The organism is Microbacterium mcarthurae, assembly GCF_046064585.1.
Lineage (GTDB): Bacteria > Actinomycetota > Actinomycetes > Actinomycetales > Microbacteriaceae > Microbacterium > Microbacterium mcarthurae.
In genome coordinates this window covers 1-42,881 of record NZ_JAROCE010000007.1, presented here as the reverse complement: position 1 = coordinate 42,881, position 42,881 = coordinate 1, and the positions used below count along the sequence as shown (strand labels likewise).

The following is a 42,881-nucleotide window of genomic DNA, read 5'->3' as shown; positions in this document are numbered from 1 at the left end:
CGGGCGTCGCTGAGACGACTGAGTCCGCTGCTGGGGAGGACTGGACCAAAGCGTCGTGAGCACGAGCCGGCGGCGAACCGGGTAGAACGAACATCAGGGATAGTGCCGTCACGGCAATGCCGGCGGCTGCGAACCAGCGAGGCGAACGGGGGGCGAAAAGTGTGTGCATGGCGTCTTTCAGTGGGACTGCGGCGCCCGGGGATTGGGCGCCCACGGCAGTCGTCGAGCGTCGGATCAGAAACGCTCCGAGTGCACCTGTACGGCCGCGCCCGAAGGGGTGGGAAGTTGCGTTCGACTACAACTTCGTTGGCGTCAGATCAGCCGAGAAGGTGTGATTTTCGGAGCCCCGGTACGGGTCAGGTCCGTGAGAGAGACAGTTCGGTCAAGCTCAGCGTCGTGGTGTGTGAGCGGACGGTACGTAAAACGTGAGGCTGATCGCGTCGAGGTGAGCGGATGACATTGAGATTCGACCGCATGAGACGGAAGCGATGCTCCAGCAGCATTCCCGCCACACACACGCCTACCAGGCATAGCGCTACGGCCGCTGCTGGGAGAGCCTGCGTCAGGCTGTTGACAACGTCACCGGCGGGCTCATCGAGGACTGTTCGACTACCTTGATCGCTCTCCCACGTGTGGGTCGCGGACGCCGCATCGGAGGTCGTGGAAGCATCAGAGTGGCTGCTTGACCATACAGCGAGCAGACACATCAAGATTAGGACGAGGCTGGCGATGATCCTCATTCTCACGACGGAGGCGGTACTGGCCCCAAGTGGGGCGCGTCCCGTGCTTACCGGCATCGCAGCGATGGTACCAATCCGAACTGGCCGTCACAGCCAAGCCGGGGCAGCCTGGCATCGGAGGCCAAGCGTGCGCTGCTCGCGCGGGGTGCGCGATGCGGTCTGCCGTTTGTCCAGCTCATCACCGTTTCCGCGCACGAACGTGGATGCGCAGACGAACGCACAACAGCACACCGGCCGATGCAACGACCATTGCAATTTCGATGGTGGGGCTGAGCCAGCTCGCCGGCGTGATCCCCGCCCGTAGCGGCACCTCGCTCACTCGGCCAGCGGCCGTGTCCACCCCGATGGTCTCTTCGGTCGACCCATCGGGGTTGATCACTTGGCTTGTTCCCACGGTGGAGACGTTGACCACTGCGCGCCCGGTTTCGATGGCTCGCATTCGCGCGATGGCGAGCTGCTGCACGTTCTCGTCTGTTCCGCGGAAGTCGGCGTTGTTTGTCTGGAAGATGTAGACCTGCGCGCCTTGCCGTGCTGCATCGAAGATCACGTCGTCGTAGATGACGTCGAAACAGATCGCCAGCCCGACGCGGGTGCCTCCTATATCCATCACTGGCGCCGATCTGCCTGGGGTGTACTCCCTCTGGATCAGACTGACAAGGTCAGGTGCGAGACGTTCAAACAGCCACCGGTCGGGCACGTATTCGCCGAACGGGACGGGGTTGAGTTTGTCGTAGCTCTGCTCGCTACCGTCCGTCGTCCACAGCATGGTTGAGTTGAACGTTTGCTCGCCTCTCGTGGTTGCGGCGTTCATTAGGAGCGGGGCACCGTACGCGGCGGAGATTTCACTCAGCACTCGACGTGTGGGTTCTGAAGACGCCGGGTCGATGTCCACGGAGCCCTCTGGCCAGGCGAGCACGTCCATCTGCTGGCCCCGAATCGTTTTCGATGTTGATGCTTGGGCTCGGAGCATGTCGCCTTCATTGCGGTCGTCGAAATAGCCTGCCGGCCCGTTGCCTTGGACCCACCCGACGGTGAACGTTCCGATACTCCGGGTGGCGTACTGGGGTGTGACCGCCATGAGCAGGACTCCCACGAGCGCCGGCACGCCGGCACGCAGAGTGCGACGCCCCGGTCTGAGGGCCTGCACGAGGGCGGCGCACACGCCCACGACGAGGAAGGTCACACCCGTCGTTCCCACCCAGGACGCCACTTCAGGAAATGGTCCCGACACTTGCGTCATTCCTACCCGTGCCCAGGGGAAGCCCGAGTACGGCCACATTCCGACAAGTACTTCCCGCGCGGCCCACAGGGCTGCTACCAGCGCGGGGATACCCAGCAGGTCTAAGGCCCCGCCGAGCCTACGTACCTTCACCCAACGGTAGGTGAGGGTGATGGTTATGCTGCTGACACCGATCAGGACTGTCTGCAGGGCGCTGAGGGCCAACCAGGGCACTGGTCCGAGGAATTGCGCCACCCATACGAGGTGGGCAAGGTTGAACACGGCCCCGAAGACGCAACCCACGACGAAGGAAGCGAGCGTGCCTCTTCCGAGGAGAGCCGCGAGCAGGATCGTCACGCTCACGAAAGCAAGCGGCCACCATCCGAGGTCCGGTGTGGCCGCATCCATCAGCAACCCCGCCGCTGCCGCCAAGGGCAACGCCGCCGTCACGGGCAAGGAATCCGTGCCGCTGGTCCACATAGAGGGCATGCGCAGCGCGCCGGTTGCCCCTCGAAGTGCTGTCATGCGGACCCGCCTTTCTCTAGACGGCGCAGGTACTCGTTGTACTCGTCGAGCTCTGGATCCCCGTGCGCGTCCGCCCATCTGCTTGCGGCGGCGTCACGAACGGAGTCGTGCCGGAACCACCGGTGCATCACGATCAGGATCATGATGAGTGTGGGCGCCTCGCCATAGGACCATGCAAGACCGCCGGCTACGCGTTGGTCCTCGATGGGGTCGATCCCTAGGGCAATGGTCGATTCAGCGAATGTTCCTACTACCAGACTGGTCGCCATCATGAGGAACACCCCGAAGAAGGCGTGCAACGCTGCCTCAGCGAAAAGGTCGAGTGCCCGTCCTCCGTGGCTCATGCGGACCGGTAGTGGATCTGTGGAGAGCACCGGGATGGTGAACAGGATCCCGCTGATCAGGAACGCCGATTCTAAGGCGGTGTGACCGCCGGGGAGGGCTAGGACGGGATCGAGCAGATCTGCGATGTACAGGCCGTAGAAGGCCGCGAGGTAGGCGGGTAATGCGACCCAGGGGCTTAGGGCCCATCTTGACCCTCGCCACCGCAACGCGCCGTGCGCCACTTTGAGGACACTTTTTCCGACGCCGCGGTGCGGGGTGGCACGCAGCAGAAGGGTTCCCGGGGAACCGAGCACGAGCAGCGGTGGGATGGCCATCATCAATGTCAGCTGCTGAAACATGAACACCGAAAGCAGGGCTTTGCCGTAGTCCTCTACAGCGAGGCCGGTGACGGCGGCGAGGGCTGCGCAGCCGGAGACGAAGCTCACCGTGCGCAACACCGACCACCGTCGATGCTGCCGCCACAGACGCAGCGCCCCGAGGAGGTAGATGGTGGCCATCACCGTTGCGGCGCCCGGCAAAAGGGTAAAGGGGTGCGCTGCGGGCAGCAGGTAGTCGCCAAGGTCGAGGGGGGCGTTCATAGCTGTGGACCTATCGTGGCTGCGCGGCCGTATTCGCCCGCTCACACACTTCTGTGTGAGCCTCCGCTAGGTGCTGGACCGCGCGGGCAAGCCCCGGGTCGTCTCCTCGGGCGAGGGCGGCGTACTCCACGTGGATCGTCGAGTCGGTTGTGGTCGCCGAGTGGTGGACTTTCACCCAGATTCGGCGGCGAGGTATGAGAAGTCCGGTGAACAGCCCGACGCAGGCCAGCACAGAGAACGCGAGGACCCAGCCGCTGCTGGGGTCGCGTTGGATCTGCAGGGACGCGAACCGTTTCACCGGAGCACCGTCGGCTTCCTCCCAGGTGATGGTGCCCCACCCGTTGGGCAGCGCACCGGTGGTACCGGGCCTGAGTTCAATGGATTCCTGTCCGGTGTTGCCGCCGGTGAGCTGGGTGAGTTGGTCAACTTCCAGGGCGTAGACGGAACGGGGGGTTCCATCGTCGATGCCCAGGTCGCCTGCGAATGCGTTGAGGGTGATGACGGGGTTGATTACGTCGGGGTAGATCGAGGTGGCGGCACCTGAGGGCAAGGTGTCCTGTGTGGGGTAGAAAAAGCCGATCAGCCCGAGCTGCTGCGGCAAGCCATCCGGAACTTTCACGACGCCTAGTGAGGTCATGTTGGAGTCTTGCGGGAGGAAGGGTAGTGAGTCGCTATAAACGATCTGACCTTCCGCGTCACGGATGGTGAGGGTAGGCGCGTAACCGTTTCCGAGGAGATGGATGCGGTCGGTCCCTACAGTGATGGGGTAGTTGACGACCACCCGCTCGGTTCGGTCGTCTGCTCCGGGGGATCTGATCGTGACGTTGGCGGCGAAGTCGCCCGCTTGCCCACCGCCAGGGGAGCCTGCTGGCTGGTAGGTGACGTCGAAACGGTCCAGCGTGAGGGAGTACGGCGTCAGGTTGGATCCGTCCGCGAAACGGCCGGGGTCGAAGGAGGAGAAGTCGCTGAGGGTGTTGACGAAGGTTGTCCCCTCCACCACGACGCGCTGGCCGGTGTAGGCGAACGCCTTGCCGACGACGACGGAGACGAGCACGCCGACCAGGGCGATGTGAAAGAGCAGGTTGCCGGTCTCGCGGAGGTACCCGCGTTCGGCCGAAACGGAGGTCCACCCCTTCCCGTCGTAGCGGCGGACGCGATAGCGACGCCGGGCGAGTTCTGTTTCGGCAAGATCCAAAGCTGCCGCGGGGGTGAGATGCTCGCCGGGGATGGCTCGCTCGAGGTGTTCGGGGAGTCGAGCGAACCGGATGGGTGTGCGCGGCGGTTGTCCTTTGAGAGCGCGGTAGTGGTGTTTCGCCCGCGGGATGACGCACCCGATGAGGGATACGAACAGCAGCAGATAAATGGACGAGAACCAGGGCGAGTAGTAAACGTCGAACAATCCGACGGCGTCGAGGAACGGGAACCACTCGGGGTTGTTGCGCTCCCATTGGATGACGCCGTTGGGGTCGGCGCCTCGTTGAGGAAACAGTGAGCCGGGTACTGCGGCCAGGGCGAGGGAGAGCAGGAGGATGAGCGCGGTGCGCATGCTGGTGAGCTGGCGCCATGTCCAGCGGAGCCACCCTTTGCCATCCAGCTTTACCTGTGGGCCGTCTTGATCGTTCGGGGCCCCGTCAGGATGGTCCGCCGGCCGCCGCGGGTCTGAATCGACGTGGCGGGTATCAGAGCGGGAGGGGGACATTGATTACCACCTGTTGCAGAAGTGACATGAGCGAGGTCCACACGCCCGTCACCATGAGCAGCCCGAGCAGGATGAGCACGGCGCCTCCGATGAGGTTGAGTGTGCGGATGTGAGTGCGGAGGACTGTGACGGACCGCGCAGCCCACCCCCATCCGAGCGCCAGTACGAGGAAGGGCACTCCGAGGCCGAGTGAGTAAGACAGACCGAGGAGCCCGGCTCGGGCGGGGTCACCAAGGTTCCACGACACGGACAGGATTGCTGCGAGTGTGGGGCCAATGCACGGTGTCCAGCCGACACCAAGTGAGAACCCGAGAAGCGGAGCGCCGACGAGCCCGGCTCGACGACGGAGGGTCGGACGCATGCCACGCTGTCCAAGCCGGATTGCGCCTGTGAAGACCAGCCCCAGGACGATGTTCACAATGCCGAAGACGCGGGTAAGGAGATCGGCGTAGCGCGAGAGCGCCACCCCGAAGAATCCCCCCAAGACGGTCACGGCGACGAAGACCACAGTAAATCCGGCGATGAAGAGCAGGACGCCTGCTACGAGCCGCGGGCGTGTGGTGACCGTCGTCGCTCCGTCTCCTCCGGTTGTGGAGGTGGGAGGGGCGGCCACACCGCCGAGGTACCCGAGGTAGCCGGGCACCAGCGGTAGGACACAGGGCGATAGGAAGGAGATGAGACCGGCGACCAGGGCGAGGGGGATGGCAAGCCAGAGTGCGCCGTCGACGACGAGCGCCCCGGCGCTCATGGTCTCTCCGCCAGCGTGTCCGCGACGATGGTGGACAGGATGGACGCGCTGGGAAGTTGGCCGATGATGCGGGCGGCGAGGCGACCCTGGCGGTCCATTACGAGCGTTGTGGGTGTGGCCTGGATCGGGGTGAGTTGCGCGAAGGCGAGTTTCACCTGACCGTCATTGACGTCGATGACGCTGGGATAGGTGACGTTGTTCTCGCGCGCGAAAGAGAGTGCTGTCTCAGCTTGGTCGTAGGTGTTCACTCCGAGGAAGTCGACTTCCTCGTTCTGGAAGCGCAGAAAGACCTCCTCGAGCATGGGAGCCTCGACGATGCACGGTCCGCAGGCGGCGTACCAGAAGTTCACCACGAGCACCTCACCTCGGTAGTCGTCGCTGGTGACGGTTTCACCGGTTTCGATGACGCCTTCGAACTGAACGGGTTCGCCTCTGTCCGACGGGGCAATCTCGGCCACTTGGAAATTCCCATCGGAGAACGATGCGCCCGCGCCGGCGTCCGTTGTTTGGGTCGTGGCGGTGCAACCGCTCATCACGCCGACGATGATGAGCGCCGTGCCGAGGGCGAGGAGTTTGCGATTCATGCCCGCTCCCTCTTGATGATGGCTCCCGCGACAAGGAAGACGACTGCGGCTGCGGGTTGCGCCGCGGTCCAGACAACACCTTCAGCGGGGATGGGGAGCACCGGGTTCCATGCCACCGCGATCACAGCAAACACCGGCACCCACCACAGCTGCCGCTCCTGGTAGGCGAACGAGGCGACGATGAGCGCCAAGATTGCCACGATGAAGCGCACAAGCGTGAACCAGCCGCTGTCCAGCAGCGCTGGCGCCACGAACAGGGCGGCTGCGGCGATCAGACCGGGGGCGAGGGCGTTTCGTTGATACCGAGATGGCGTCTTGGTCTTTTTCATTGCTTGTCCTCCGGGGGAACCCCGAACGTGGGTGGTGTGGCAGGCGCGACCTTGGTGCCACTGTGGGCGCGTTGGCGGAGCATCAGCATCACTGCAACCGCTATCGCTCCAGCGGCGAGGAAGACGTCTGCCAAGTTGCCGATGAACAGACGCCCGTATGCAAGGAAGTCGGTGACGTGGCCGATTGCGAATCCTGGCGGCGACATGAAACGGTCGATGAGGTTGCCGACAGCTCCACCGAGGAATAGCCCCACACCACCCGCCCATCCCACCGTTCGCGCGCGGGCCGCCAGGACGAAAAGCCCGGCAACGGCTGCCACGCCTATCAAGGTGAGAACCCAGGTCATGCCCGAGCCCGTTCCCAGCACCGCGCCGGGGTTGAAGGCGAGTTGCAGACCGAATGCGTCCCCAATAATGGGCACCCGTCTCCCGTCGGCAAGCGCAGTCAGGGCGATGGCTTTACTGAACTGGTCTATCAACACCGCGGCCGCTGCCACCATGCAGGCGACGGCGAACGGCCGCGTCTTCTCAGCGGTCACCTTCTTGGCCCTTCCGGAGGTGGCGGGTTCGCCGCGCTGTGACCAGAAGCGTGACCAGCGCTCCGCCGAGAATCATCGCCACCGCGGAGACTCCCAGCACGGGAGCGACCTCGCCACCGCCGGTGGGCACTCCTCGACCGTCCGCGCGTGGGGTGGCCGTGGAATGAGGATGGGTCTGGTGCCCAGGTGATGGAGTCTCGGAGCTCGTTACGGTGGTTCCTGAACGTTCGACGCTCAGAGGCGCAGTGGTGAAGCTGACATCCATGGCCGAGCTCAGCGCCGGGGCCACGACAGCAAAGGTCGGCGCGGCGGGTCCTGCAACGATGAGGGCGGCGCTAAGAGCGACAGTGGCGCACAGCGTCACCGTGACCTGCGTTGCGCGATGGCGAGGTCTGGATACGAGGAAGAATCTCATTGGTCTTTTCAAGGTCGGGCGTAGATGAATCGGGCAATACGAGCCGCGTCCGTCCATACCCCGGGAAGGGTGTTAGCTCTGGCCTGGCTGTGCACGGGGATTCCGGCAACGAACAGACCGGGTAGCGTCGTCGCGGTGGGGATGCGTCGCTGAAGCTGCGGCTGCGTGGGCAACCACTCGTCGCCCGCTTCGTACCCGGTGGCGAACACGACTGACTGGTAGGCCTGCCGGTAGCCATCCGCGAAGGCGAACTTGGCCCCGTCCACCCCAATCGTCTCGGCTCGAATGGAGACGCCTTTATCTCGGAGGGCGTCGTAGAGGGGTTCTGGGGCGATCTTCACGCGCCGCCACGGTGAGACGCGCGGCTGGGTGGGGAATTGCCGCGGATGCGCTTCAGCCCGTCGGGTGCGGACCGCCAGAGTGACGTCGTGCGACTTCGCGAGGTCGGAAGCAACTTCCGTCCCGGCGATACCACCGCCGACAATAAGTACCCGGCCTCGCGGAATCTGCTCGGGTGTTCTGTAGGCGTTGGTGTGCATCTGTACTCCTTCGACTTCGGCGTCCGCGGCCCATTTCGGAAATCGGGGACGTGCTGCGGCGCCGGTAGCGCACACGACGTTGCGGGTCTGCACTTCGCCAACCGTGGTGCTCAAGAGCAGGGTTGGGCCGTTGCCGTGGCGAGTCACGGCGAGGGCCTGGACACCCCAGACGGGGTTTACCCCGAGCTCCGCTTCGAATCTGTGTAGATAGCCTTCGATGTCTCCCGGGGTGGGGTACCGATACGGGTCACCCTCCAGTGGTCTGCGGGGGAAGCTGGAGTGCTCAGCATTGCTGAGCAACCGCATAGAAGGCCAGCGCGCACTCCACGTGCGTTGTCCCCGCGCGGAACTGTCGATGACCACGAAGTCACGCTGCGGTTCCATGCCGCGAGCGATCAGTGCCGCTGCAGTTGCCAATCCAGCCTGCCCTGCGCCCACGATGATGACTCGTCGGTGTGACAGGCCCGCCACTAGGGGGTGCCGTCCAAGCGGGTGGTGATGGCACTTTCAAGGTCGTTCCATCGTTCAATGACAAGAGGTTCGCCGTCGACGAAGAACGTAGGGGTTCGGTCCACGCCGAGGGCGCGTCCGTCGTCGAGGTCGGATCGAACGCGCTCGAGAGTGGCAGGGTCGGCGACAGCTTCGTCGTAGGCCGTCATATCCAAGCCCAACTCGGTCGCGTACGAGCGGAACAGCTCCGCTTGGCTTTGCTGAGACTCCCCCCACTGTGCTTGCGTCTCAAAGAGACGGTTGTACATGTCTTCGAAGCGTCCCTGGGCTGCCGCGGCCTCCGCAGCGACCGCTGAGTTTTCGGAGTTGATGTGGCCGGGAAGGGGGAAGTAGCGAACGACGTAGTTGATCTGTCCCTCATACTTCACACGAAGCTCTTCGACGACGGGGTAGTAGGCGCCGCAGGCTTCGCACTCGAAGTCCAAGAACTCCACGATGGTGATGGCGCCGTCGCCGGCGTCGTCGAGGACGTGGGAGTCGTCTCTAACAACCGCTATCGACCCTCCTCCCCGTTCCTCGGCGGCAACGCGGGTGTTGTTCTGATCGACTAGGACATAGATGACAGCCCCCGCGACGACCGCGACGGCGACGGCGGCGGTAATGACCGTCGCCTTCCAGTTGATTTTCATGGGTACTCCAACACTTGACGGCACAAGAAAAGCCCGGGTTGCCCGGGATGAGTGTCGCCGCGGGGGCGACGTGCCGATGTCAGGTTCTAGAGATACCCAGTTGCGCGATTGTGAGGGCGTGGCCCTCAGGCCTGCCGGACACCGGGTGGATCAAAGACGGCGGGAGGGCGCGCCAGACGAGTGTGATCCCAGCCGGTCCGCGGCGCACCAGGAGATGAACAACGAGGTACAGCACGAATCCGCAGACGACGCCGAGAACGCACAGCGCCATTCCGGGCGATACGTCGTACACGCTCGCCTCGACGATAGAGGTAGCGACGGGTGCGGCCGGGTCGTGCGGCGCAGTGTCAGATGCCGTCGCGACCACACCGCTTACCGGGGCGTTGTCGCCATGGTTGAGGGCCACGACTCCGAGCAGCAGGAGGGCCCCGAGGGCGATGATGGTAATGAGTCGCGTTATCGCTCCGTGCTCTTTCGCCAGCGCTGAGCGCCGGGCGTGAGCGTCGGTATACATCAGCAGCCAGTGTACGGAGAGGTTCTGGGCGAATGGCTGGGAACGGCCGACGGTGTGCCGATATGCGATCGGGCTGCGAACACGCCCGTTCGAGCGGTTCGGCGCCCGCGATTAAGCGTGACGGACATCCCCGGGTTCCGAATCTTGCAGGTCGGCTGTCTCAATCTGGAAGGTGGAGTGCAGCACGGACACCTCGAAGTGTTGAGCCACACATGCTCTGACGTCCTTGAGGACAGCGGCTGCGTGTCCGTCCGTGAAGCATTCGTCTTCAACCACGACATGCGCGCTGATTGTCGGCAGGCCGGTGGCGACTGTCGAGGCGTGTAGGTCATGGACGTCTATGACGTGGTCGAGTTGGAGAATGTGAGATCTCACATCGTCCAAGTCCAAACCGTCGGGGGTGAACTCCATCAACACCGACGACGTCTCGCGTAGCAACTTGAACGCACGCGGCACGATGAGAGCGGCGATGAAAAGACCGGCGATGGCGTCCGCTTGAAAGAAACCCGTCGTCCAGATGACGACAGCCGCGACGATAACCCCCAGTGATCCCAGCGCGTCATTCAGCACTTCCAGATACGCTGCCCGCATGTTGAAGTTAGCTCCGCGACTGGAAGACAGCACGAAGATGGCGATGACGTTCGCGACTAACCCAACGACTCCAAAACCCAGCAGTTCCGCAGCTGGCACCTCCGGGGGCTCGAAGAGCCGGCGTACCCCCTCGATGGCTGTGTAACCCCCTACCGCCATCAACAGAGCCGCTTGCCCGAAGGCAGCGATAACTTCGATGCGACGGAACCCCCACGTGCGTCGCGCACTAGCCGGCCGCAGCACCAGCGTCGCGGCGATGAGTGCAACGAGAAGTCCGGATGCGTCAGTGAGTGCGTGGGCCGTGTCCGTGAGGAGGGCAAGACTGCCGGTAAAGAAGGATCCAACCGCTTGAGTCACGGCGATTGCCGCGGTGATTGCAAACGCAATCCAGAGACGCGCCCGATGGTCGGTCGGATGCCCGGCCGCGCCGGTAGACGGTGCGTGCGTGTGACCGGCGCCCATCAGGCCGCGTCCGTTCCAAGGGCGAAGTCTTCACCAGGCTGATGAAGGTGAGCGCATAGCGTGACACGCGTGCCGGTGTCTCTCAGCAGGAGTTCGGCGGCGTTAATGAGAGCCGCAGTCGCCACAGGTTGCGCAAGATCGAACCAGGAAGCCCGACCCTCCGAGCGAACAGTGACTAGTCGGCAGTCCCGCAGGAAGCTGAGGTGCTTACTTACGGTTGATTGCGCCAATCCGAGGTGCTGGACGAGATCCCGGACGCGATGCTCGCCGGACGCCAGATGCTGGAGAACCGCCAATCGCGTGGGGTCCCCAAGCGCGTCGAATAGGTGCGCGTACACAGCGGTCGCGTCAGGATCGAGTAGACCACCCTCTTTATTCATCGCCACATAGCGATGATATCGTCAAATGCCGTGTCCGTCACGTCTGCATCCAACTGGGAACCATGCTCATTCTCGCCGGATCAGTGGGCCACCCGAATGCTCGCCCACAGAGCAAGCGCGACGATTGCGGTGAGGGTGGTGAAGGACAAGGCGCGGGGCCGGAGACCGGCGCGCGGTGGTAGTTGTAGTCGCGCCACAGGGTGCGTTTCGTCTGATCAGGTGGTGGGGCGCGGTGGGCTTTCCGCGCCCCACCCCGGGCGGGATCAGAGAGTGGCGAGAAGCTCCTCCATCGTGGCGATCTCGGAGGTCTGCGCCTCGATGATGGTGTTGGCGAGTGCGACGGCGTCGCTGTTCTGGCCGTTGGTCGCTTCTTCCAGGGCCATGTCGATGGCACCGCGGTGGTGCTCGATCATCTGCTGGAGGAACAGCCGGGCGGCGTCGGTTCCGGTGGCCTGCTTGAGCGATTGCATGTCGTCTTCGCTCATCATGCCGCCGCCGTGGTCCATGCTGCCGGTGGCGGGATCAACGGCTCATGACCGTCAACGGGGCGTGAGGGCCGCGCGTGGTACAGGTTTGGTCTCCGATGTCTCAGCTGCAGCGCTCCCCCGAGCCGGGGGTGTGGCTCGTCTTCGACCGCAGCAGACGAATCGCGATTGTGCGCGTGGTCGAGGTGCAGGGGCGGAAGCTGCTGCGCTCGGTGACGTTTCACGACGATCCGGCTCAGCGGCAACTAATCGGCTATTTTCCCGAGGACGGGATGAAGCTCGCAGTGGAATGCACCTGGGCGGAGTACGTCAAGCACACCGGTCCCTCGACGAGCAACCGGAAGTGAGGACTATCGCGCTCGGCCCTCATCACCTTCGGCCACAGGAATGTCCCCGTGTGCCGTTGGCATAAACGGGGGATCGAAAATGCTCCCACCAGCCAGCGTTGACCGGCGACGGGGCGAGCTCCCCGCGTGAGGGGCGTTGTCGGAACTGGCGGGACGCTCACTTATCAGGGAAGGCCGCGGTTGCGGACGCTGTCGGGGCATGACGTTTCTCCTTTGAGAACGAAGACGGACTCCATGAGACAAATGTCTAGATGGACCGTAAGTCATCTTCGGGCGCGCCCCCGGGAGCGAGTCCGGAAAGTGATTCACCCCTCCCCCGGATGCTGGGATCGTGGCACGCGGTCGATCACCGTCAAGGGCGCTGCGCGTCGCGATGCGATGCGGCGTTGCCGCACCCTGGACCGTGCTCTCCCTTGCGCAAGATCGGCATGTATCCGGTGCGAGCGGCTGATGTGGTGATGCTCGAGAACGAAGGAAGGGACCGGCCCCGTGGGCACGGTCCCTTCTCAGCGCGTGTCAGGCGGTCTTGGAGACCGTCTGGGCCTCGGGGTCGACGCCGAATCTGCGGATGTAGGTCTGGCGGATCTCTTGAAGCTGTGCGCGCTCGCGATCGCTGATCGGGTCGGCCTCGCCTGCCGCGATGCGGCGCTGGAGGCTGCCCTTGTGCGATGTCACGAAGCGTCCGGTGAAGGACGAGCGGGAATGCCGAGCCATCTGATCACCTTCCTTCTCGGTCTATTTTCCGTCGCGATTGCGGGCGTGTCTACGGCGGCTGGGCGTTGAAGGTTCTTGATCGTGCGGTAGATCATCTTGCCTTCGGTGGGGGTCGCGTCCTCGAGCAGGGCCTGGAGGGCGTCGTTTGCGACCTCGCGGTCTTCCTGGTCATCGGATGCGGCCAGCCCTAGGGCCCATTGCGCGCGGTTCCACCACTGTTCGCGCGCGGCGTTCTCGCGGGCGATTTTGGTTGAGCGGATGGCGGGAGTGAAGGCGATGACGGCGGCGATGACAGCGAAGACGCCGGCCATCGGGGGCCCGCTCAGAATCGCGCGCCAGAGAGCTTCGTCGATGACAACGGGTGTGGTCAGCGCTGGGTAGGGCGGGAAGGCGCTGCGAAGGCCGTATCCGACACCCCCGCTTGCGAGGATGATCCCGGCCCGCGCCCAGCCGCGCCGCGCTCGAGCGCTCACGTCATACCCCCATTGGGCGCCCCTGGGGCAGTTCGCGGGCCTTGACGGGCGGGAACGGCTTGCCGTCGTTGTACTTGGCCTCGAGGCGCTCGACCTCTTTCATCGCGGCAGCGTTGAGGAATTGCGAGAGGTTGCGGAACCCTTCTTGTGCGAACGTGTGCAGGATTGCACCGCGGATGCGGTCGGTGTCTTCAAGCTCCTGGTAGAACGACACCTTCGGCGGGTACTTGGTGCGCTTCTTCGGCGCGGGTGCCTCGGCCGCGGGGGCCGCCTCGGCGGTCTTCTCCACGGGGGCGGCGGCGGGCGCCGGCTGTGGGGTCTCAGCGGGCTGATCGTCCTCGAGGCGCCCGACGAGGGAGGAGAGGGTTTTGCGTGCCATGGGAGATCCCCTATCTCTTTCCGTTGGCCCAGAGGCTCGTGAGCTCCAGGGCGAGGTCTTTGTAGTCGTCGATGGCGTTGGCGGTGGCTCGGCTGCGGGGGTAGGTGGTGACCACTTCCCCGGTCAGCGGTGCGTCCGTGTGCATGACGTATTCGCGGATGACGCTGCGGAAGCGTGGGAGGTGCATCTCGTCGAGGAGTTCGAGCGCGTCGTCTTTGCGGCGCACCGCGGAGGGATCGCGCTTCACACGGCTCACCAGGACTCGGTAGGGCAGGTTCCGCGGCTCGATCAGCTGGCGAATGACGCGAACTGCGGGCTTCACGCTCATGGTCGCGGGTTCCATGGGCAGGATGACGAAATCGCTGTTGTCGAGGACCGCGCCGAGAACGTCGGTGTCCCGCAAGCTTCCCGGGGTGTCGACGACGATCACGTCGTACTCGTTGGTGCGCCGTAGACCGGCGAGGACTTGGGGGTCTGACTCGGTAGCGAAGTCGAAGGGCACATTGTCCCCTCCCGCCTCCGCCCAGTCGGTTGCGCTGCGCTGCGGGTCGACGTCGACGACGAGTACGCGGGCATGATCTGACAGCACTGCGGCGAGGTTCATGACGGTCGTCGTCTTACCGACGCCGCCCTTCTGCCCGACGACGGCGAGGATGCGAAGAGTCATGTGAGGCACCTTCCTTGTAACGGTAATAGTACTCTTAGGGGTGCGCTTTGCCGTGGCGGCGCACCCCTGCGAGTCTCGGATCTCACTCCATAGTAACGGGATTAGTACTGTTAGGGGTATTAGGGTTAGTTGCTGCGCTCAACCTCGATGCGGTGCCCGTCCATCTGCGACGGGTAGAACACGTGCTCGACGTCGCTACTTGGGAACGGGTTCACCAGGCGCACACCTTGAACGGTTCCTGCGCCGATGCACCCGAGCCCCTGCGCAACGATCCGCACCGGAATATATGCGCGGCCGTCCAGGCTTACGAGGCGGTCCCCTGCGCGAAGGTCTGCGAGGCGGGTAACGGCGATCTTCTCCATGGTGTCTCCTTCGGTCGTGCGCTTTGCGCCTGTACCCCTATTAGTACTATTAGGGGTGTTTTCGGTTAGTGGTAACGGGATTAGTACTGTTTTGGCTGGGGGTCACGCGGCGAACTTCGCGGCGATCCGGTCGATCTGGTCGGGGCGCATGTCGCACCAGTGATCGTCGTCGTCCACGACGACAACCGGGGCCATGCTGTAGCCGAGCTCTTCCGTCACGTACTCGTGTGCGGCCGGGTTCTGAGTGATGTCGACCTCGACGAATGGGATGCCTTTGCCTTTCAGCATCATCTTGGTCATCGAGCACTTTCCGCAGCTGGGGCCCGTCGTGTAGACCGTGAGCTTGTCCATTTCGTGATCCTCCCATCCCAATCGTTTTCTTGCCGTGAAGGCGATTTATCGCCGCTAGGAAGAGCGGCCGTAGTGCCAGTGACCGTGGAATACCGGAGGGAGCGAAGCGAGCGAGGATATGCCGCGAAAGCTCTGGCGCGCAGGGTGGTCGACCGTATGCTGCCGAAGGCTTCACGGCAAAAGAACGGGCCGACAGGCCTTGACTGCCGATCGGCTCCGTCCGATCGTCCGATGCCGGCGGCTGCTCCGTCTGCCGCTGGGTCCCATGATGCTCTTCTGCCGGGATTAGTACTGTTCCCGCCAGTCGTGTAACGGAAACAGTACTAATGGGGTTAGTCATGTTGTTGTGTCTCAGCGACGCGCGCGGCGACCGCGCATACGTCGTCGGGGGTGACTTCCTCGAGCAGGATGGTGCGGCTTCCTTCGTCCAGGTCGATCCACCAGACGGGGCGAACGGTGTGGGCGTCGATGCCGACGCGGTGGATGGGCAGTTCGCTGTCGGGGTCGACGGGGCCGTAGTAGAGCTGGGCGGTCCACTCTTCGGCGCCCATGTCCACGTAGAGGGTCGTCGGGAACGGGAGCAGCTGGGCGAGATCGTCGAGCAGGGTTTCGACGTCGCGGGGGGTGAGGTTCGTCATGGTCGATCCAATCTGTAACGGGATTAGTACTTAGGGCTTGTTGGGGGCGGAGAGGTCGAATCCGCCGAAGGGGCTGTAGTTGGGTATGTGGCGGCTGCCGTAGCTGGGGCGTTCGGTGAGGATGGGGGCGCCCGGAACGCGGAACGCGGGCGTGTAGTTGTCCTCGAGCCAGGCCTCGAGCTTCGGCGTCATGCTGGTGGGGCCCATTCCGCCGCGGAGCTTGCCGGGAAGGGTGGGAAGGTCGCGCCAGCCGGGGAATGCGTGGTCGTGCCAGGCCTCGACGCATTCGGCTTCGGTGCCGATGTGGTGCCAGGAGCAGCGGGAGCAGATGGCCTGGGCGGTGATGCTGCCGACGCACTGGCAGAGCGGGCCGAGAGGGTCGCCAATCTTCCGCGAGTCGTGGGCTCCTGCAGCGCACCGGAGGTCGACGTCGTACAGGTCGAACGTGTGCTCGCCGATATCCATGTGACGGACGGTGTAGCTGCGGTGCCACATCTTGGACAGGAAGACGCTGTTGAAGTGGCCGTTGATTTCGACCCAGCGGCGCCAGGCCGCGTCGAGCTCGTCGGGGTGGTGGTAATCGGTGACCAGCTGTCCCAGCGGCATCCCCGTCCATTGCGGCAGACCCGCAACGTGGTCTTCGTGCATCAGGTCGTTGATCATGTCCATCAGCGTCATGGTCTCTTTCCTTTCTCCTCCACGTTTTTTTGCCGTGAAGGCGGTTTTCCGCCTTAGCAACCGAAGGGTGCAGTGCAACCCGAAGGGCGGGGGAGGAGAGAGTTTCGGCGCGAAATAAGGGAGCGTAGCGACCGCGTGCCGAAAGTCTCGGGGGAGCCGGTGGCGTAGCCACTTGAACGGAGCCCGGAGGTAGCTACGACCGCAGCGAAGCGGAGGGAGCCGCCGAAGGCTTCACGGCAAACAAACGGGCCGTCAGGCCCCAGCTGGTCGGCGTAGCCGGCTCGATCACCTCGCGGAGTGAGGCGGGGTGAAGTGCCTACGGCTTGGGCGCGGGCGGGAGGGGAAGTGCTCGCGCATGCGCGCGATCACCGCGGCGATCTCGTCCGCGTTGGCGCGGATCTCGGCTCGGCGTGCGGCCTCGTGTGCAGCTTCGAGCGCCTGACGCTCGGCACGCCGCCGACTCTCAACCTGCAGCTGCAGGAACGGAGCGGGAGAGCCGGCGTCGACGGTGGCGCGAAGCAGCCATACGAAGTACCCGAACGGATCACGCTGGGATGCGACGTCGACGAGAGGGATACGCCGCTCAAGGCGGCCGCGCTGGATTGCGTCGAGTAACGATTCAGCAGTCCATCCGCGCCCTGTGAGGCCGTGGGCGATCAGCACGTCGCAGAGCTTGCCGAGGTGCGAGGTCGCACGGTCCAGCCACGACATCCGCGCACACAGGCCCGCGGCAAGACGTTGAACGTCGATCGGGCGAGGTTGCTGCGAAGCCGGTTTTTGCCGGGTTTTTGTCGAAGCTGGGCGCCGCGTAGCGGCGTCTTCTCGCGTGCGCGGATGCGCGCGCCTTGGTGATTTTTTACCAACGGGAGAGAAGTTCTTAACCCCCCTACGGGTGGGTAGCTGGACATTTTCCACAGCAGTGGAATCGATGCCGGCGACGGCGTTGCCGGTGGGGGGCGTGTAGCCGCGGGGGAGTGTCAGGGCACGAGTGGACGCTGCCCGGAGCTGTTGGCCACCGTGCTTAGCGTGGGCTTGCGCGCGCTCGGTTGTGGTCAGGTAGCGGCCCTCAGCGACGGTCACCGCCAGGCCGAGCACCTCGAGCAGCTGCCGGGCTCGCTGGACGGTCTTTCCGCTCATGCCGAGCACGCCCGCCACGGTGTCGTGTGCGGTGGTGACGCCGCGGCCCGTGGATTGGTCTGCGGCCGTGCGGTCGGCGTGTGCGACGCGCAGGAGCGTGTCGGGGGCGACTTTCGCGCGTCGACGGGCTTCTTCACCCTCCGGGGTGCGGAGGATGTCCATCACTGCGTCGAACCAGACGGATGCACTGGGCCAGGCCCTCAGAGGGCCATAGACGCCCTCGGGCGCGGGGAGTGCCCAGCTGCCGCCTCTGGGTGACCTGCTGCGCTGTGCGGCGTCCTGGGGGCGCGCAGGGGGAGATTCCCGCGACACGCGGGACGAATTTGCGTTTAGAGAATGCGTATGGGCGCGCGGGCGCGCTAAAGTGTGCATTGTTCTCCTGGTCAGCGTCAGGGAACGACGAAGGCCCGGTTCCACCGGTACTTCTTGAAAACCGCTTCATCTGGGACCCGCCGCCAAGCAAGTCAGATGAGGCACATGAGCTTTGAGGCCCGCTTCGGCGGGCCTCTTCTCTTTAGGGCGAGTCGATAGGCAACTCCCCGTCCGTGAGTTCTTGTGCGGGCCACCATTCGGGCAGACCGCGAGAGGTCAGTTCGGTGTTGAGATGGTCCACGACCGCTTCGAAGAACACGGCGGAGGAAACGCCGGCGTGCGCGGCAAGGCGCTCGAAGCGTTCCTTCTGAGCCTTCTCAACCTTCCAACCGAGCGCGACGGTATCCACGCGCGTGCCTCGGGGGAGTCGACGAACTGCCATAGGGCGAACGTATTGGGTAGCGCCACCGTTAACACGCTGACACGCCGGTAGTAGCGCCATCATTAGCTGGCCGGTCGGACGTTGGTGGCCCCTCGGGGGAGGGTGCTTAGCCGAGCAGCTGCGCGCGGAGCTCGCCGATGAGCGCGTCGATGCGGTCGACGTCGACCGTGTAACGGGGAGCGCGGCCGCGGCGGGCTCCGATTGGCTGTTCTACGTCGGTGCGAATGACTCCGATGGATTCGAGCAGACGCAGGTCGCGGGTGAGTGAACTCACCGCTGTGACGGTCGCTTCACGGATCTCGCCGTAGTAGCTGCCGGGGTGCTTCACCAGGTAGTTGATGATGTTGCGGGGGCCGGTGCGGGCCAGCAGTGCGATCGCGTCAGCTGGAACTGTCGGTGCTGGCACTTCGGGGCTCCTGGATTCTGGGTATGGCAAAGCGAGGGAGCTTGCCGACTCAATGCGGGGGTGCGCAGATTCGACAACGCGGGATGCTGGTCTTCGTAGGGTACGCAAAGACCTGCACCGGGTGTGGGAGAAATGCCCGCGCCCGGTTACCGCGCCCGCGTTGCTCGAGGAGCCGGAATGGTTACAGTGAATGAGCGATCGCCGATTTGAAGGCGCGTGCCGGTAACGACCGTTCGGGCGTGTCCGGGGGTCAGGTCGATGGGGTCTTTTCCGGGTTCGGTGACGGTGGTGCCGTTGGCCGAAGACTGGTCGGTGACCCAGAGTGTGCCGTCGTGGAACGACAGGATGCAGTGGGATTTCGACACTGAGCGCGCGGGGTCATCGACGGTGACGGTCGCGTCGACACCTTCGGCGTCCTCGGGAGGCCGGCGCCCGAGCAGGATGGTGCCGCGGATGATTTCCGTGGAACCGTCGTCAAAGGTGATCATGGCGCTGCGCACGCGCGAGCGACGTTCACCACCGCTGGTGAGGTCGAAGTCGGGATCAATGTGGGGCGTGGGCGCCGGCACTGTGTCGGCGGCAGGCTCGGGGAGGACTGCTGGTGTCGCCGGGAGTTCGTCGACGGTTTCGCGGATTGGCTGTGCGGGTTCCTCGTCCACCGCGGGTTCGACCACGGGGGCGAGGGCGCGGGCGTGCTCCCTGTCGACCGTGACGGCGCCGTCTGGGTCGATGGTGAGCATGAGGGAGGTGCCCGTGTCGATCGCGTGGGCGTACTGCCGTTGACCGGTGGTGGCGGTGTACGCCACCAGCACCTCGACGGCTTGCGCTCGCGCGGCGTCAGAGTCCGCTGCGGTGATGGGCACACTCTGGCCGGGGAGCGTGACTACGCCCGTGCCGTCTGTATCGATGCTGACGTTCATCATGGGGCATCTCCTTCCGTTGCGGTCGAGGCGTAGACGAGTGTCTCGTCGACCTTCTCGCTGATGACGTAGACCGTCGTGGTGAGCGCTGCGAGCGGCGACTCGGATACTCCGGTGGTGAGAGTGGTGAACGGCTCCGAGCTCGGCGTCGTCGCGCTGGCGTCGACGAGGACGGCCTCGTTGCTCTCGGTGCCGTAGACGGTGGAGCCGGATACGGCGACGGGGGTCATGCGGCTCGGGAGCGCGACGGCACGTGGGGCGGCGCTGTAGTCGATGAACGCTTCGCCGAGGGTGAGCGTTTCGGCGTCGGCGGCGTGGATGGGAACGTCCTGGGCGGTGATCCGGGCGTTCATCGGGGCGGTAAGCGTGATCGTGTTCGACGGGAGGTCGACCAGTGTCACGGTGAGAGCCGGTCGCTGAGACCACACGACGATGAGAGTGTCGTCGTCGGCCGCGGAGATCAGCAGCGGGGCCCCTTCGACACCTTCGGGCCGGGGGAGCGGCTTCTTCACGGGCGCTTGATCGGCGGTGAGCGTCCACCACGACTCTTCGTTGGCCGCGATGATCCCTTCGCGGCCCGACAGGATGGGGACCGCTGTGACGGGCACGTCCGTCAACGTGAGACCGTCGCCGGTGAACAGGCCCGCGGTCTGGTTAGGCAAGGTGATTAGCGGCTGTGAGCCGAGGTAAGTCACCTCTGCGCTGCGGCCGACGTTGACTTCCACAGGAGCCACCGGGGACCGATCCGTATCGAGCGGCCAGAGGGTGAGCGAGGACTCGCCCGTGGCGAGGACCGGGCGTCCCTGCACTTCGGAGGCGTGTACGACGTCGTTCGCGCGAGGTGCCTGGGCGCCGCGCCATGTGACGGCGCCGGTCGCGGCGTCGACGAGATTCAGCTCGCCGCTGTCCGTGGTGATCAGCAGCCGCTGGTCGTCGATGAGCCGTGGTTCGCTGCGTGGGGCGATCGGCAGCGACCACGCTGCTTGTTCGGAGAACCCGGGCGGGACCAGGACCGGGATGTTCGCCCCGGCACCTGGGGGGCCGGGGTCGGCGGTGGCCACGGGGGCCGGCGCCGACTGCAACACGACAGCGAGAGTCGCGACGGTTCCTCCGACGACGATCACTACAGCCGGATCGACGGTGACGCCGATGCCGGGGGCGTCTTCGAGGGTGAGCCTGAGCATGTTCTTTCCGCCCGTGGTGGCGTAGTACTGGCGCTCGGTGTGCGCGGTGATGACGTGCCCGCCGATGGAGCCGATGCGTTCGGGAACGGGGATGGCAGTGCCGTACTGGAGGCCGTATCGGTGGGCCCAAGCGCCGAGAGCTTCCACTGCTTCTGATCGGCTGGTGTAGGTCCGTTCGCCGAGCTCGATGCGGAACTTGTCGCCGCTGACATCGGTGGAGCGGGCGGCGGCTTCACGCAACTGGGCAACGATCTGCTGGCCGCTGTCGATCTCCTTCACGGCGCTGCTGCGGCGTGTGCTCAGGGACGATTGGGCGCGGTGGTGCGCGGTCTCCTGACGGCGGAGTTTTTGCAGCGCCTGGTCGGCTTGCGCCTTCTCCAGGATGAGCGGGTTACCGGATGCCAGGGCCTTCGCCTCCGACGCGCTCATCGCGGACTCGCCGATGTCCTCGATCTCGCGCGAGTCCAGCCGGCCCCGCATGATTTGGTTGATGAACTTCGCTTTCCGCTCGACCGTTTGGTACGAGTAGGCGTCGAAGCTGCGCTCGACGACGTACCGGTAGATCGCCACCTCGTCGTTCTGGTTGCCCTGGCGGATGCCGCGGCCGTCGCGCTGCTCGAGGTCGCTGAGACGCCACGGGCAGTCGACGTGGTGCATGGCCGTGATGCGGTCCTGGACGTTCGTTCCGACGCCCATCTTCCCGGTCGATCCGATCAGCACGGCGACGTGTCCGCTGCGGGCGGCGGCGAATAGCCGGCCTTTCTCGGCGTCGTTCTTCGCTTCGTGAATGAAGCGGATCGAGTCGGCCGGGAGGCCGCGTTCGGTGAGCTTGGTGCGTAGTTCGTCGTAGGCATTCCAGCGGCCTGCGGCGGGGGTGCTCTGGTCACAGAACACCAGCTGCAAGCCGCCCGTGATGGGCGAGGGTTCACGGGTGGTGCTGTCGGTGAAGATGAGATCACGTTCGCGTCGCCAGTGCTCGGCAACGCGGTCAGCAACGTAGTCCAGCTTGCCGAGCCCATCGGGCTCGACGCCGGGACGCACCAGGCGCATATCGAGGGCGGCGGCGCGGCCGTCGCCGGAGATTTTGAGCATGTTGTCTTCGGTGGGCGACACCTGCTTGGCGCGCACCCGCTCCGCGCGGTCGGCGATCTCTACGATGTACTCCTGCATGGCGGGAGACGGCGGGATGACGACGGTCGCGTGAGCGCGCTCACCGTCGCTGTCACGTGCCGCGATCGCGGGGGTGGGGAGGTTGAGGTCTTCCGCGGTCTTCACGTCGGCGAACACGTGCCACATGCGCAGCATCTCGGGGACGTTCTGGAATTTCGCGAATCGGGTCTTCACGCGGAAGTCCCCTGCGGGCCCCATCTCCAACTCGGTGACCTGTTCGCCGAACGTTGCCGCCCACCCGTCGAACGAGGTGATGCCCGCCTCTTCGAGCAGGTCCGGTCGGAGGTAGCGCTGCATCACGTAGGCCTCGGTGACCGAGTTGGCCAGCGGCGTTGCGGTCGCGGCGGTGACGACGCGATCGCCGTGTTGGCTGCGCAGATACTCCAGCTTCATGTGCAGGTCGGTGGCCTGCTTCGATCCGACCTTGCCCGCGTCTTGGATGTTCGACACGACCGTAAGGTTCTTGTACATGTGCATCTCGTCGACGACGACGTAATCGATTCCCGTGCTCTCGAACTCCAGACCGGGGTCGCGTGGGATATCGGCCTTTGCTCGGTACGCCTGCTCTGCTCGGAGGATGGCTTTCTCGATCTGCTTGATCGACTTGGCGTCCTCGCCCTGCGCGTCAGCGAGGGCGGCGCGAAGCTGGTCGGTCTGCGCCTGGATGTAGTCCGCTTCGAACTGAGGCGAGAGGGGAATCGTCTTGAACGCGCTCTGCGTCATCAACACGGCGTCCCAGTCGTTCGCCGCGGCGCGTGCGACGAAACGACGTCGTTTGTCCCCGGTGAGATCGGCGGTCGACGCCGCAAGGATCTTCGCCTGGGGGTACATCTGCAGCCACTCACGGGAGAACTGCTCGAGCATGTGGTTCGGGAGCACGACGACGGGCTTGTTCACCATGCCCATGCGCTTGAGCTCCATCGTGCCCATCACCATCTCGGCGGTCTTGCCCGCGCCGACCTGGTGGAACAGCCCCACCGCGGGTTCGGCGATCATGCGCGCGACCGCGCCGCGCTGGTGCGGGCGTGGCGTGAAGCTGCTCGCGAGCCCTGGCAGCGTGAGGTGGTCGCCGGCGGCGGAGTAGTCGCGGAGAACGAGGCTGTTGAAGCGGCGGTTGTACTCGTCGTGCAGGCGGGCCGCACGCTCGGGTTCTTCCCATACCCATTCCGCAAACCGTGCCTGTAGCGCCTGGCCTTTCTCCTGCGCGGCTTCCGTTTCCACGGCGTTCGGGATCTGGCGTTCCCGTCCCTCGGCGCCCTTGATCGTGTCGTGCACGATCAGGTTGCGCTGCTCCATGAGTGCTGCGGCGATGTCGGTAGCGGGGCGCCGATCGGTGCCCCACTCGTTGGTGGCGCGAATGCCCCACCGCTGCCCGCGCACGTCCCACTTGCCGGGAAGAGGGTTCTCCACGGTGACGCTGTTGTCCTGCAGGATGTCGCGCAGGAAGGCTTGGTGCGTAGGAGCGTCGATCCACACGGCGCCGAGACGGGGCTCGATTTCTTCCATGCCGATGGGTTCGGGCATCACCTCGCGAAGCGCGGTGACGTTCACCTCGAGAGCCAGGTTGGTTTCGGCGGCGGCGACGGCTTCTTCCAGCTTCGTGCGGACGTTCCCCGAAAGGTACTCGGGGGCCGGCACGATGCCACCGGTCGCGGGGTCGTCGTAGACGAGTGTGCCGAGCTGTTCGCGGGCGTCGGCTTCGTCGACGCCGAGCAGGTCGGCGATCACGGCGAGGTCTGCGCTGCCGGTGCGATCCAGGCTCAGGGCGAGTGCATCTTGAGCGTTCTCGGCGCCCTGCGCGATGTAACGCGGCGCCACCACACGTTCCGTGAGAAGCGTGGCGGGCACGGCGGTGCGGGTCTGTTCGTCGAAGCGCTCCAGCGCCAGCGTGAGCGCCGCGAACGGGTCATCTCTCATGAGACTGACCGCCTTCGGCATGACCCGCGCGAGGATCTCTTCTCCGGTCTCCGCGCCGACGCGGCCGGTGGAACGTTCGTTGAACCGGTTGATCGGGCCGTAGGAGTCGACGTAGGCGCGGTAGTCGGCGAGCAGCGCCTGACGCTGCGCCACCATCTCGTCGGTGTCCTCCGACTCGCGCGCCTCCCGTGTGACCAGGGCGCGAGCCTGGTCACGAAGCCCGAGCAGTGCTGAGAGTTCTCGCGCGTGGGTGCGGGGCACCTTCAGCTGCGTCAGCGCGCCGTCTGCGACGGTGGCGAACTCTCCCCCGCCTTGGTCGACGATGGTTCCGTCCCACAGCGCAGGATCGGCTGTGACACGCGTTTCCCGCTCGACGAGAACGTCGGCGCTCGGCGCCGCCATGGTGAGCCCGCGTTCGATGCCGCTGGTCGTGATGTCGGTGAGGGCGGCGTCCAGCTGCGCGGCCGCGGTTGCGAGATCTCCGCGGACCTGCAGCGTGGTCGAGCCGTGGATGCCGGTTCCCACCTCGAGCGCGCCGAGGATGTGGTCTGGTCGGTTGTCGAAGTAGGAGTTGACGTAGATCTTCTCCCCGTCGATGAGCCGCGGGGTGACGCTCTCCCAGGTCGCGTCCGCGGGCTCGGCGCCGGGTTCGCGTCGACGAAGGATGAGGAGATCCGTGACGGCTTCGGTGCCGGCGGCGCGACGGTGTGCCCCAGTGGGCAGGCGCACCGCGCCCACCAGGTCGGCCATGTCGCTCATCTCGCGGCGGGCGGCGGGGTTCTGCGCGTCGAGCGTGAACCGGCTTGTCAGCACGGCGACGAGCCCGCCCGGGCGCGTAAGGGCGAGGGACTTGATGATGAAGTGGTTGTGCATCGAGTGCCCGCCACGGTTGTGCGTGGAGTCGTGCAGCGCGACGTCGGCGAACGGGACGTTGCCGATCGCGGCGTCGAACGATGCCCGCGGAAAGCGGGTGTCCGCGAACGACTCGGTGCGCACATCTGCGGCCGGATAGAGCCCGCGCGAGATGGAGGCGGTGAGCGGGTCAAGCTCGATACCGGTCATCTCGGCGCCCACCGGCGCCATGCCCATGAATGTCCCCGCGCCGCTACCCGGCTCGAGCACGCGCCCGCCCTCGAAGCCGAGGCGCTGCATCGCCGCCCACATGGCGTCGACGTAAGCGGGGTCGGTGTAGTGCGCGTTGATGGTCGTGCGGCGCGCGGCGGTGAGCTCCGCGTCCGTCAAGAGGCTCTGCAGCTGCTCCCGTTCACGCGCCCAGTCGTCGCGGCGTTCGTCGAACACCTCCGGGATGGCGCCCCAACTCGACCAGCGCGCGAGCGCGGCCTGTTCATCGGCGGTAGCCGGCCGCTGCTCTGCATCGAGCCGACGAAGGGTCTCGATGGCGGCGATGTTCGCCTGGAAGCGCGCCTTGACACCCGAGGGTGCCAGATCGTCCTGCGCGGCAGGACGGAAGCTCAGTACCCCTCGGGAACCTTCGCTTCCAGTTCCACGATCCGCGCCAACGTCTGCTGCATCTGCGCCAGACGTTCCTCGTACACCGCCGTCAGCAGCGCCGAGTCCGGGTCGCTCTGATCCTCCTGCAGGTACCGAATCTGCCGCTCGAGCTCCGCCCGATCGGGAAGCTCCCCCAGTTCCTGGGATGCCGCTTCCGTCTCGTCGTACTCCACCTGATCCGGCGTCAACCACACCAGATCGCTCAGCGCCCGCTCCTCCGCCTGCTTCCGGTAGGCGTTCAGCAGCGCCACCTGGTCCAGGTAGTCCGGGGACGGGCGATGCTGCCCCTCGAGAATCCGAGAGAGGGTCGTCACCCGATCCGCTACCTGCTCCCCCAGGCTCTCGAAGAACTCGTCCGGGTTCTCCAGCTGCGCCACTCTGCTGGGTGCGTACTTCGTCCAGTGCTCGCGTGCGAGCATCCCGTACCGGTTCATCGCGAACCTCCGTGTCCTCGTCGAAGTTGAAGTCCAGTTGCCCGTCGACGAGCTGCTGCTCGACGGGCGCGGGCGGCGCGTTCCGCGCCTGCTCGATGCTTTGGTCGGCCTGTTGCTCGGACAGCCCCCACAGGTCGAAGACGCCTTGCCCTTCGTGTGGCCGCTGCGCGCGACGACGTGGTGCCATCTCTGCCCCCCTCGATCAGCCGTGTGATCGAGGCTATCGACAGCCCTCCGGAAAGGCGCGGGGCCTGGCCCCTTGGGGAAGAGATCATGCGTCCGCGCTCACCTGTAGGCGCCCGCGCAGATGCTTGACGGCCTGGGACCCGTCGAATGACGCGATATCCAGCGCTTCGGGGTACTGGTCCCCCGGCATTGTGACGTAGGCGGTGAACACGGCAGGGGTGTCGCCGGGATTGAGCACGCGATTGGCGACGACGCCGTTGCCCTGGACAACCTCGTACTGAAAATCGTGCTCGAGGTGCCCCTTGTACTCGGTGCGGGCCCGGGTCATGCCCGTCCGCCTGTTCGACCAGAACGCGGTGTCGTAGGCCATGCGCGGGATCTCCCGCGGGCGGCTGCCCTCGTTCTGCATGTACACCGACACCGCCCACGTGCGGTCGATGACGCGGTCCTTGGACACCCGGGCATCGGTGAACTTCACCGTGAGGCCGTCGAGCTTGCCCGGTTCCGGGCTGCGATAGAGCACCTTCGGCACCCACACGCCCATGGTCGCCAGAGCACCCAGGAGAATGATCCCGCCGACGACGAGGCCGACGATCCTGAGCGTTTCCATCACTCCCCCACCCTCTGAGCGCTGCGCGCCTGATGGCGCGCCTGGGCTCGGTAGACGCCCGTGCGTGACGTGTTGAACATCTGCGCGATCTCCGCGACCGCGAGATCGCCCGCGGCCATGTGCTTGGCGATGTTCTCGTCCTGGCGTTCGGTCAGTTTCGGGCGCCGGCCTTTCAGCTTCGCGCGGACCTTTGGTCGCGCCATAGCCTCGCGCGTGCGCAAGCTGATCCACCCGCCTTCCGCCTCGGCGACGGCGGCGAGGATGGTGAAGAACAGCTTCGCCATCGGGTCCTTCGGATCGTATGGCGTGGTGCCGTTCTGGAAGATCACCCCGGCATCCGTCAGTCGGCGGATCACCTCGAGCGCTCCTTCGGTGTTCCGCGCGAGACGGTCGAGTGCGGGAACGACGAAGGTGTCGCCCTCGCGCACCGCGGCCAGGGCGTTGTCCAGCCCGGTCCGGGTCATTTTCGCGCCGCTAAAACCGACATCGCTGTAGATGCGGTCCTCTGGCACGCCGAGCTCGAGCAGCCGAGCCACTTGCCGCTCGGCGTCCTGCTCGATTGTCGAGACTCGCGCGTATCCCACCCTCATAAGCGGAGCGTACCGCATAGGTTACCCTTAACGGTATGGGCAACCGGACGCCTATGCGGTACGAGTGTCCCCCGCGGGATTTCGCGGAATCCGTGTCGCTGGGCCGCCGGCCCCTGCCGTACCGGATAGCGATCCCCATCCGGACACCATTCGCACCGGGGTTTCGCATCACATCTACCCGCCAATCCACGGGATCTTGCCGACGACCTCGGGGTTGGTGCGAAACCGATCGGTTTTGCACGCCCGGTGTTCATCGGTGAAAACCGATATGATCGGCGGGTGACGATGACACAAGATCTTGCAGCTGCCGTCTCCCTGTTCCACTCTCTTGCCGATCACAGTCGCCTGTCGATACTGCGTCGGCTGTCAGCCGGTGAAGCTCGGGTGAGGGACCTGACCGATGAGCTCGGCTTGGCGCAATCGACCGTGTCGGAGCACGTTGGATGCCTCCGCGAATGCGGGCTTGTCGTTGCCCGCAGTGAGGGCCGGCAGAACTTTTACTCTGTCTCCACTCCTGAGGTGATCGATGTTCTCGAAGCGGCCGAGCGCCTCCTCGCCGCGACGGGTTTCAAGGTCGATCTGTGCAAGACGTACGGGAGCGACGCCCGATGATCGGAACCATCGTGGCTGCCATCGGCCTGTTTGCGGCGACGAACATTGACGACATCGTCGTCCTCACCGTTCTGTTTCTCGCGTCCGCACGCGGAGCCCTCCCGGGATGGAAGGTCGTGGCCGGGCAGTACCTCGGCTTCATCGCCCTGGTCGCAATCAGCAGCCTCGCCGCCGCGGGCCTGACCATCGTCCCGGACGAATGGGTCGGGCTGCTGGGCCTGGTCCCACTTGCGATCGGTGTGTACGGGCTGATTCGTACGCTCCGACGTCGCGGCGACGATGACGACGACGACGAAAGCTCCATCAGCGCCGGGGGCCTGCTCGGAGTTGCCGGCATCACCATCGCAAACGGCGCCGACAACATCTCGCTGTACACCCCTGTGTTCCGCACCAACCCGGTTCCGGACACCATCGTCACCATCATCGTGTTCTTGGTCCTGGTCGCCGTGTGGTGCCTTGTCGCCCGCTTCGTAGGTACCAGCAAAGCCGTCACAGAAGCCCTCGAGAAGATCGAGCACTGGCTCGTGCCGGCCGTGTTCATCGGGCTGGGCCTGTACATCCTGATCGAGTCCGGCGTGATCGTTCGCCTCATCGAAGTCCTGTCGTGAGCAGATTCACACGCCTCCTCGCTGCCGCTGCTGCCGTAGTTGCCGCCTTCACGGTCGACCAACTCACCAAAGCGTGGGCCCTGTCCTACCTCGACGGAGGCCGTGATATCGACCTTGGACTGGGCGTATCCCTGCGCCTCGTGTTCAACCCTGGGGTCGCATTCGGTCTCGGCGGCGATGTAGGAGCGCCGCTTGTCGTCGGCGTTATGGTCCTTGTCGCCGCGCTGCTCACGTGGATCGTCATCCGAGTGCTGCGGAGGCAGAGCATGGGCGCTACTGCGCTGCTGGCTGCCGCCGCCGGCGGCGCGATCGGCAACCTGTGGGACCGCACCACACGCGCTGAAACCGGACCGCTCAGCGGAGAGGTCGTCGACTTCATCGCTGTCGACTGGTTCGCCATCTTCAACGTGGCTGACATCTTCACAACCCTCGGCCTGCTCGGGTGGGCAGCCTTGTATCTGCTCCGTCGAGACCACGCTCCCATCAGCGGGAGCACCGGTGACGGTTCCCAGCACCGCGGCTGATCTGGGAACGAGGAGGGCCCGCACGGGTATTCGTGCGGGCCCTTCGCGGGTGGCGGAGGGCGGTGCCCGCCGCGATGCGCGTTACTGCTGGTAGGGGATGAGGCTCAGGCCGCTGTCATCGACGACGAGGATGTCGCCGTTGTTGGTGATGGTGACGGCTTGGGCGGTGCCGTGGATCGTTCCGACTTCGAACCAGTTCTGCGCTCCCGCGGTTGTGGCCCAGATCCGTCCCTGGGTGCCGATACCGACCACGCGGTTGTGGTCCGGGGAGGCGCTGAGCCCGGCAAGAAGGGGAGCATCCGGCCACGCCTGAAATGTGGCAGCCCGATCGGTGCTGACCAGCAGACCGTCCGCGGTGGAGGCCATCACTCGCCCCGCTGCGTCAACGGCGAGCGACATGGCGTAGACGGGTGCCCCGGTGGGCTGCCAGGAGACACCGCCGTCTGTGCTGGTGAGCATTTCATTGGCGTCGGTGGCGACGCCGTAGAGCGTTCCGCGGGGGTCCGCGGCGAGGGCGTGAAAGTCTTTCTCGCCTGTGAATGCGGTGGGTTGCCAGCTCTGCCCGTTGTCGGAGCTTCGGATGATGCCCAGGTTGGGGGCTCCCAGCTCGGGCGGGGTGGTCCGACCGGGGTGGCCGGATGCCACGAGTGTGTCGTCAAGGACGGTCAGGCCCATCGCGTCGAAGTCCGTCTTCGCCAGGCGGGCGCCCAGCTCACCGTCACGGGTGACGGTGAAGATGCCCTCGTGGGTTCCGATGAGGAACCCATCGGTGGCGGGGTCATCAACGATGCCGTGCACGTGCGTGAGCGGCTGCTCGGGGTGGTCGTCACCTGTGAGGGACGGTGAACTGGCGCAGCCTGCGAGAGCAAGCGCGACCATGGGGACGAAGGCGGCCAAGGACAGGGCGCGGGTGCGGGAGCCCGGCGCGGTGAGGTTGGTGTGGTGGTGCTGCATGGGGGTGCGTTTCGTCTGATCCGGTGGTGGGGTGCGGTGGCTTTCCGCGCCCCACCACGGGTGATCAGAGAGTGGCCAGAAGCTCCTCCATGGTGGCGATCTCGGACGTTTGCGATTCGACGATCTGGTTGGCCAGGGCGACGGCGTCACTGTTTTGGCCGTTGCCGGTTTCTTCTTGCGCCATCTCGATCGCACCGCGGTGGTGCTCGATCATTTGCTGGAGGAACAGGCGGGCAGCGTCCGTACCGGTGGCCTGCTCGAGCGACTGCATGTCTTCTTCGCTCATCATGCCGCCGCCGTGGTCCATGCTGCCGGTGTCGGGGGCGCTGGCGCCCCAGTCCTCCAACCAGCCTTCCATCTGCGCGATTTCAGGTTCCTGGGCGGCCTTGATCTGCTCCGCCAGCGCGGTCACCCGCTCGTCGATGCCGTCTTTGGCCAGGAGGGTGTCGGACATCTCGATCGCTTGCGTGTGGTGCTCGATCATCATGGTGGCGAACATGACGTCCGCTTCGTTGGCGTCAGCAGATTGCGCGGGGGTAGCGCTGCTGCTGCTTCCGTGGTCCATTCCGGGCATGCTGCCGCCGGAGGTGGTTCCGCCGGAGCATCCGGCGAGGACGAGAAGGCTGGTGAGGGTGAGCGCGGCGGTCGCCGCGGCGCGGGTGTTCATGGTGGTGTTCTCCATTAGTCAGTGATGAGGCGCGACGGTTGTCGAGCCGGAAGGTGCGTTGCCCGCATGGAGGCGGGCGGACGCGTCATCACGTGCGACTGATGCAGAGAACGGTAAGTGAGGGCGGCGGAACCGGGTGGGCCGATGCGGGCGATCGGGGGTGGATCATGGCGAGTACGTCGTCTCGCAGGGTGATCCGCCAGCCGATCCGCAGCCGCGCGAACAGGATCACGCTGACAAGCAGCGCGAGAACGCAGACCATCCAGGTCATCGCGTGATCGTCGCCGCAGTCGGTGCAGCCTGCATGATCCGTGGCGGCGGTGGTGGTGTTCACCGCTGCGGTACCGGGAGAGGCGTCGTGGTGGGCGCTGGGTGGTGCCGGCTCGGCGCTGACGGCCACCGTGCCGCCGTGGCCGGCGGTGGTGGCGTGGGTGTTGAGGGAGTGCATGGCCAGGAGCCCCGCGATGACGGCGCCGACGACAGCCAGCATCATCAGGAGGGTGCGGGTGACCGCGCGCTGGCCACGCAACTGGTGTGCAAGGGCAATCAGCGACATTCTCACCTCCTGATGGATTTCTAGGCTAACTTTTCCCGGCAGTGACGGCGGGCTCTGGACCCGTCGGGGTGGGTCGTTGGTGTGCCGCGGTTACAACGCCGCGAGAAGGTCGGTGCACGCCTGCTCACAGCGACGGCACGCCTCTGCGCAGACGCGGCAGTGCTCGTGCATGTCGGCGTGCTGCTCGCATTCCTGCGCGCAGGAGGCACACGCGGTGCGGCACGCCTCCACAACAGCGCGAACCACATCGGCGTCCACCGTCGTCTGTCGAGAAAGCACCGCACCGGTCGCGGCGCATACGTCGGCGCAGTTGGCGTTCTTGGTGATGCACGTCACCAGCTCGGCCACCATGTCCTCCGACAAGCAAGCGTCGGCACACGCGGTGCAGGTCTGCGCGCACTCGATGCACGCCTGGATACAGCGGGCGAGGGCGTCCGCAGCGTCAATGGTTCCGGCCTTGGGGTGCGTGGTGAGCATCTGGTCAACAGCAGTCATGGTCGCTGGTCCTTTCCCGGGGACCGTCCCCGGCGCCTGCCACGATAAAAGCGGGCGCCGAGCGCGACCCGGGGGTTGCGGGCGCGGGGAAACTACTTCGCGGCGACGGCTTGCGGGCTGAGGTCGAGCCGGCGAAGAAGTTGCGCGTTGAGTGCGACGACGATCGTGGACAGCGACATCAGGATCGCTCCGACGGACATGGGGAGGACGAACCCGATAGGGGCGAGCACTCCGGCGGCGAGGGGGACGGAGACGAGGTTGTATCCGGCGGCCCACCACAGGTTCTGCTTCATCTTCCGATAGCTGGCCCGCGACAGGTCGATCACGGACAGCACGGAGCGGGGGTCGTCGCTGGCGAGGATGACCCCGGCGGACGCGATGGCGACATCGGTGCCCGCGCCGATGGCGATACCGACATCGGCTTGCGCGAGGGCGGGTGCGTCGTTCACCCCGTCACCAACCATGGCGACCTTGCGGGATTCGTTCTGAAGCTGCTTGACCTTGGATGCTTTGTCTTCGGGGCGGACCCCGGCGAAGTAGCGGTCGATGCCGAGGTCGGCGGCGACGGATGCGGCAACCGCTTCGGCGTCTCCGGTGATCATGACCACCTGCACGCCCCGCTGGTGCAGCGCGTCGACCGCGGCGCGCGATTCAGGGCGGATCTCGTCCGCCAGGCGCAGCGCTCCTGCCACCTGCCCGTCGATGAGGACGTGGAGGATGATCGCACCCTCGTTGCGCCACTCGTTCGCGATCGACCGCTCAGCGGCCTTCTCCTGCTCGAGCATGTAGGGGCCGCCGACCTGGACGGTGCGCCCGGTGACCTGCGCGCGGACACCGACGGCCGGTGACGATTCAAAGTCGTTGGAGGAGGGGACGGTGAGCTGCTTCTCTTTCGCGGCGTTCACGATCGCCCGAGCAAGGGGGTGTTCAGAGTCCGCCTCGGCGGCGGCGGCCAAGGCCAGCAGTTCGTCTGCATCGACCCCTTCGGCAGGGTCGATCGCGGTGACGGCCGGCGTTCCCTTGGTGAGTGTGCCGGTCTTGTCGAACAGCACCGTGTCGACGGTGCGCATGCTTTCCAGCGCGAGACGGTCCTTGATCAGAACACCGCCGCGCGCGGCACGCTCCGTGGCGATCGACACGACGAGCGGGATCGCCAGTCCCAAGGCGTGCGGGCAGGCGATGACCAGAACGGTGATGGTGCGGATGACCGCTTCGTCGGGGAATCCCACCAGGGACCACACCAAGGCGGTGACCGCGGCCGCGCCGAGCGCGAACCAGAACAGCCACCCCGCAGCACGGTCCGCGAGCCGCTGCGCGCGAGAGGAGGAGTTTTGAGCCTCAGTGACGAGCTTTTGGATGCCCGCGAGGGCGGTGTCCTGCCCGACCGCGGTGATTTCTACGCGAACTCCGGAGTCGGTGGCGACCGTGCCGGCGACGACCTGATCGCCGTCGCCGCGGCGAACGGGGCGGGATTCTCCGGTGATCATCGACTCGTCCATGCTGGCCGAGCCCTGCACGATCCGCCCGTCCGCGGGAACCCGCCCACCGGGGCGGACCACAACCACGTCACCGACCTGCAGCTCAGCGGGGGCGACGGTGACGGTGGTTTCCCCGTCCACCTTCTCGGCCTCGTCGGGCAGGAGCGCGGCGAGGGAGTCGAGGGCGGAGGTGGTCTGGGCGAGGGATCGCATCTCGATCCAGTGCCCGAGAAGCATGATTACGACCAGCAGCGCCAGCTCCCACCAGAAGTCCAACTCGTGGTGCAACAGCCCGAGGCTTGCCCCCCAGGACGCGAGGAACGCGACGGTGATCGCGAGGGCAATGAGAAGCATCATGCCGGGCTTGCGGGCGCGCAGCTCGCTGACGGCGCCGGTAAGGAACGGGGCGCCACCCCAGACATACATGACGGTCCCGAGAATCGGGGACACCCATCCCACCCACGCCGCGTCCGGCAGCGGGTAGCCGATCAGCATCGAGAACATGCTGGAGAAAGCCACGACCGGCACCGCGAGAACCAGCATGATCCAGAACAGCCGCCGGAACCGGGCGACGTGATCACCGTGACCGGCGTGACCGCCGTGGTCGGCGTGACCGTGCCCGGCGTGCCCCGCCGCAGGTGCCCGATCATCCGTGCCGTGCGGGTGGCCCATCGCTACGTGGTCGTGTACTGCCGTTGCCGCCGGAGCGTTGTGGCCCTGGTGGTTCGTGCGGGCCGAGTGGTTGTGATGTTCGTGCTGGCTCATGGGAGCCTCCTTCGCTGGGTGCGCCGCCACGGCGCACGATTCAGGTTCGGTTGGGGCATGGGAGTGCGGGCGATGTGCACGGGTGCCGGCTCGGGGCGGAACCGGCGCAGCCGGAGGCTGTTGGTCACGACGAACACCGACGACAGCGCCATGGCCGCCGCGGCGACGAGCGGGTTCAGCAGCCCGGCCATGGCGATCGGGATGGCGGCGACGTTGTAGGCGAAGGCCCAGAACAGATTGCTCTTGATGGTGCGGAGGGTGCGGCGGGAGAGTCGGATCGCGTCGGCCACGACGGTCAGGTCGCCGGAGACGATCGTGATGTCACTGGCGGCGATCGCCGCGTCCGTGCCGCCCCCCATCGCAAGGCCGAGGTCGGCTGCGGCGAGGGCCGCGGCGTCGTTGACGCCGTCACCGACCATTGCGACCACGTGGCCATCGTTTTGGAGCCGGCGGATCACTTCGAGCTTCCCGGCGGGGGTGACGCCGGCGTGCACGTCGGAGATGCCGACCTCAGCGGCGATCCGTGCGGCCGTGGTGTCGTTGTCGCCGGTGAGGAGCACCGGGCGCAGCCCGAGTGCGCGGAACAGTGCGATGGCGGTCGAGCTGGTCGGCTTCACCGTGTCCGCCACGCCGATCGCGCCCAGGTACCGCCCGTCGCGGCCGACCGCGATTGCGGTACTGGTACGAGCGAGCGTGTTCAGCTCCGCTGCGGCCTCCGACGGTGGGTGGATGCCCCACTGCTCGGCCAGCCAGGAGGCGCGGCCCGCGACCACCGCGGCGCCGTCCACGATCCCCTGCACACCGAACCCGGCGTGCGAGGCGAAGCTGTCCGCATATGCACCAGGCGCGGTGGCGGTGATCGCGCGGGCGACGGGATGCTCGGAGCCCGCCTCGACCGCAGCGGCGACCCGCAGCAGCTCGTCCCGGGTGACACCAGGGGCGGGGTGAACGGTGGTGACGGTCATCTTGCCGGTGGTCACGGTGCCGGTCTTGTCGAGCACGATGGTGTCGACGGTGCGGGTCTGCTCCAGCACCTGCGGTCCACGGATCAAGATTCCCAGCTGCGAGCCCCGGCCGGTGCCCACCAAGAGGGCGGTGGGGGTGGCGAGGCCAAGCGCGCACGGGCACGCGATGATTAGTGTCGCGACCGCGGCGGTGAACGCTTGTTCCAGCGATGCCCCAGCGATCATCCAGCCGACGAAGGCGGCGGCGGCAAGTCCGATGACGATCGGGACGAACACGGCCGACACCCGGTCAGCGATGCGTTGCACCTTGGCCTTGCCGGTTTGGGCTTCCTCCATCAGCCGGCGCATGCGCGCGAGCTCGGTGTCGGCGCCGACCCGGGTGATTTCTACGGTGAGGCGGCCGCCGACATTCACCGTCGCTCCTACGACACGCGACCCAGTCGTCACCTCGACGGGGACTGATTCTCCGGTGAGCATGCTGGCATCGACGGCGGAGGCACCATCGATCACCAGCCCGTCGGAGGGAATCTTCTCCCCCGGTCGAACGAGCACAGTGTCTCCGACCGACAGCTGCGCGACCAGCACCATCCGTTCGGCGCCGTCGACGAGCTGCGTGGCGTGCTTCGCGCCCATCTCCAGCAGCGCCCGTAACGCCTCCGACGATGATTTCCTCGCGCGCGCTTCGGCATACCGCCCGGCCAGGATAAAGACGGTGACCAGCGCGGCCACTTCCAGATAGATTTCGTGGCCCCCGGCCTGCGGGGTACCGACGAGGGTGAACGTCATCGTCATGCCGGGCACGCCTGCGCCACCGAAGAACAGCGCGTAAAGGGACCACCCGAATGCGGCGATGACGCCAACGCTGATGAGGGTGTCCATGGTCGCCGCGCCGTGTCGGGCGTTGACGGCCGCGGCCCGGTGGAACGGCCACGCGCCCCAGACCGCCACCGGGGCGGTGAGAGTGAGGGCAAGCCACTGCCAGTACTCGAACTGCAACGCCGGGACCATCGACAACACTGCCACCGGCAGCGACAGGGCGGCACTAATCAGCAGACGCCGCCGTAGCGCCCCGACCTCGCCGTCCTCTCGGTTTGGGGTGTTCTCATCGATATCACCGCTCGGTGGCGGTGCGGGGAGAGCCGCCTGGTACCCCGCGGATTCGACGGCGGCGATCAGGGTGGCAGGGTCGACGTCGTTCCCGCGAACACGTGCTTTTTCGGTGGCGTAGTTCACCGTTGCTTCCACACCGGGAAGCTTGTTCAGCTTGCGTTCAATCCGGGTCGCACACGACGCGCATGTCATCCCGGAAATATCGAGTTCGACGTCGACCGCGCTCATGCGGGTGCGCCGGCCAGGGTGTAGCCGGCCTCCTCCACCGCGGCCCGCACTGCGGCGGCATCGATCGGGGTCAAGCTGTGGATGGTGACGCGCGACGTACCGCCGGCGTTGAGGTCTACCGTGACATTCTCGACACCGTCGATCGCAGTCAGCTCCTCCGTGACGCTCGACACGCAGTGCGAGCATGTCATTCCGGTCACCAGGACGTCTTCTGTCACCGTCGCCGCGGTGGACGCGGGTGCGTCTGTCGCTGCGGACGTGGCGCAGCAAGCGCAGCCGGCGTTGGTGTCTTTCAGGCCGAGGTCGATGCGGTCGGTCATGATTTGCTCCTCTGGGGTCGGTGCGGGATCAGGAACGGACGAGCCGTGCAATCGCGTCGTTGGCCTCACGAATCTTCTCTGCGGCAACCTGGCCGCCCTCTGCGCTCGCCTCCGCGACGCAGTGGCGGAGGTGATCCCCGAGCAGGGATAGAGCAACCGTCTCCAAAGCCTTCGTCGCGGCGGAGACCTGCGTAAGGATGTCGATGCAGTACTTGTCTTCATCGACCATTCGGGCGATCCCTCGTACCTGACCCTCGACGCGACGCAGCCGCTTCTGGAGGTCGTCTTTGTTGCCCTCGTATCCGTTCACCTAGATACCATACCCCCCTAGGGTATGTAGCGCAACACTCCTATTCATCCCCCTGCGCGCGTCCACCGGAGTGGGCCGCCCAACCGGGGATGATTATTCAGCAAGTCCTGTACTGTCGACACGTGTCCACAGCCACTGCGACTGCCACCGTGACGCATACCGCCGCGCTCGCGCGCCTCGGCCACGCGCTCTCCGACTCCACGCGCGCGGGCGTGCTGCTGGCACTGCGGGAAGCACCCGCCTACCCCTCCGACCTAGCGGACGCTCTCGGCGTCTCCCGACAGGTCATGTCGAACCAGCTCGCGTGCCTTCGAGGGTGCGGGCTCGTGGAGGCTGTGCCGGATGGGCGGCGCACCTGGTATCGGCTTGCTGACTCTCACCTCTCACCCGCCCTGGACGAGCTGCTACGCGTCGTCCTCTATGTCGAACCGGGCTGCTGCGCCGGAGAAAGCTGCACCTGCGCATGACCACCACCACCCCTCGCCCCACAGACGACCGCCGGCACACTCTCCAACGCCGCATCAAGTGGATCGTCACCGCGACGATCGCCTACAACCTCATTGAGGCCGTCGTCGCCATCACCGCCGGCACCGTCGCCTCATCGGCTGCGCTGATCGGGTTCGGCCTGGACTCCACGATCGAAGTCCTCTCGGCGGCAGCCGTGGCCTGGCAGTTCACCCGCCGCGACCCCGAGCGGTGGGAGAAGGGCACGCTGCGCGTTATCGCCGTGGCGTTCTTCGCCCTTGCCGCCTACGTCACCGCAACGTCGGTGCTCGCGCTCGTGGGCCAAGTCGACGTGCAGCACTCCACTGTCGGAATCGTGCTCACCGCGCTCAGCGTCGTCATCATGCCATTCCTCTCGCTGGCGGAACGACGCGCGGGCCGCGAGCTGGGATCGGCAACCGCTGTGGCCGACTCCAAGCAGACCCTCATCTGCACCTACCTGTCCGCCGCGGTTCTCGTCGGCCTCATTGTCAACAGCCTGTTCGGCTGGTGGTGGGCCGATGCGATCGCCGGACTCGTCATCGCCGCCTTCGCAATCCGAGAGGGTATCGAGGCATGGCGCGGCGACGCCTGCGCCACCTCCGTGGGAATGCTCCTCGAGGAAGAGCACGACGACGACCATCACCGCTGAGCGGGTAGAGCACCTCAGATCAGCCATGACGGCTTCTGTCGCACGCCGCATGAGGAATCTAGGACGTCGTTCTACCGCGCACGGGAGAGGAACACCACCCACCCACCCAGAACGACCGCGATCGCGGAGCCAGCAGCCAGCACCACTCCACCGAAGTCTTGGTCTTCGGCTGGTGCTCTACCCCAGGTGCGGCCCATCGCACCGAACCAGTCGGCGGCTACTAGACCGGCAGTAGAGATGTACACAGATACAACCGCCATCGCCACAGCTAAACCGACGACCATCAGCAGCTTCATCTGTGTCGGCCGGCGGCTGGACCCGTCACCACCTATCAAGCCACGCACGAGCAGAGATCCCACGACGAGGGTTGCTGCCGTCGCCATTTGCCGCCCTAGGAGATCCCCTACTGTCCAACGGAGGAGGTCAGAACTGAAAAGCAGCCAAATCAACATCGCGGTGGCCGGGACAGCGACCACGGGTGCCGAAGCGAAACGCACACCTCGCGAATGCATGAGCACCTGCGCCCATTCATACCCTCCCCTGCTGCCGTCTTCGCGGCGATGGGCTGCCTTGCGGGCGAGCTCGATTGGCGCCCCGGCTGCGAGAAGGGGCACCACCCCGACAAGGAGAATGACTATCCCAAGAACGTGCGCACTGTAGATGTAGCTACGGTAAGCGCCCAACGCTCCGCTAGTGACCCATACCAAGAGGAGCGTCCCTGCCACCCACGCGGTCGCCCGCCAGGGGTTCCATCGGTACCCACGCGCCTTTAGCCGCAGCACAGCGCTCACGTAGAAGATGAGTCCGAGCACGGCGGCAACTAACCACAGCAGGTCGGGGCTCCACGCCGTGAACCAACGCGACATAGTCCACTCAGGAGGTAGCGGAGCGCCGGTGAGTACCTCAGCGGGTGTGAGCGCGCCTGCAGGTTCGGGGAGAATCGGCGGCGGTGTTCTCGCGAGAGCGGCAGCCGCTCCACTAGCCATCCCCATCAATCCCAACTCCGCACACAACAGCAGCCAGAAAGTCTTGGCGTCGCTGGGGTTGGCGCGCATCCTTCGGAGTAGACGCAGTCGGTAGATCGCCCCCAGAACACCGATGGCGGTGAGGGCTACAACCTTGACGATGAGGATGAGGCCGTAAGGGGAGGCGAGAGCACCGAGAGTTTCTAGGCCGATGGCGGCTCGAACCGTGCCCGAGAACGCGACGAGCGCGAAGGCAATAACGGCGATGGTGGAGTACCGCATCAGAACTGTCGCCATCTCACTCTTGGAAGTGACGGAACGAATGATCGCCAGCAGCAGCAGACCACCGAGCCAGACCGCTGCGGCGATGAGGTGTATGACGATGGCTGTCGTGGCTTGCTGGTGAGAGGCCTCATCACCTGAATGGCCTTGTGTTCCCATCGGGACAAGCGCTGCCAGCGCGAGAAGTGCCACGGTTGCTGTCCCGCCCCACGAACGCACCGCAAATGTGAGCACCGCGAGAATGGCACCCGCGATGGTCGTCATCAACCACACACGTCCCCCCTCGGTCTGCACGAGGTACCGGCCAAGCTGAGACCCGAATTCGGGACCGGCATTGAACGCGGGGTTGAAGATGACCATGAAGCTGAAGAAGCCAGTAGCAGCAGATGCCACAGTGAAGATGGCGGCACATACCGCGGCAACATCCAACGCCAATTCAAACCCGCGCTGTTCGACGCGCAACGTGAACAAGGCGACAAAGAGCGCCCCTCCCATCCCCGCGGCGCTCATGTTTACGACGAGCTTTGACACTGGCAGCCCCCACCTTGCGAGGGGCCCTGCGTCGGCTAGTTGCAAGGGGGCAGCGCCACCGCCGACTGCGAGAGCGCACACCAAGGCAGCGACTGCGCTGACGACGAGGATGATGAGCGCAATCACGCGGTACACGTTCCAACGGCGCGGTTGCAGAGACGGAAGCCGCGTGGAGCCAGGTGACCCCACCGTCACCGTCGGGTGGGCGCGCCCAAGCTTGGCGCCGGAAGTAGGCATCAGTTCAGCCCCGAATAGGCATGCAGACCCTTAAAGAACATGTTCACGGCAGTGAAGTTGAATAGCACCGCAGCGAACCCGACGATGGACAGCCACGCAGAACGGTTACCGCGCCATCCACGGGTGGCACGGGCGTGGATGTACCCGGCGTACAGCACCCAGATGATGAAAGTCCACACCTCTTTGGTATCAAAACCCCAGAAGCGTCCCCAGGAGTCGTTTGCCCAGATGGCTCCGGCGATCAGGGTGAAGGTCCAGAAGATGAAGCCAATGATGGCGAACCGGTAAGCCAGGGCTTCCAGATCTTCAGAGGTGGGCAGGGTTCGAAGCAGGCCCCGCCGCGTGTTGACGGAGGGGCGATTCTCGCGCCGGTGTTGCAGAAGTTGCGTCACGGACAGGCCGCACGCGATGGCGAACAGCGCAGTCGCAAGGGAGGCCACGAAGACGTGGATGACAAGCCACACGCTTCGCAGCGGGTCCATCAGAGGGGTGACTTCGACGTAGAACGCCAAGGTCGCACCACCCAGAAGAAGGACGACCATCCCAAGCAAGAAGGAGCCGAGGAAACGCAGGTCGTACCACCGAAGGACGAAAAGGAACACGCCGACGATGAGAAGGGTGCCGGTGAGTGCGAATTCGTACATGTTCGCCCACGGCACACGAGCTGCGGCGATGCCTCGGAGGACATCCCCGCTCAGCTGCAGCGCGAATCCCAAAATGGTGAGGGCGGTTCCGATACGTGCCCATACGAGACGTTCGCGCTCACGTGGCGGCACTTGCAATTGCACCGCGGCCGCCGGGGGCGCCACCGGTGGAGCCACGTCCCCGACCGTCACGAGTTCCGCAGCGGGCGCCTCGACGCGAGACACGCGCACGGCAAGGTCGATGGCATACGCCGCAAAGGCGAGCGCGTAAACGCCGATGGCCGTCCACACCATCAGCAGGGACAGCCCATCAAGGGTGAGGGCGGATGATTCGGTCACGGGTGGAATCCTTAGATTGTCCAGCACTCTTTGACGGTGCCGGTGGTTGCCAGGGCGAGAGTCGGAACGCGCTCGGTGAAGGATCGAGTGGTCTCGGGGAAGGGGGCGTACTCGACGACCCGCCACCCCACGACGCCGAAATCCTCGTCCAGGGCTTGGATGGCGCACGCGAACCGTGCGCCGGAGGGAGGGGTGGCTTGAAAGGACACCGTCACAGCCCGCTCATCGACGACGAGGTAGCCGGTCTCGGCGATGGAGATGTCGTCCAAGCTATTTTGAAGTGTGATCCAGACCAGGTAGGCAATGGCAGCCACCGCGAACACAGCAACACTGATCCAGAAAGCTCGGCGACGCCAGGGAAGCGAAGTGCGGCCGTATCGATCGTCGAGTTTCTTTTGCAGTGCCGTTCGCTGCGGTGCGGCGCGGCGCCTGCCGCCGCGCTTTGTAATGGCGCGTTTAGTCACTGAGCATTCGCTTCCAACCACGCCAGGGAATCCACGGTGACGTCGTTGACGGACACCTCGAAATGCAAGTGGTTTGCGGTGGAGCGGCCTGTGCTTCCGACGAGTCCGAGGAGTTGGCCCGCCTGCACTTCCTGGCCGCTGCCGACCTGCCGGGTGTTGTACTGCATGTGCGGGTAGACGGCCCGGATACGTTGGCCGTTGACGACGGACTCAACGGTGACAGCGACGCCGTAGGCGCCATAGCTCTCGCTCGAGACATCGACTGTCCCGGCCACGGACGCGTAGATTGGCGTGCCGCCCGCGGTCACCATGTCGGTGCCCATGTGCGCCCCGCCTCTTGCTCCGAATTGGTCCGTGACTCTGAACGTCGAGGTCAATGGCCAGCGCACAACCCCGCTACCGGCGGCGAGGACGGGGACTGCGCGTTCAGCAGCGAAGGTGGTAGCGGGCCGAGCTGCGCGTGCTGCGGCGGCCGCGGCCGCCGCAGCCTCTCGCGCCTTTTTCTGATGAATTTCTTCCTGAGACGTCGCTGCGTAGCTCTGCCTGTCCAGGGGCGAAGCGGGGAGCGCGGAGGACACGGTGAATTGTTGTGAGTCGTCCGCAGCGGCTTGCTGCAAGGTCGGCTCGGAGTCCGTGACAGGTGAGGCCGCGTACGCCGGCAGCGCCAGAGGACACATGAGCGCCAGCGCCAACGCACTCGCAACAAGCGGGCGGGCGCGCATTGCGCGCGCGGCCTCAGGACCGTGGGAGCTCCGCGCCTCACGCATCCTGAACTCATCAGCGTGGCGCCGTTCCCTGCGCGTTAGAGGGCGTGACTGGTGTGTCGACCAAATCTCACTGCTCATTGACGGTGTTCCTTCACTGCCCCACCTGCTGCTGTCGTCGACGCCGTCCGGACGAGAAAAGCACAAGCGCCGCCGCGCCCAGAATGACGACAGCGACGCCAGTCACTAACAGCGGAAGACCGATTCCGCTCCGTGGCTCTTCGACCTCCGCCACGGCGTCTGCTGTCGCGCTTTGTTCTGGTGTCGACGAGATGGCCGGGCTCTGCTCAGATGAGGAGGGGGCACCCGTGGTTGCAGAGGGGTCCGGTTCGGCGGACGCCGTGGGCGTTACGGGAGCGTCAACCGTGAACGCGTACTCACCGCTGATGGGGTGACCGTCGCTGGAGACCACGCGCCATCGCACCGTGACTACGCCTGGAGACGTGACTGGCTTCACTGCCTGGGTCACCGTCGTGTCAGCGACGACCGGAGGCGTCAGTGCAACGTTCGCTCCTGAGGAGTCAATCACTTCGACCGCGATGGCGCTGGAGGCGTCGAAGACCTCCCCGCTGTATGTCATTGACACCTCAGCGGGCGTCGCTGAGACGACTGAGTCCGCTGCTGGGGAGGACTGGACCAAAGCGTCGTGAGCACGAGCCGGCGGCGAA

Annotated in this window: 48 protein-coding genes; 6 read left to right on the top strand and 42 right to left on the bottom strand. The window is 65.6% G+C overall.

The window, feature by feature from the left end:
- Positions 1 to 918 precede the first annotated feature (918 nt).
- From lnt to P5G46_RS15140, 13 genes are all read right to left on the bottom strand, one after another.
- On the bottom strand, positions 919 to 2,484 hold the full coding sequence (gene lnt / locus P5G46_RS15200) for an apolipoprotein N-acyltransferase (protein ID WP_239278247.1): 1,566 nt from the start codon (positions 2,482 to 2,484) through the stop codon (positions 919 to 921).
- On the bottom strand, positions 2,481 to 3,407 hold the full coding sequence (locus P5G46_RS15195; protein ID WP_076677849.1) for a cytochrome c oxidase assembly protein: 927 nt from the start codon (positions 3,405 to 3,407) through the stop codon (positions 2,481 to 2,483). Before P5G46_RS15195 ends, lnt begins: the two co-directional genes overlap by 4 nt.
- Positions 3,408 to 3,417: 10 nt before the next feature.
- Positions 3,418 to 4,953: a cytochrome c biogenesis protein ResB gene (gene resB, locus P5G46_RS15190; protein WP_278100885.1), complete on the bottom strand. Its 1,536-nt coding sequence runs from the start codon at positions 4,951 to 4,953 to the stop codon at positions 3,418 to 3,420.
- 133 nt (positions 4,954 to 5,086) lie between these two features.
- Positions 5,087 to 5,854 (bottom strand): cytochrome c biogenesis CcdA family protein, encoded by a 768-nt coding sequence (locus P5G46_RS15185; RefSeq protein ID WP_076677854.1) that lies wholly within the window; start codon positions 5,852 to 5,854, stop codon positions 5,087 to 5,089.
- Complete coding sequence (locus tag P5G46_RS15180) at positions 5,851 to 6,438, bottom strand: TlpA family protein disulfide reductase (protein WP_076677856.1); 588 nt, start codon at positions 6,436 to 6,438, stop codon at positions 5,851 to 5,853. Before P5G46_RS15180 ends, P5G46_RS15185 begins: the two co-directional genes overlap by 4 nt.
- Positions 6,435 to 6,767: a DUF6804 family protein gene (locus P5G46_RS15175; protein ID WP_076677858.1), complete on the bottom strand. Its 333-nt coding sequence runs from the start codon at positions 6,765 to 6,767 to the stop codon at positions 6,435 to 6,437. The genes P5G46_RS15180 and P5G46_RS15175 overlap by 4 nt, the downstream gene beginning before the upstream one ends.
- Entirely contained in the window at positions 6,764 to 7,306 is a 543-nt protein-coding gene (locus P5G46_RS15170; protein ID WP_083709109.1) for a signal peptidase II, read from the bottom strand. Before P5G46_RS15170 ends, P5G46_RS15175 begins: the two co-directional genes overlap by 4 nt.
- Positions 7,307 to 7,729: 423 nt before the next feature.
- A complete protein-coding gene (locus P5G46_RS15165; protein ID WP_239278268.1) occupies positions 7,730 to 8,698 on the bottom strand; it encodes an NAD(P)-binding domain-containing protein in 969 nt (322 codons plus the stop codon).
- A gap of 32 nt (positions 8,699 to 8,730) precedes the next feature.
- Positions 8,731 to 9,399, bottom strand: a complete 669-nt coding sequence (locus tag P5G46_RS15160; RefSeq protein WP_076677862.1) for a DsbA family protein — start codon at positions 9,397 to 9,399, stop codon at positions 8,731 to 8,733.
- A gap of 79 nt (positions 9,400 to 9,478) precedes the next feature.
- A complete protein-coding gene (locus P5G46_RS15155; protein WP_076677865.1) occupies positions 9,479 to 9,913 on the bottom strand; it encodes a hypothetical protein in 435 nt (144 codons plus the stop codon).
- A 111-nt stretch (positions 9,914 to 10,024) separates the two neighbouring features.
- Positions 10,025 to 10,966 (bottom strand): cation diffusion facilitator family transporter, encoded by a 942-nt coding sequence (locus tag P5G46_RS15150; protein WP_076677867.1) that lies wholly within the window; start codon positions 10,964 to 10,966, stop codon positions 10,025 to 10,027.
- Entirely contained in the window at positions 10,966 to 11,346 is a 381-nt protein-coding gene (locus P5G46_RS15145) for an ArsR/SmtB family transcription factor (RefSeq protein ID WP_083709113.1), read from the bottom strand. Before P5G46_RS15145 ends, P5G46_RS15150 begins: the two co-directional genes overlap by 1 nt.
- Positions 11,347 to 11,609: 263 nt before the next feature.
- Entirely contained in the window at positions 11,610 to 11,852 is a 243-nt protein-coding gene (locus tag P5G46_RS15140; RefSeq protein WP_083709110.1) for a DUF305 domain-containing protein, read from the bottom strand.
- Between the two features lie 77 nt (positions 11,853 to 11,929).
- On the opposite strand from P5G46_RS15140, the gene P5G46_RS15135 reads away from it, so the two are divergent.
- A complete protein-coding gene (locus P5G46_RS15135; protein WP_076677871.1) occupies positions 11,930 to 12,178 on the top strand; it encodes a hypothetical protein in 249 nt (82 codons plus the stop codon).
- A gap of 516 nt (positions 12,179 to 12,694) precedes the next feature.
- Here P5G46_RS15135 and P5G46_RS15130 read toward each other — a convergent pair.
- The 16 genes from P5G46_RS15130 to P5G46_RS15055 form a co-directional block, all read right to left on the bottom strand.
- Positions 12,695 to 12,853 (bottom strand): hypothetical protein, encoded by a 159-nt coding sequence (locus tag P5G46_RS15130; protein ID WP_164878236.1) that lies wholly within the window; start codon positions 12,851 to 12,853, stop codon positions 12,695 to 12,697.
- Positions 12,850 to 13,203 (bottom strand): hypothetical protein, encoded by a 354-nt coding sequence (locus P5G46_RS15125; RefSeq protein ID WP_091366575.1) that lies wholly within the window; start codon positions 13,201 to 13,203, stop codon positions 12,850 to 12,852. Before P5G46_RS15125 ends, P5G46_RS15130 begins: the two co-directional genes overlap by 4 nt.
- Before the next feature lie 163 nt (positions 13,204 to 13,366).
- A complete protein-coding gene (locus P5G46_RS15120; protein ID WP_076677875.1) occupies positions 13,367 to 13,744 on the bottom strand; it encodes a ParB family protein in 378 nt (125 codons plus the stop codon).
- Between the two features lie 10 nt (positions 13,745 to 13,754).
- Positions 13,755 to 14,411, bottom strand: a complete 657-nt coding sequence (locus P5G46_RS15115) for a ParA family protein (protein WP_076677877.1) — start codon at positions 14,409 to 14,411, stop codon at positions 13,755 to 13,757.
- Between the two features lie 125 nt (positions 14,412 to 14,536).
- Positions 14,537 to 14,773, bottom strand: a complete 237-nt coding sequence (locus P5G46_RS15110; protein ID WP_076677879.1) for a hypothetical protein — start codon at positions 14,771 to 14,773, stop codon at positions 14,537 to 14,539.
- 102 nt (positions 14,774 to 14,875) lie between these two features.
- Complete coding sequence (locus tag P5G46_RS15105; RefSeq protein WP_076677881.1) at positions 14,876 to 15,124, bottom strand: glutaredoxin family protein; 249 nt, start codon at positions 15,122 to 15,124, stop codon at positions 14,876 to 14,878.
- 332 nt (positions 15,125 to 15,456) lie between these two features.
- Positions 15,457 to 15,762, bottom strand: a complete 306-nt coding sequence (locus tag P5G46_RS15100) for a hypothetical protein (protein WP_076677883.1) — start codon at positions 15,760 to 15,762, stop codon at positions 15,457 to 15,459.
- A gap of 30 nt (positions 15,763 to 15,792) precedes the next feature.
- Positions 15,793 to 16,440, bottom strand: a complete 648-nt coding sequence (locus tag P5G46_RS15095; RefSeq protein ID WP_076677885.1) for a DUF6349 family protein — start codon at positions 16,438 to 16,440, stop codon at positions 15,793 to 15,795.
- A 285-nt stretch (positions 16,441 to 16,725) separates the two neighbouring features.
- Positions 16,726 to 17,739, bottom strand: coding sequence for a hypothetical protein (locus tag P5G46_RS15090; RefSeq protein ID WP_146185214.1), 1,014 nt, complete (start codon positions 17,737 to 17,739; stop codon positions 16,726 to 16,728).
- Between the two features lie 352 nt (positions 17,740 to 18,091).
- Entirely contained in the window at positions 18,092 to 18,331 is a 240-nt protein-coding gene (locus tag P5G46_RS15085; protein ID WP_076677889.1) for a hypothetical protein, read from the bottom strand.
- 106 nt (positions 18,332 to 18,437) lie between these two features.
- Entirely contained in the window at positions 18,438 to 18,737 is a 300-nt protein-coding gene (locus P5G46_RS15080; protein WP_076677891.1) for a hypothetical protein, read from the bottom strand.
- A gap of 146 nt (positions 18,738 to 18,883) precedes the next feature.
- Positions 18,884 to 19,660, bottom strand: coding sequence for an FHA domain-containing protein (locus tag P5G46_RS15075; RefSeq protein ID WP_076677893.1), 777 nt, complete (start codon positions 19,658 to 19,660; stop codon positions 18,884 to 18,886).
- A complete protein-coding gene (locus P5G46_RS15070) occupies positions 19,657 to 25,227 on the bottom strand; it encodes a helicase (RefSeq protein WP_408905983.1) in 5,571 nt (1,856 codons plus the stop codon). Before P5G46_RS15070 ends, P5G46_RS15075 begins: the two co-directional genes overlap by 4 nt.
- A gap of 173 nt (positions 25,228 to 25,400) precedes the next feature.
- Complete coding sequence (locus P5G46_RS15065; RefSeq protein ID WP_076677824.1) at positions 25,401 to 25,874, bottom strand: hypothetical protein; 474 nt, start codon at positions 25,872 to 25,874, stop codon at positions 25,401 to 25,403.
- Between the two features lie 271 nt (positions 25,875 to 26,145).
- A complete protein-coding gene (locus P5G46_RS15060; RefSeq protein ID WP_146185273.1) occupies positions 26,146 to 26,673 on the bottom strand; it encodes a hypothetical protein in 528 nt (175 codons plus the stop codon).
- A complete protein-coding gene (locus tag P5G46_RS15055) occupies positions 26,670 to 27,260 on the bottom strand; it encodes a recombinase family protein (protein ID WP_076677903.1) in 591 nt (196 codons plus the stop codon). The genes P5G46_RS15060 and P5G46_RS15055 overlap by 4 nt, the downstream gene beginning before the upstream one ends.
- A gap of 285 nt (positions 27,261 to 27,545) precedes the next feature.
- On the opposite strand from P5G46_RS15055, the gene P5G46_RS15050 reads away from it, so the two are divergent.
- Genes P5G46_RS15050 through P5G46_RS15040 form a run of 3 tightly spaced genes read left to right on the top strand, consistent with a single transcriptional unit; the run spans position 27,546 to position 29,004 of the window.
- Entirely contained in the window at positions 27,546 to 27,872 is a 327-nt protein-coding gene (locus tag P5G46_RS15050) for an ArsR/SmtB family transcription factor (RefSeq protein WP_058233674.1), read from the top strand.
- Positions 27,869 to 28,480, top strand: coding sequence for a cadmium resistance transporter (locus P5G46_RS15045; protein WP_058233649.1), 612 nt, complete (start codon positions 27,869 to 27,871; stop codon positions 28,478 to 28,480). Before P5G46_RS15050 ends, P5G46_RS15045 begins: the two co-directional genes overlap by 4 nt.
- Positions 28,477 to 29,004 carry a signal peptidase II gene (locus tag P5G46_RS15040; protein ID WP_058233650.1) on the top strand — a complete coding sequence of 176 codons (528 nt, stop codon included), beginning with the start codon at positions 28,477 to 28,479 and terminating at the stop codon, positions 29,002 to 29,004. The genes P5G46_RS15045 and P5G46_RS15040 overlap by 4 nt, the downstream gene beginning before the upstream one ends.
- An 81-nt stretch (positions 29,005 to 29,085) precedes the next feature.
- On the opposite strand, the gene P5G46_RS15035 is transcribed toward P5G46_RS15040, so the two are convergent.
- The 8 genes from P5G46_RS15035 to P5G46_RS15000 all read right to left on the bottom strand — a co-directional run bounded on the left by P5G46_RS15035 (position 29,086) and on the right by P5G46_RS15000 (position 36,852).
- Positions 29,086 to 29,958 carry a F510_1955 family glycosylhydrolase gene (locus tag P5G46_RS15035; RefSeq protein ID WP_256334330.1) on the bottom strand — a complete coding sequence of 291 codons (873 nt, stop codon included), beginning with the start codon at positions 29,956 to 29,958 and terminating at the stop codon, positions 29,086 to 29,088.
- A 64-nt stretch (positions 29,959 to 30,022) separates the two neighbouring features.
- A complete protein-coding gene (locus P5G46_RS15030) occupies positions 30,023 to 30,625 on the bottom strand; it encodes a DUF305 domain-containing protein (protein WP_058233676.1) in 603 nt (200 codons plus the stop codon).
- Positions 30,626 to 30,713: 88 nt separating this feature from the next.
- Positions 30,714 to 31,181, bottom strand: coding sequence for a DUF6153 family protein (locus P5G46_RS15025; protein ID WP_076677829.1), 468 nt, complete (start codon positions 31,179 to 31,181; stop codon positions 30,714 to 30,716).
- 90 nt (positions 31,182 to 31,271) lie between these two features.
- Positions 31,272 to 31,676, bottom strand: a complete 405-nt coding sequence (locus tag P5G46_RS15020) for a four-helix bundle copper-binding protein (RefSeq protein ID WP_076677831.1) — start codon at positions 31,674 to 31,676, stop codon at positions 31,272 to 31,274.
- A gap of 92 nt (positions 31,677 to 31,768) precedes the next feature.
- Entirely contained in the window at positions 31,769 to 33,919 is a 2,151-nt protein-coding gene (locus P5G46_RS15015) for a heavy metal translocating P-type ATPase (RefSeq protein WP_083709105.1), read from the bottom strand.
- The gene (locus tag P5G46_RS15010) at positions 33,916 to 36,222 is read right to left on the bottom strand and encodes a heavy metal translocating P-type ATPase (protein WP_083709106.1); all 2,307 of its coding nucleotides are present in this window, start codon (positions 36,220 to 36,222) and stop codon (positions 33,916 to 33,918) included. The genes P5G46_RS15015 and P5G46_RS15010 overlap by 4 nt, the downstream gene beginning before the upstream one ends.
- Positions 36,219 to 36,542 carry a cation transporter gene (locus tag P5G46_RS15005; protein WP_058233654.1) on the bottom strand — a complete coding sequence of 108 codons (324 nt, stop codon included), beginning with the start codon at positions 36,540 to 36,542 and terminating at the stop codon, positions 36,219 to 36,221. Before P5G46_RS15005 ends, P5G46_RS15010 begins: the two co-directional genes overlap by 4 nt.
- Before the next feature lie 28 nt (positions 36,543 to 36,570).
- Positions 36,571 to 36,852, bottom strand: a complete 282-nt coding sequence (locus tag P5G46_RS15000; protein ID WP_058233655.1) for a metal-sensitive transcriptional regulator — start codon at positions 36,850 to 36,852, stop codon at positions 36,571 to 36,573.
- 89 nt (positions 36,853 to 36,941) lie between these two features.
- On the opposite strand from P5G46_RS15000, the gene P5G46_RS14995 reads away from it, so the two are divergent.
- A complete protein-coding gene (locus P5G46_RS14995; RefSeq protein ID WP_076677834.1) occupies positions 36,942 to 37,319 on the top strand; it encodes an ArsR/SmtB family transcription factor in 378 nt (125 codons plus the stop codon).
- Positions 37,316 to 37,987 (top strand): cation diffusion facilitator family transporter, encoded by a 672-nt coding sequence (locus tag P5G46_RS14990; RefSeq protein WP_058233657.1) that lies wholly within the window; start codon positions 37,316 to 37,318, stop codon positions 37,985 to 37,987. Before P5G46_RS14995 ends, P5G46_RS14990 begins: the two co-directional genes overlap by 4 nt.
- A 71-nt stretch (positions 37,988 to 38,058) precedes the next feature.
- Here P5G46_RS14990 and P5G46_RS14985 read toward each other — a convergent pair whose 3' ends face one another.
- From P5G46_RS14985 to P5G46_RS14965, 5 genes are all read right to left on the bottom strand, one after another.
- A complete protein-coding gene (locus P5G46_RS14985; RefSeq protein ID WP_167345294.1) occupies positions 38,059 to 39,765 on the bottom strand; it encodes a bifunctional copper resistance protein CopD/cytochrome c oxidase assembly protein in 1,707 nt (568 codons plus the stop codon).
- A 236-nt stretch (positions 39,766 to 40,001) separates the two neighbouring features.
- Complete coding sequence (gene ccsB, locus P5G46_RS14980) at positions 40,002 to 40,985, bottom strand: c-type cytochrome biogenesis protein CcsB (RefSeq protein ID WP_239278206.1); 984 nt, start codon at positions 40,983 to 40,985, stop codon at positions 40,002 to 40,004.
- An 11-nt stretch (positions 40,986 to 40,996) separates the two neighbouring features.
- A complete protein-coding gene (locus tag P5G46_RS14975) occupies positions 40,997 to 41,449 on the bottom strand; it encodes a DUF4307 domain-containing protein (RefSeq protein WP_256334328.1) in 453 nt (150 codons plus the stop codon).
- Positions 41,446 to 41,772: a M23 family metallopeptidase gene (locus P5G46_RS14970; RefSeq protein ID WP_239278227.1), complete on the bottom strand. Its 327-nt coding sequence runs from the start codon at positions 41,770 to 41,772 to the stop codon at positions 41,446 to 41,448. The genes P5G46_RS14975 and P5G46_RS14970 overlap by 4 nt, the downstream gene beginning before the upstream one ends.
- A gap of 535 nt (positions 41,773 to 42,307) precedes the next feature.
- A partial coding sequence (locus P5G46_RS14965; RefSeq protein ID WP_408905982.1) for a copper resistance CopC family protein occupies positions 42,308 to 42,881 on the bottom strand: 574 nt, incomplete at its 5' end.

Excerpts from the sequence above, each read along its gene's own strand:
- lnt (WP_239278247.1), bottom strand. The coding sequence starts at position 2,484 with ATGACAGCACTTCGAGGGGCAACCGGCGCGCTGCGCATGCCCTCTATG.
- P5G46_RS15195 (WP_076677849.1), bottom strand. The coding sequence starts at position 3,407 with ATGAACGCCCCCCTCGACCTTGGCGACTACCTGCTGCCCGCAGCGCAC.
- resB (WP_278100885.1), bottom strand. The coding sequence starts at position 4,953 with ATGCGCACCGCGCTCATCCTCCTGCTCTCCCTCGCCCTGGCCGCAGTA.
- P5G46_RS15185 (WP_076677854.1), bottom strand. The coding sequence starts at position 5,854 with ATGAGCGCCGGGGCGCTCGTCGTCGACGGCGCACTCTGGCTTGCCATC.
- P5G46_RS15180 (WP_076677856.1), bottom strand. The coding sequence starts at position 6,438 with ATGAATCGCAAACTCCTCGCCCTCGGCACGGCGCTCATCATCGTCGGC.
- P5G46_RS15175 (WP_076677858.1), bottom strand. The coding sequence starts at position 6,767 with ATGAAAAAGACCAAGACGCCATCTCGGTATCAACGAAACGCCCTCGCC.
- P5G46_RS15160 (WP_076677862.1), bottom strand. The coding sequence starts at position 9,399 with ATGAAAATCAACTGGAAGGCGACGGTCATTACCGCCGCCGTCGCCGTC.
- P5G46_RS15155 (WP_076677865.1), bottom strand. The coding sequence starts at position 9,913 with ATGTATACCGACGCTCACGCCCGGCGCTCAGCGCTGGCGAAAGAGCAC.
- P5G46_RS15150 (WP_076677867.1), bottom strand. The coding sequence starts at position 10,966 with ATGGGCGCCGGTCACACGCACGCACCGTCTACCGGCGCGGCCGGGCAT.
- P5G46_RS15145 (WP_083709113.1), bottom strand. The coding sequence starts at position 11,346 with ATGAATAAAGAGGGTGGTCTACTCGATCCTGACGCGACCGCTGTGTAC.
- P5G46_RS15140 (WP_083709110.1), bottom strand. The coding sequence starts at position 11,852 with ATGGACCACGGCGGCGGCATGATGAGCGAAGACGACATGCAATCGCTC.
- P5G46_RS15135 (WP_076677871.1), top strand. The coding sequence starts at position 11,930 with ATGTCTCAGCTGCAGCGCTCCCCCGAGCCGGGGGTGTGGCTCGTCTTC.
- P5G46_RS15125 (WP_091366575.1), bottom strand. The coding sequence starts at position 13,203 with ATGGCCGGCGTCTTCGCTGTCATCGCCGCCGTCATCGCCTTCACTCCC.
- P5G46_RS15120 (WP_076677875.1), bottom strand. The coding sequence starts at position 13,744 with ATGGCACGCAAAACCCTCTCCTCCCTCGTCGGGCGCCTCGAGGACGAT.
- P5G46_RS15115 (WP_076677877.1), bottom strand. The coding sequence starts at position 14,411 with ATGACTCTTCGCATCCTCGCCGTCGTCGGGCAGAAGGGCGGCGTCGGT.
- P5G46_RS15110 (WP_076677879.1), bottom strand. The coding sequence starts at position 14,773 with ATGGAGAAGATCGCCGTTACCCGCCTCGCAGACCTTCGCGCAGGGGAC.
- P5G46_RS15105 (WP_076677881.1), bottom strand. The coding sequence starts at position 15,124 with ATGGACAAGCTCACGGTCTACACGACGGGCCCCAGCTGCGGAAAGTGC.
- P5G46_RS15100 (WP_076677883.1), bottom strand. The coding sequence starts at position 15,762 with ATGACGAACCTCACCCCCCGCGACGTCGAAACCCTGCTCGACGATCTC.
- P5G46_RS15095 (WP_076677885.1), bottom strand. The coding sequence starts at position 16,440 with ATGACGCTGATGGACATGATCAACGACCTGATGCACGAAGACCACGTT.
- P5G46_RS15090 (WP_146185214.1), bottom strand. The coding sequence starts at position 17,739 with ATGGACATCCTCCGCACCCCGGAGGGTGAAGAAGCCCGTCGACGCGCG.
- P5G46_RS15085 (WP_076677889.1), bottom strand. The coding sequence starts at position 18,331 with ATGGCAGTTCGTCGACTCCCCCGAGGCACGCGCGTGGATACCGTCGCG.
- P5G46_RS15075 (WP_076677893.1), bottom strand. The coding sequence starts at position 19,660 with ATGATGAACGTCAGCATCGATACAGACGGCACGGGCGTAGTCACGCTC.
- P5G46_RS15065 (WP_076677824.1), bottom strand. The coding sequence starts at position 25,874 with ATGAACCGGTACGGGATGCTCGCACGCGAGCACTGGACGAAGTACGCA.
- P5G46_RS15055 (WP_076677903.1), bottom strand. The coding sequence starts at position 27,260 with ATGAGGGTGGGATACGCGCGAGTCTCGACAATCGAGCAGGACGCCGAG.
- P5G46_RS15050 (WP_058233674.1), top strand. The coding sequence starts at position 27,546 with ATGACACAAGATCTTGCAGCTGCCGTCTCCCTGTTCCACTCTCTTGCC.
- P5G46_RS15045 (WP_058233649.1), top strand. The coding sequence starts at position 27,869 with ATGATCGGAACCATCGTGGCTGCCATCGGCCTGTTTGCGGCGACGAAC.
- P5G46_RS15035 (WP_256334330.1), bottom strand. The coding sequence starts at position 29,958 with ATGCAGCACCACCACACCAACCTCACCGCGCCGGGCTCCCGCACCCGC.
- P5G46_RS15030 (WP_058233676.1), bottom strand. The coding sequence starts at position 30,625 with ATGAACACCCGCGCCGCGGCGACCGCCGCGCTCACCCTCACCAGCCTT.
- P5G46_RS15025 (WP_076677829.1), bottom strand. The coding sequence starts at position 31,181 with ATGTCGCTGATTGCCCTTGCACACCAGTTGCGTGGCCAGCGCGCGGTC.
- P5G46_RS15020 (WP_076677831.1), bottom strand. The coding sequence starts at position 31,676 with ATGACTGCTGTTGACCAGATGCTCACCACGCACCCCAAGGCCGGAACC.
- P5G46_RS15015 (WP_083709105.1), bottom strand. The coding sequence starts at position 33,919 with ATGAGCCAGCACGAACATCACAACCACTCGGCCCGCACGAACCACCAG.
- P5G46_RS15010 (WP_083709106.1), bottom strand. The coding sequence starts at position 36,222 with ATGAGCGCGGTCGACGTCGAACTCGATATTTCCGGGATGACATGCGCG.
- P5G46_RS15005 (WP_058233654.1), bottom strand. The coding sequence starts at position 36,542 with ATGACCGACCGCATCGACCTCGGCCTGAAAGACACCAACGCCGGCTGC.
- P5G46_RS14995 (WP_076677834.1), top strand. The coding sequence starts at position 36,942 with ATGATTATTCAGCAAGTCCTGTACTGTCGACACGTGTCCACAGCCACT.
- P5G46_RS14990 (WP_058233657.1), top strand. The coding sequence starts at position 37,316 with ATGACCACCACCACCCCTCGCCCCACAGACGACCGCCGGCACACTCTC.
- P5G46_RS14970 (WP_239278227.1), bottom strand. The coding sequence starts at position 41,772 with ATGGGCACCGACATGGTGACCGCGGGCGGCACGCCAATCTACGCGTCC.